This window comes from Paenibacillus polymyxa, from assembly GCF_018614975.1.
GTDB classification, from domain to species: Bacteria; Bacillota; Bacilli; order Paenibacillales; family Paenibacillaceae; genus Paenibacillus; species Paenibacillus polymyxa_E.
Map to the genome: position 1 here is coordinate 57,672 of NZ_JAGGNR010000019.1, position 54,538 is coordinate 112,209.

A 54,538-nucleotide genomic window follows, 5' to 3' on the forward strand; every position below is an offset into this window, starting at 1 on the left:
CTTCACTCTCTGCGAGCTCAACCACTTTACCCATGTACATTACAGCGACACGGTCACTGATATGTTTAACCATTGACAAATCATGCGCGATAAACAGGTATGTCAAGCCGAGACGTTGCTGAAGTTCTTCAAGCAATTTAACGACCTGCGCCTGAATGGATACATCCAGTGCAGACAATGGCTCATCACAGATGATGAATTTAGGGTCTACAGCAAGTGCACGCGCAATCCCGATCCGTTGTCTTTGACCACCAGAGAATTCATGTGGATAACGGAGTGCATGACTTGGGTTCAAACCTACCAGATCAAGCAGCTCTTCCACTCGTCTCTTGCGCTCTTTAGAGCTGGAAGCCAGGCCATGGATATCCAGGGATTCCCCGATAATATCCATAACATTGAAACGCGGGTTAAGAGATGCATATGGATCTTGGAAAATCATCTGCATATCTTTACGTATTTCTTTCATTTTGCGCGGGGACAACTTGTAGATATCCGTTCCGTTGAAGTTAACATTTCCGCCAGTTGGCTCATAAAGACGCAGAATGGTACGACCTGTTGTGGATTTACCACAGCCAGACTCGCCTACAACGCCAAGTGTTTCACCTTCAAAGATATCAAAGCTTACGTCATTGACCGCTTTGAGAATGTTACCTTTACCCAAATTAAAGTACTGTTTCAAGTTTTTCACTTGTACCAGAGGCTTATTGCTGCCTTTGATAATACCAGCCGGAGTTGGTTTCTCTTTTTTGGGCTCGTCCAGGCGAGGCAATGCATTCAGCAATTTAATCGTATATGGATGTTGAGGGTTACTAAAGATTTCAGCAGTTGTTCCTGTTTCTACAACTTCGCCTTCTTTCATAACAACAACACGGTCACACATACCTGCTACAACACCAAGATCATGCGTAATGAGCATGATTGACGTTCCAAGCTTTTGCTGCATATCTTTCATGACATCCAGAATTTGAGCCTGAATGGTAACGTCAAGTGCAGTTGTCGGCTCATCCGCAATCAGAAGGGATGGACGACATGCAAGCGCGATCGCAATCATGGCACGCTGACGCATACCACCAGAGAATTGGTGAGGATAATGATTCATGCGAATAGCCGCATTTTTAATACCTACAAGTTCCAGCATCTCCAAAGCCGCTTTATTCGCCGCTTGTTTGGACATGTTCTGATGCTTGCGCAATACTTCCGTAATTTGTTTACCAACTTTGATGGTAGGATTCAATGATGTCATTGGATCTTGGAAGATCATACCGATATCTTTACCACGAATCGATTCCATTTGTTTGTCTGTCTTATTCAGCAGGTCTTGCCCGTGAAAAGTAATTTCTCCGCTTTTGACCTTCGAAGGCGGGGAGGGAATCAATTTCATGATGGTTTGGGCGGTAACACTCTTACCACTACCCGATTCACCTACGATCCCCAGCGTCTCTCCTTTGCCAATTTCAAAACTTACATTTTTAACGGCATCAAATTCACCAGAACGTGTTGAGAACGACACACTCAGGTCTTTGACTGTTAAAATCGGCTCCATAATCCCACCTCCTATTTCTATTTACGTAATTTCGGATCGAGTGCGTCACGCAGACCGTCTCCGAGCAAGTTAAATGCAAGCATTGTAAGAACCATCAGACCTGCTGGGAACCACATCCGCCACGGGAATAGCGTCCAGCCTGTAAGTGCATCATTGATCATAGAACCAAGTGAAGATCTTGGTGCAGATACACCTAATCCAAGGAAGCTCAGGAACGCTTCGGCAAAGATGGCATTTGGAATAGACAACGTCAATGTTACAAGAATCGGTCCTATTGCATTGGGCAGCAAATGACGGAACAATTGACGCCCTGTGCTTGCTCCCATGGACCTTGCAGCAAGAATAAAGTCTCTGTTTTTGAGTTGCATAATTTCACCACGCACAATCCATGACATACTGATCCAGCCTGTGATGGTAAGGGCAATGATAATCGTTGTCAGACTTGGTTCCAGTACAACCAGCAACAAAATTACAACAAGCATGTACGGCAAGGAGTAGAGGATTTCGGAAAACTTGTTCATAATTCCATCTACACGTCCACCGTAGAAACCCATGATCGCTCCATAAATAACCCCGATAACAAGGTCAATCAAGGCTGCGGCCAAACCTACAGTAAGGGATACACGTGCTCCTACCCAAGTTCTTACCCACACGTCACGACCAAGCTCGTCCGTACCGAACCAGTGCTCCGCACTCGGCGCTGCATTGGCATTCAACAAATCATTGGAATAATAATTATAACTAGTAAACAAAGAAGTTGGACCAATCAAAGAGAAAATCACGACAAGAAACAATACACCTAGACTAATCATTGCAGCCTTATTGGTTGCAAGTCTGTACATGGCATCTTTAAAAAGGGATACACTTTCTTGCGGTTTAACCGCTGCCTGACTAGTCAGGTCAGTGTTCGCCGTTTCATTGTTTTTATTATTCGTGCCAGACAACGTTATGCCCCCTTCCGGCTTTCCAGCTTAATTCTAGGATCAATCAGCACGTAAGCGATATCCGTAAAGAAACGAGCCAACATCAGGAGGATACCATAGAAAATCGTAATCCCCATGATCATAGTGTAATCACGGTTTGTGATACTCTCTACGAATACTTTACCAATTCCCCCGATGTTAAAGATCTGTTCAATTACAACGGAACCTGTGATGATATTCGCTGTCATTGGACCAACATAAGTTACTACTGGTAGAATACCGTTTCTTACAACGTGTTTAAACATAATTGCAGGCCATTTCAGACCTTTGGCTTTAGCTGTTTTGATATAATCTGCATGTAAGACTTCAAGCATGCTCGAACGCGTCAAACGAGCGATAAAAGCAATTGGAGATGCAGATAACGCTGCAACCGGAAGAACGTAATCAAGTGGTCCGTCAAAGCCCATAACGTTAAACCAGCCCAGTTTGAAAGCAAAGACATATTGAAGTAACGACGCAAGCAAGAAGCTCGGAACAGCAATACCTATGACAGCGACGACCATGGTGACATCATCAATCAATTTGCGGTGATGCACTGCTGCGAGAAGACCCAGCAACACACCAACAACAATGGAGATAATGATTGCAAATATACCCAATTTTAAGGATGCTGTAAATGTCTGAACAATCATGTCAGAGACACTTTGGTTGAGATAGTTCATTGAAACCCCAAAGTCCCCTTTTACAATACCACCCATATACTTGAGATATTGCACATACATCGGTTTATCCAGTCCGTACTTTTGTTCAAGTAATAGCCGAATTTCAGGCGATACTTTTTTCTCCGATGTAAAAGGGTCACCAGGAATCGCCTTCATCAGGAAGAAAGTCAGCGATGCGAGTATAAAAAGCGATAGCAGCATAAATAGTAGTTTCTTCAACACGTACTTAACCAACCCTTGCACACCTCCACAAACAATATTTTGTATACAAATCGATTGTAGAATTAGACAGAAATAAAGTCCAATCCATATATCGGAAATTTCAAGAATTATAAGGAAATTCGGTGCACATACAAAAAATCGGGATATATATGGAATTCCACATATATATCCCGAAGTATTCATATTAGACTTCAGAACAACTTATTTCTCTTCCAGATATGCACGCGTGAAGTCAATTGCTCCACTGAAATCAAGTTGTACGCCTTTCAGGTAAGGCTTGGTCAAAGATACGTTAGTGTAATAATAGATTGGCATTACGCCCATTTCATCTTGAATCAGGATTTTCTCAGCATCAGCAAAAGCAGCCATACGTGTAGCTGGATCAGCAGATTTCACAGTGTCTTTAACATCTTTGTCATACTGTTCGTTGCTGAATTTGGCATCATTGTTTGTGTTTCCAGTAGTCCACATTTCCAAGAAGTTGTACGGATCGCTATAGTCAGCAGACCAGCCCGAACGAGCGATTTGGAAGTTTTGTTTTTGACGGTTATCTAAAAATACTTTCCATTCTTGGTTTTCTGTTTTCACGTCAACCCCAAGGTTTTTCTTCCACATATCAGCAACAGCAAGCGCGATTTTCGCATGACCATCACTTGTATTGTAGATCAAAGTAACAGCAGGTAACGTCGTGTAGCCTTCTTCTTTCATACCTTCAGCAAGCAATTTTTTCGCTTCATCCACATTTTCAGTGAAGTAATCGTCTTTGTGCTCATCACGGAATTCACCGTTTTCACCACGGATACCTGGAGGTACAAAGCCGAATGCTGGAATTTGTCCACCTTGTGTTACTTTATCAACAATGAGTTGACGTTCAATGGACATCGCAAATGCTTTACGAATTTTAGCGTTGTTGAATGGAGCTTCATTTACATTGAACTGGTAGTAATACGTGCTTGCGATACCCGTTGCTTTGAACTCATTCGGCAATTCAGCTTTAAGGGAAGGAATTTGGTCTGTTGGGATCTCACCATTCGGATGACCAGTGTAGTCCAATTGTCCTGATTTGTAAGCTTGCAGTTCGGAAGCACTACTGCTTGTCAGAGACATATTGATTTCAGTCAATTTAATATCAGAAGCTGCGTGATAAGCATCATTTTTCTTCACAACGATTTTCTGACCTTTAGCGAACTGGTCCATTACAAATGGTCCGTTAACGATCATGTTTTTGTAGTCTGTGAAGAATTTGTCATTTGTGTCAGCAGATGCATGTACTGGGTAGTACGTATAGAATGCTGTCAGACCCAAGAAGTAAGGTGTTGGATTTTCCAACGTCACTTCAAGTGTGTGCTCATCCGTAGCTTTAACGCCTACTTGTGAGAAATCTGTGACTTTAGTACCTTTGTATGTTTCATCTTTGCTGAGGTTGTAACCTTCAGCGCCTTTAATATAGTACAATTGGTATGCATATGGAGAAGCTGTTTCCGGTTTCAAAGCACGTTCCCAAGAACGAACAAAGTCTTCGGCAGTGATTGCATCACCGTTGCTCCATTTAGCATCCGGGTTCAGGTTGAAAACATATTTCAAACCATCTTCGGAGATCGTCCAGTCTTTAGCTACGCCAGCGGCTTCTTTACCGTTTTCATCGATGCGTACAAGACCTTCATACAAAAATTTCAGAACTGTGTTGGTTTGGCTGTCTTTTGCTTGAGCCGGGTCCAACGTAGGAGGTTCAGCAGTCAGGTTGATTTTCAGGATTTGATCTTTAGCGAGACCATTTCCTTCGCTTGCAGAACCAGTATCGGTGTTACCTGTGCCTTCGTTTTTCGATCCGCACGCTGCAAGTACGGTACCGAACGCCAAAATCAGCGTCAAAAGGACTAATAGACTTTTCCTTTTCATCTAACACGTTCCCCCTAAATGGATATGGTTTATATGTTTATAGATTATACAACCACCGGTCAAAAAAATCTACATTACTTTTTCAGAAAGTAATGTTTTTTTCAGTTTTCGACAAAATCGACACATTTTTTGCCTCTTTTGCGTTATGTATCCTCACATCTGTTGCATGAAGTATCTAAATAATCCAAATAAAGTAAACAAAATATACCCGAAACTCATGATGACAAAGGCCATGCGCCATACGGCCCGGAACATTCTCCCCCCATCGACCTTTCCCTTTAGTCGATTTTGCGCACCTCCGATAAATCCAAGTGCTAGTAGTATGAGTAATAATGTCAGATAAAAACCAAAATTCGAATCAAATGTTAAGTTGAATAACGCCGATACTGAAAAAACAAGAAAAAAAGTGGTTACATCCATTGCCATCCGCATGGCGTTCCGTTTGTCTTTTTTCCATACGTACATGCCCCAATAGACAAGAAAGAACGGAAAAAAGGGCAATATGCTCAACACAATAAAAAGTCCCATTAACTCACTCCTTCCGGTTGCATTCCTTCAATCAGATGAAGCAGTATTTCATGTGTAGGTGCAACAAGGTCCAACTTCTGTGCCATCTTTACAATATGACCGTTAATTGACCTCACTTCTGTACCACGTCCAGCGAGAACATCTGCGAGCATGGAGGAAGTATTCGTGGCAGTAGAACGACAGACCGATATCAGTTGATCCCACATATCCTGATCCAAACATATTCCACTTGCAGAGTAGATTAACAATACTTCATCATATAACTGGCGCATTAGCCTCTTTCGTTCTTCCTTAACGATCAATTCTCCATTAGGGATTCTCCATACTGCCGTGAGCGGGTTAATGACTGAATTAATCAATAGTTTCCTGTATATCAGCTTATCGATTTCATTCGACACTGTACAGTCAAATCCTGCCTGCTGCAATAATCCCGCTAGAGTAAATGTTTCCCTCTCTTCTATAGAGGTAGAAGCTACTATATGTATGTTGTACCTCCCCAGCCTGGTTTCACCTGTACCTGCACGAGTCACCTGACTTTGTGTACGCTTCGCACCTTCTGTTGTAACCGCACTACACAGAAGCGACTTCGGCAAAGCTGCTTGAAGTTTCGCCAGATGGCCCATCCCATTCTGAAAACAAGCGACATTCAGCACATAATCTTGTAATGGATTGATCTCATGAATGAAATCATCAATGCTTGTCTGCTTAATCATGAGCAGCAACCATTCTCCTGGTGTGTTCTTCCATGTGTCAGTCAGCTCACTTATTGGTTTCGCCTGTATTTGCTCCGGTAGAATATGTATCTCCTCGTCTTGTTCCACAATGGTTACTCCATCATGACTGAGGAGGTCTGCCTGAGCAGTTGTTCTGGTCCAAAATCTGACCTGGTTACCTGACGCCAGCAGTTTCCCGCCATACAAAAGACCAAGTGCCCCCGCTCCTACGATGTCAATGATCATATGATGCACTCCTCTTCGCTTCAGTAGTTTCTCTTTTATTATCTATAATAGAACAAAAACACCAAACTAAAAACCCGTCATACCTGCCGTTGTGTAACGGAGGTGTGGCGGGCTCATACCTGAATTTCACAAATCAAACGTCTGAACTTGTTATTCAATTCGTTCCAAATTCCCGTTGGCATCCATCTTGAAACGTGTCTTAAGTTCCTCTTCTTCTTCGGACAAAAATGCGAGTCTGCGAGCCCGATCCATAATCTGAATCAAAGCTTTGTAGTCATCATTCACCACACGGTAATCCGTCTGTACTTCATTCACTTCCTTGGAGAGACGGTCATTCTCAAGACGCAGTTCAAGCAATTCATCTTCTTTCTCCCGAAGCTCCTTCTCCAGCATCTTGAGTTGACGATTACTCTCCTGCACTGTTCCCTTCCATTGTCGCAGGAAGCGGATTACTGCATCCATCGATAATGAATCGTCTGAGATCCCATCTGATTTGTACAGATGTTCTTCAGTGTCCAGGGTAGACAATGCAGCAACCTGTGGTCCGAGCATAGCTGGCTGTTTTCTGAGATAACTTCGTTTTTGCCGTTGTGCCTTGGCGTTACTGATCGCAGACTCATACTTTTTACGTACACAACTGTTCCAGCGAAAGCCGCATGCGGCAGACGTTCTGCCTATTTTCTCGCCCACCTCTTCAAAAGCGGCCAATTGTGTACTACCTTCCCGAATATGACGCAAAGTAACCTCTGCCAATATCAAATCATCCTCTGTACTCCAAGCATCCTGTCTCACTGCAGTCATGCTATAATACCCTCCTAACAACATCCTAAAATAACCGTCCGCATTACCGGAAGCCCGGTATGTGAATTAGGTATAAAAGCTGCTTCATTCATTCTTATGCCTCTCATAGAGTTCATAGAATTGATTTCATACTAAAATGTATTTCCACATTCAGGCTTGCTCATACGTGACATACGTAAAACTTATCCCTCTATACTTACTTTGGTGAAAAAAAGAATTCGCTTTCATATCCAAATTTGTTTACACGTTTTTCCTTTCCCGGTATAATGTTGTGTAGACAATCTATGAACGTACTTAGGAGAGGAGGATTTACCGTGGCACGCATGTTTCGGGTACTCGGGTTCTTCACGCTTGCAATTGGCCTGATGGCTTTTGCGGGAGATCTGGTCGAAATGGCTTTGCTTTTTTTCCTGCAGACTGCGTTTTTTGTCATTTTGGGATACTTGAAATTTACCGAGCGAACGTACATATTGCTCTTCTGGGGTTATATGATCGTAACATTCACTGGGTTCAGCTACTGGACCGTATTCGAAATGGGTTTGCCGCTCTAATCCACCTGCAGCATCAAAGTGATCCGATATCTGTCGGGTTGCTTTTTTGTTGTGTTCAGATTAAATGAATGCTCATGGTGTTATGTAACCACTAAGGATATTTCACGTATTTGTTTCATATATTGTCTGGAAGACAACAAGCCTGTACGATTGTCATATAAGAAGTGGAAAGGAGAATGGATCGGTGAAACGTCAATACGGCATTTCCGCCTTTATATTATGCATCATTTTATTCCTCCAGCTACCTTTAGCCCATGCCTATGGAGAGTCTTCACCTGAGGATACACGTGAGATATTGCAAAAAAGTCTATCCATCGTTGAAATCGATCACGAGATCGAACGCATCACCGAAAGGCAGCAGCAGCTGGCTCAACAATACGAGACATTATCCGACCAGCTTCAGGAACAGGAAGAGCAGATACATATTCAGCAAGATCGGGCCGGAGCTGTAGTGAGGTCCTACTACACAGGAGAACGCGACAGTCTCCTCATGACGGTCCTGGGAGCCAGGTCATTCAAAGATCTGTTTGTACTGTATGATTATTACCAGATTATTATCGGACGGGATCAGGCTGTGCTGGACAAGTATCAGGACCGTTATCGCACCCTGCAACAGACCTCTACTCAGATTCGTCAGACTACAACAGAATTAACCGAAATGAAGACTAATCTTCAAAACCAGCGGGAACGTGTAATCACCTTGCAAAAAGAAGTGGATGCCCAGATAGCCACCAGCGGGGATGCGGCAGCGATTCAGAAACTGATGGATGAATTAACCCTTTATTGGGAGAATATCGGCATCTACGAGGTGAAACGATATTTCAAAGCATTGGCATCTGCCATGCAGAACCTGCCTGATTTTATTCAAAAACAAAACGGAGGTATATCCACGACTGGAACAACGTATACGATTCGAATTGGGCAGGATGAGCTTAATGCATTTCTGCGTTCCCAAAATCCAATCTTTGAAGACTTTGCCTTTCAGTTTAACCAGGATAAGATTATAGCTTCCGGTCAGCGGGATGAGTTGCAATTAAGCATCGAAGGACATTATACGGTAGAAAATGAACCTCAAAACTCCATTCGTTTTCATGTGGACAAACTTGTATTCAACCAGCTTGAATTACCAGACACCACTCGCCGAATGCTGGAAAGAGAATTCGACCTTGGATTCTATCCACAGAAGATCCTTTCGTTTGTCAAAGCAACCGATGTTTCAACAAGTGAAGGCATACTGGAAGTAAAACTAGCTATATCCTTTTAAAGTTAATTCGTCGTTCTAATACTGTCTACGTATTGATTCGCTGTAATTTGTCCCTTTAAGAATTGTTGTACTTTTTGATGAATACGAGTTATTAGAGGATGACTTTCGGTCGTTGCAGCGGGGACATCTTGGGTTGTTGAGAACCAGGGTTGTCCCTTTGTCATGTCATAACGTCCAAAGAGTTTCTCAGTCTCCATATCCAGTTCCTGTTGCTTTGCGGGCAACCGGTTAACCTGTTGGTACCATTTCAACTGTATCGTAGCGGACGTCATTCCTTCAATCCATCTACTGGCCTCCTCTGCCTCAACCGAATCCGCAGTAATGACAAGGCTTCTGGAATTTACAGTTTCCAAGTTTTCGAAAGAAATCCGTTCCAAGGAATCTTCATCAACTGTACTCGCTTGATTGGCACTTAATAATTGAGATAACAATGATACAACCATCGGTGTGTCGTTCTGGTCAGCAGTTGGAGGATTGGTGGACTCGAGCCTAATAAGGGGCTGAATCTGATTCATCAACTGAATCCCCTGCTGAAGATCCCCCGTTTGCGAATCTATTTGTGTTCGTTTAACTTGATCTGGTGCCATCCTCGGTTCCAAATGATTCAGCCACGCATTTATCCCGTACATATCATTTATTTTCATTGTAATTAAAGGGATGCCTTCCGCAATGGCTTGTTGTGTAAGTTTGACCCACTGATCTTTATTGTGAGGTAACGACTCTAGACCAGCTCTCTTCAGAAATGAAGATTGTGCAGCCAGAATGTACGGATCAAAATCAAAAGGCATTCCCCACTGATAACCATTCCACTCTGTCATTCCTCGTAACTCAACTACCGTATCTCCTAGCGACTTCGATAGTGTTGTTCCGTTTAACGGATACAGGTACCCTTTTTGGGCATAATATTGCACTTCCTCACTATCAAGCAGAACAACATCACCGTTCTCTCCTAGTGAAAATTCAAGATCCAAAACATGCTTATATGTATCCTGCTTCACATTCCGAAGATTAATCTCCACCAGCTGGGAAGCAGCAACTTCTTTGGCTATTTTTTGAAAGGCTTGAAACTCTTCATCCGACATGGCCACTACAATCTCTAGCGGAGCTTGAGCATCTTCATTACGGGACAAAGAACCTGGAAAGGTATCCTTCTCCTGATCGCGTTCCTGATTGAGCTGCGAACCTCTAAAGTCAAAACTCGGTGACAAGATCGTTAACGAAAGCAGCAATACCGCGAACAAAACAACCTGATGTCTACGCTTCATTAACTTCCCTCCCTGTGCACCTAGTTTTTTCCTGCAGCAATTATTGTAACAAATAAGTAGTACTCTTGTCCTACCCTGCTGAAAAACACTTTTTCGGATTTTTGCATAATACGAGCATATCGAGTTCTGTGTAATAACGCTTACTTATTTTTTCAGCAAAAAGCCGGCTCCAGAAGCCGGCTTCAATAGCAACAACATTTTCCGGGAAATAAATCCCCTAAATTTTACAATAAATCAGCTGCAAGCTGTGCCAGCTTGGACCGTTCTCCTTTTTCGAGCATGATGTGTCCGCTGATGCCCTCTTGCTTGAACCGTTCCACAATATACGTCAGACCGTTACTGGCAGAATCAAGATACGGATGGTCTATCTGTTCGGGGTCTCCCATCAAAATAATTTTACTGCCTTCACCGACCCTTGATACAATGGTCTTCACTTCATGGCGGGACAGATTCTGGGCTTCATCAATAATGATAAACTGTCCAGGTATCGATCTTCCACGAATATACGTTAAGGCCTCCACCTGAATACTGCCAAGCCCCATTAATATTTTATCGATATCTCCGGCTTTTTTGGTGTCAAACAAAAACTCCAGATTATCATAAATCGGCTGCATCCATGGACGTAGTTTTTCTTCCTTCTCACCAGGCAAGTAACCGATATCTTTCCCCATCGGAACGACAGGGCGAGCGATCAACAGTTTTTTGTACTTATGATCATCCTCTACCTTAAGCAGACCTGCTGCCAGTGCCAGCAAGGTTTTCCCTGTTCCAGCCTTACCGGTGATGGTAACAAGCGGGATGTCGTCATTCAAAAGCAGTTCCAGTGCCATGCGTTGTTGTGCGTTACGTGCGCTAATACCCCAGACATTATCATTACTGAGGAAAAGCGGCTCCAGCTTTGTTCCCTCTGTATTCACTTTAAGCAAAGCCGATTTATTGGTACCCATCTCATCCTTGAGAATGACAAATTCATTCGGATACAACGAATAAGACAACTGTAACGGTTTGATTGGTAAAAAACGATATGTGTAAAACTCATCAATCACTGACGGATGAACTTTTAGGGCCGTATAACCTGGATATAACTCACTGAGTCCTGCCGTCCGATCTGATAAGTAATCCTGTGTGAACAGACCAAGTACATCCGCTTTGATACGCACAAGTACATCTTTACTGACAAGCACGACCTGACGCTCGACTACTTCCTTTTCATTCTCCTCGATCTGATAATTCAGCGCGACAGCCAAAATCCGATTATCATTGGACACTTCTCCAAACATTTCCTGAACTTTCACGAAACTCCGATGATTCAGCTCTACTTTCAGATTACCTCCATTAGCCAAAGGTACTCCACTGTGCAGGTGACCCATCTCACGTAATCCATCCAACAGTCTGGATACATTGCGGGCGTTACGCCCAATTTCATCGGCATTTCTTTTTTTGGAGTCGATTTCCTCCAGTACAACCGCGGGAATGATTACCTCATGTTCCTCAAAGGCAAATATAGCATTGGGGTCATGCAGAAGCACGTTGGTATCCAATACAAAAATCTTTTTCATTCAATCCCCTCCAAAGCGGCGTCGTTAAAGGCATGGATAGTGTGATCTTTCAGCAGCGGCATGGACAATCATGATCCCATACATAAATGTATTCGACTAGGGCAAAATAATTGTCAACCATTCTGAAAAACTCCAAGAAAGGATGAACATTTATGAAAATATGGGTTTGCACGCTGCTTCTGATCTGTATACTTACAGGTTGCAACAGTACCACACGTAACGCTTCTCAGGAACCGCATACGTCACATCCAAGAAGTTACGGAGGAAATATTACAACTCAGCAAGATCAAAGGAAAGGATCTCACATGCTTGATGCACAGGAAGATCGGATGAATCCTTCACGTTTGAACCGTCTTAATGAAAATACAGGTGAAGTCCACGATACCAACATTGCGGATGATGCAAAGAGTGGCCGGATGCCAAATGAAAAACGAATTAGTCACCTTAAAGCCCTTGCCAAGCAAGTGGAAGGTGTTGAAGATGCGAACTGCGTCATACTTGGTAATACTGCTGTCGTTGGTATTGATGTTGATGGTGAACTGGAACGTGCTCGGGTAGGTACCATCAAATACGCTGTTGCCGAAGCGCTTCGTAAAGACCCCGAAGGTGTAGATTCCATTGTTACTGCAGATGCGGATGTCACTGAACGAATTAAAGAAATTGGTGAACATATTCGACAAGGGCACCCGATCTCAGGCTTTGCTTCAGAACTCGCAGACATGGTGGGACGAATTATTCCACAACTCCCAAAAGACGTCAAAGTCCGTCAAAATCCGGATGAACACCAGAATCAGGAGCAACAAATGCAGCAGCATTCATCGGACAAAAGACAACAAAAAGCCCAGTGATCTCTCACTAGGCTTTTTTCATGGCAGCAAAAACCTGCTCATCTAATTTCTCAGCAGCACGCTGATCATATATTTTGACATATTGAGGCACAGAAGACAGTTGAGCGCCGTAGAACAGAGCATTCCGCACCGCTTCAATCGTAATGTCGAAACAGCACATATTAAATGGAACATCCTGCAGTGGATTTTGTCGTACCACAGCACGTCCATTCACGGCATACACCGTCTCTTCTCCAAAGACAGTAACCGTAATGAGCGGATTAGTCATCATGTTGTTCACCAGACGGGAACGATGATCGATTGCTACACGAAAAGTAGAAGCATTCTCCGCATAAATCCAGGAGATGGCTGTTGAAGTCGGACCTCCGGATTCTACATCCACTGTGCTCAGAAGCACAAAGGTCTCATTCTTGAATTGCTGTAAAAGAGATTCAGTTAATTGTGTGACGGCTTCGGACATTCAACCAGCCCCCTAACCTTCTTTATGCAATTCTTGTACTTGGTTTATGTTATTATAGCATATCGATTAACGTGCTTCCAATCCCAAAAGAATGAAGGTTATTCGCCTGATGGTGAAGCCGTTACTTTACCTGAAAGTGTATCTTGCAAAGCCTGCTTTGCATTGGCAAGTTCCGTCTCATTAATATAAACATATGGACTTCTCCACTCTCCGGTAACCGGAGTATAATGCACATCCGAGGTGGAAATGTTCCAATACGTCGAGATAAAGTTTTTCATTTGTTCCGATTCCACATCTGTCGTCATATTCTTGTCAACTGCACCAATCACTTTGCTGATCTTTGTAATGCCTCCAAGAGATTTCATCTGATCCAGCATGGAGTTCAGCACTTGGTTTTGACGTTTGTTACGATCAAAGTCATTAGATTCATCAGTCTTTGGATTACAATTGGATTTGCGGTAACGAACAAAATCCAGTGCCGCTTTACCATCGAGATGTTGTGCACCAGCGACCAGATTGATATCTGTACCATCGGCTGTATCTCTATAACACATATTTTTATCCACAGTCACATCCACGCCACCCACGGCATTGACAGCATCACGGAATGCCTGGAAATTCAGGACGGTTGTATAATTAATATCTACATCCAAATACTTGCCCATCATTTCTTTCATCTGATCCTCTGCATTTTTGCCAGTGGTTTTTTCCTGTGCTTTGAATCTTGGATAATAGGAATTCAGCTTGCTCGCTTTGTACCCATCCAATTGAATACGCGTGTCTCGAGGCAAAGATACAATGGTTGCCGTCTTGGTCTCCGGATTCAACGAAGCCACCATAACAACATCCGAGAGATATGTGCCCGTTTCAGGACGGTTATCTGTGCCTAATAACAGCATCGTGATCGGTTTGGTTGTGGCTGACATCCCGGGAGGTACCGGTTTATCGATGCCTGTATCCACGACTTGATTGTATACCCAGTACGCATATCCACCGCCTACCACAATGGCAATAACCAATAGACTTAAAAGGATTCTGACAAAAGCATTCATTCTCTTTTTCTTCTTAGGCTGCTTGCCCTTGCCATTCTTTGATCCAGAAGCACCGGATTGCGTCGGTGCCTGTCTACGTGGAGGCAGTCCGTTCGAATTTGAGTTCATATCTTCAACACCTTTATCACATCTGTTTTTGTCTAAATAAAAGACAACCGCTTTCCCTAAGGAAAACGGATGGTCTGTACAAGACAGGATTTATGGATTTCGAGCGGCAGCTTCCGCTTTTTTCTTTTGACGTCCTTCAATGAAATAACGCACTCTCACTAACAACATCAAACCGACCGCCACCAACAAACATTGAATGATGGGAAGCTTGTCGATCTGAAAAATAAGAAGCATGAATGTGCCCATCGCCATCAATATATAGAGAACGATTTCCTTACCAAGTGGTAATTTCTGACGTACCCGAAACACCTTATTATATACGTAAGTGATCAATACAAAGATGACGATGTAGGCTACGATCGGGTGTGATGCGAACCATGCTTGCATGCACAGCCAGCTCCTTTCGTGTTCATGCTAGGATAAGTTAACTGGTTGATGGAATTCCCTTTAGCAACTTAGAGAGCCAGTACGTGCATCGTGACCGTTTCGGTCTCAGCTCGTTCTTCTGATCGCTGTTATCCCCAGATTTTTTTGATCCATTTTTCAATGGTAAAATCCGGGGATAAAGGCGAGCGCTTCGCTTCTTCAGAATCGATTCTGATCCCTACACTACTTTAGCTTTACAACCCTCTCGTTACTTGCTGGGCCCATCAAATGCTAACTTATATATACTATTTTGTTGTTATTAGGCTTTAGAAGCCATTTTGCGTTGTTTTTCTGCACGCTCACGCTCGGATTTGTTTAGGATCTTCTTACGAAGACGAATAGATTTTGGTGTAATTTCACAGTATTCATCTTCATTCAGATATTCAAGCGCCTGTTCCAACGAGAAGATAATCGGAGTTTTAATTTTAACCGTATCATCTTTACCTGAAGAACGAACGTTAGTCAGTTGTTTTTCTTTGCAGATGTTAACTACGATATCATTGTCACGTGTATGTTCACCAACAATCATACCTTCGTAGATTTCAGTTCCCGGCTCCAGGAAGAGCGTACCGCGATCCTCTACGCCCATCATGCCATAGAACGTAGATGTACCCGTTTCAGTTGAGATCAGTACACCTTGGTGACGTCCACCCACTTGACCGGATACTACTGGAGCGTAGTTGTCAAATGCATGGTTCATTACACCGTAACCACGAGTCAATGTCAGGAAGTTTGTGCTATATCCGATCAAACCACGTGCTGGAATCAGGAACTCCAGACGAACTTGACCACTACCTGTGTTAACCATGTTAACCATCTCTGCTTTACGTGCGCCCAGGCTCTCCATTACGGAACCCATGCTCTCTTCAGGGATATCAATCAACAAGCGCTCAACAGGTTCCATTTTCTTACCGTCAACTTCTCTTACGATAACTTCTGGTTTGGATACTTGAAGCTCATATCCTTCACGACGCATATTTTCAATCAGGATACCCAAGTGAAGCTCACCACGTCCGGAAACGACAAATGCATCTGGGCTTTCCGTTTCGTCAACACGAAGAGAAACGTCTGTTTCCAATTCTTTCAACAAACGCTCACGAAGTTTACGGGAAGTTACCCATTTACCTTCACGACCCGCAAACGGACTATTGTTCACGAGGAACGTCATTTGGAGTGTTGGCTCATCAATTTTCAGAACTGGCAAAGCTTCCGGGTTGTTAGGGTCGGCAATGGTTTCACCAATGTTGATGTCCTTGATCCCTGCAATTGCAACGATGTCGCCTGCTCCTGCTTCTTCCGTCTCAATACGTTTGAGACCCTGGAAACCGAACAGTTTCTCGATACGTGCAGTTTTGCTCTTACCATCACGCATAATAACCGTTACCGATTGTCCTTGACGGATCACACCGCGGTTAACACGACCAATGGCAATACGGCCAAGGTATTCATTGTAGTCCATCAAAGTAACGAGGAATTGAAGCGGCTCTTCCACTTTTTCGGTAGGGTGTGGGATATGACTAACGATGGTATTGTAGATCGCCATCATGTTGTCATCTTGTTTGGCAGGGTCATCTTCCATACTGGATGTTCCGTTTAGTGCGGAAGCATATACAACAGGGAATTCGAGTTGTTGATCGTTGGCACCCAGTTCAATGAACAGGTCCAATACTTCATCAATGACTTCAGACGGACGAGCCGCTGGACGGTCAATTTTGTTTACAACTACGATAGGTGTCAGGTTGTGCTCCAGTGCTTTACGAAGTACAAACTTCGTTTGCGGCATACAGCCTTCATATGCATCAACAACGAGCAATACACCGTCAACCATTTTCATGATACGTTCCACTTCGCCACCGAAGTCGGCGTGTCCTGGTGTATCCACAATATTAATCAGGTAATCTTTATAAGTTATAGCCGTGTTTTTGGCCAAAATCGTAATACCGCGTTCACGCTCCAAATCGTTGGAGTCCATTGCGCGCTCCTGTACCGTTTCGTGATCTCGGTAAGTACCGGATTGCTGGAGCAACTTGTCAACGAGTGTTGTTTTTCCGTGGTCGACGTGGGCAATAATCGCAATATTGCGAATGTGTTCTCTTGAATGCATGTTTTGTATCCATATCCTTTCCAATTTCAAATCATATCTACTTAAACTTCCCGCAATTTCGCAGGTTACTCACAAAATAAGCGTCGGTGATATCCCGACGCATGTCTATATCCCTTATATTATAGTTTATTATAGGTAAAAATCAAGATATTTCGCACGAAAAGACCACTGGGAATGTTACCAGCCTCTCCCTTGACGTCTTCGTCCAAGCAATAACCAGGCTCCGCCCAAGATCAAAAGGACAGCAATTACATAGATTATTCCCGTTTGCAGCAAGGTAAATCCAAATAATATGATGGACACCGCACCAAGGATCAAAGCTGCAGGTAACACATACTCAGGTCTTCGCCGCTCAGCCATTCCATACTCGAGTAACCCTATGGCGATCCCAAGCAAGAATGCTGGCCACAGCCTGCTCATAAGTCCAACGCCCCATGTATTCGTTATACTGAATAAAACACCATACACCGTTAGTATGCCGGCAGGAACAAGTGACCACGATGGTGAAATACGCGCATAATAAAACGCATGAAGGGCGATGCCTGGCAGCAGGATCAGCAAAGGCCAGAAATTACGACCAATAAATCCAAACACACCAAACTTGCCAAGCAGAATAATAATTCCCGCAGCTACAATAAATAGTCCAATCGCTTTTTCATTTCTCATTCTCATCTGCAATCACCTCTTATTCCAGAGCTATGTACTTTATTTTTTAATAAACGATACGCATTCCACGCTGACTGTTGGTTTCCTAACCTGTAACCCTGCTTCTAGTGTATCCGATGTGTCGGCAAAAAACTATACTTTATGTCGCACTTTGCGTGCGCTCTTTACCTGTATTACCCTAAAATCTGCAACTTATGACTAGCCCAATGAGAACTGCATGGACAAGAGTATCTCTCTCAACACAAAACCGCCTAAACCGGATGGTTCAGACGGCCTTTTGTCCAAGCAATTTCCCGAAATCAAACTATGCGTTCTTCCGCACAAATTTATGTGCGCCTCCAATCGCAACTACAAGACCAGCCATTGCTCCAGGTAATAACGTATGCACCTCTGATGCCATACCTCCCAGCCATTCTCCTAACTTGGGGTCTTTCATCACCATCTCACCTGCTGTGAAGGCTAGGATGCCTGATCCGGCGAATACAAGAATCGGAAATCGCTTCAACAAACCAACAATTAACCCGCTCCCCCATACGACGATGGGGATACTGATTGCAATACCAATGACGATCAGAGCCAAATCTCCATCTGCCAAAGCTGCTATGGCCAAAACATTATCCAAGCTCATTACAAAATCGGCAATCAGAATGGTTTGAATGGCTTTCCAGGTCGTAGAAGCTTCTCGAATATGTACTTCATCCTCATTTTGAAGCAGCAGCTTTACTGCAATCCAGAGTAGCAGCAGCCCACCTGCCGCTTGGATAAAGGGAATTCCCAGCAATAATACCGCTACAAAGGTTAACACACAACGCAGCAGCACCGCACCAAAAGCTCCCCACCATACCGCTTTTTTGCGTTGTATTGGTGGCAGATCCTTGCTGGCAAGCGCAATCACAACCGCATTATCTCCACTTAATACCAGATTGATCATTAAAATTTCAGTTAACAGCCATAGTGTATCCATGTCCTCATCCCCCCACATTAACTTGTATGTCGGAGTTGTCCATGCTATTCTTAATGATTGAACCGTATATAAGGAGTGACATATATCATGGAGCTATTTAGTCCCACATTCTGGCTGGCTTTGCTGAACGTTGTCTTTATTGATCTCATTCTGGCTGGGGATAATGCCATCGTCATTGGTCTCGCAGCTCGAAATTTGCACCCTTCTGTGCAGAAAAAGGCGATTCTATATGGAACTGGCGGCGCACTTTTGATTCGAATTTTAGCAACAGTTGTTGTTTTATGGTTGCTTAAAGTTCCGTGGCTCTTGCTTGTGGGAGGCATACTTCTGATCTGGATTGCCTATAAATTATTGGCGGATCAGGGGGATGAACACAATGATATCCAGGCGGGAACTTCCTTGTGGACCGCTATTCGTACCATCGTGATCGCGGATGCAGCCATGGGACTCGATAACGTGATTGCAGTAGCTGGAGCAGCGCAGCAGCATCTCGTGCTTGTCATTCTTGGACTCCTGATTAGTGTACCTATTATCGTCTGGGGCAGTACCCTGTTTATCAAGCTAATTAATCACTTTCCTTGGATCATCTATATCGGAGCCATTGTTCTTGGGTATACGGCTTCCAACATGATCACTGAGGAACAGCGACTCTTGCCTTACTTTACTGAACATCCGGCATTGCGCATTCTCTTCATCGTTGTGGTTATTGCAGGTGTAGTCTTTGCAGGTTATCGCAAACGCTCAGTTAGCGACAAGGCTGGCCCTCAAGAGCAACAAGGTTCCTATTCCTAGACTTAAAACTAAAATTATCCATGCTTTTAACTAGCTTTAGTTTGTTTACACCTAATAACCAAAAAAAAACCTAAAAAAAGATAGCAACTGTAAAAACAGTTGCTATCTTTTTTTAGATAAACAGTCTCAACTTATAAATAGATCGAATATTTCATCTGGGTTAGTAGTATCAAAACTCGAAATATACTGAGTGTAGTCACCCTGAAATAAAATTTCACCTTTGTGTAAAAATATAATTTTACATTTAATATCCTTGAGTTCATGCAAGTGATGTGTAGAGAAAATAATCGTGGAGTTTTCATGTTCTGTCAATTTTTCTATTCTTTTGTAAATTTTAACCCTTGATGACGGATCTACTCCAGCCGTTGGTTCGTCAAAAATATATAGTTTTTTCTTAATTTGCGTTAAAGTTACAATATAGAGCCATTTTCGTTCGCCCACAGACATCTGACCTATTCGTTTACTCCAGAGCTGACTAAATAAGGTAAGTTCTCTTTCATTTTTCAAGTCTATTTTACTCATTATTGCCTCTTTATCATCAATGAATGTTTTTCCGGATATTGAGAATATTAAGCGTACATAATCTTTACCTGTTACTAAATACGAAATAAAAGCTCCTTGAAGATGATACAGAATATCTTCGTATTTGGGGAGGTTTACGATCTGACCTTCAGAAGGCTTGTACTGTCCAATTAACAAATCAAAAAGTGTCGTTTTACCGGCACCATTTAATCCTATAAGTACATTAACAAGGTTCTTTTCAAATGTTATATCCACTCCATTAATGACATTAAATTTAGTTTTAGGATAATTGAAAGATATGTTATTCAAACTGATCATGATTATCTCCAATCTAAGTTCTAACAATTTTAGAGTTAATTTTAAGAAATTTTAATGAGAATATACCTATAATTAAATAAACAAAAGTAATAACTAACAAAAGAGAGAAGTTCTCTTTTGTTTGTCCATAAAAAAAGAAATCTGATATCATACGACAGATTCGTGATACATATTCAACTGGACTGAGTAAGAATAAGTCGTTCATTTGAGTATAATTATAGTTTCTGAACATAGTCATGAATAGAGCAGGTAACATAACCAAGCTTGCAACAGAGTTAAGTGTAGCTGTAGTTACTGGTAGAGCAGCTAACAGCAACATTAGCATTGCTAAAGGAAGACTAACGATTAAGAACGATACAATTGAAATTTCAACCAGTTCAATCACAGGTAATCTGAATATAAGAGCCGAGATTATGGTAAATGCTAAGACAATGATCGAGCCATGAATAATTTGAATCCAGTACAAACTAAAAATAATAGGCTTTTTGTCCCCTGCAACATAAGTAAAAGATCTCAGAAAGCCATTTTCTCGGAAAATTGAGATTCTACTTGCAATGCCATAAAGGAAAATACCTACAAAATTATAAGACCAAATTGCACTGAAAGAAGAAATGATTTCATGTATTGGGGGTGTTTTATAAAACCAATTAATATTAATAGATACAAAAATTAGAATAGGCATCAACAACGACCATAAGTAGTTCCCTATTCCTTCTCTTAATATAATTTTATTGAAAAAAATATAAAACTCAAACGTTTTTCTTATCATTTATAGGAACCTCAATTCTTTTAAGCGAATGGTATCATTTTGAATTTATTTGGATAAATATTCGTTGTTAATTTTTCAGATATTTTAAAGTCATTAGGATTGTAGAGCAATGTATTAATATGTGGAAAAGCATCCGGAGAAAATACTTTTGCTATTTTGATCTTATTCTCAGGATAAGGGGATATCATTTGAGAAACGTAAACATCTATGTCAAACCTTTGTTTAAACTTTCTAATCGAATTAAATAACTGATTATCTGATATTAAATCCTCATAAGGATAATATTTCAATAATTTTCTATTATTTAGCAAGTAACTAATCTCGTCTAAGAAATCACTGATATGCATAGAATAAAACATTTCAATATACATGTTTTTGTAATTATGATCTGTACCCTCCCGATACACTTTGTGACAAACTACGCTCTCAAATATCATTACAAATTCATCCAAACTTGATTCCAATGCTGTTTCTAGATTCCATGAGGTTCCTAAACCAACTGAAAATGCTTTATCTCCATAACCTACACACATTATCACGTATATGCCCTCTAATATAGAAATGCTATAAAAAGATAAGTTTTTCAATGCTGAGTTAATATGCACTATTTTCGTTCTTAGTTTTTCATTTTGTATATGCTCAAGTTCTACCACTTCACCAGGACTTTTACTGAGCCAAGAAAAAATTAAAGACTGTCGCTCTATAAATTCCATATACCCTTTTTCAATAACCAAATCACTTCTGACATGTGCTGCATTTCCCGTACTATCTGTAAAATCACAATGTTCCATAGAATCAAAAATTGGCAAATTATGATTTAACAATATTGATTCTGCATTTACATTAATTGTTTCTCCTGATATAAGATTAAACGCTTGAAAGATAGGCTTATTATTATTAGAATTTTTTTTTAGATATTTTATACCTGCTAATCGTTCTTCGAATTCACCAATAGATGACTTCATTAACTGTCTAACGTTATTTTTTTTTGAAAAGCCCACTATCTCAGAATGTAAATATGAATTTATAGTACATCCTTTCGGTCTATGAACAAAAGTAGACTGACAAATATTTATTGATTTCTTAATGAACGGTGCAGCGTTATTCATGACTAACCTCCATTAAATTATCGGACAGTCGGGTAAGGAGTCTAAACTTTTAAACGAAAGCCCTAATGTCTTTTGATTGATCATTACTTTCTCATCTATAAATTTTTTAAAGGGTACATGCGTCAATAATTCGTTTGAAGACACTTTGACAGAAATAGAGGGAACATGAATTTTCTGAAGCAGTACCAAAACATACACACCTGTGATCCATGCAGGGAAATTATTAATTATATTCAAAATTTTTGATTTAACATTCAGTTCATTATAATCCCCAGTAGAAAAATCGTTAAAGTATTCTATATCAAGTAAATCATTAATATGATTTACTGTTTTTGGAGAATTTACTAATTGATAATAATCGCTAAGAGTTTGGTTCTCAAAATAATTTTTTAAATCATGGTATCTTCCCAAGAAGTAAGCTTCCGATACCGCTTTACTCACAGCAGAATTCATATCAAATCCTGAGCCGGTACCAAATTTGTACGTAATCTTTCCCATTTTATCTTCAACCATACATAAAACTACCAATAATGGAGAAAAGAAATCTTGAACAAATAAATGAATTCGTAGTCCCTCTTCCTCCATTTTATTTGTATATATTGATTTATATTTCTCAACTTTTAATTTTCTTCCCCATTTTCCATACCAGAATAAAAAAACACAATTTTTCTCCAACAATTCAACCAAGGCATTATATACCGCATAATCTGGATTGTTGTGAACAGCTGTCCCCGTAGTATCTACAACAGGATTATATTCATTATATTTTGTTAACTTTGTAGGAATTTCAAATGTTCTCTCATTTAATAAATCATAAGCAAGGCTCATTTCATCAATTGATTTTGAACCAAATAACAGCGATCTACGTTCAACTGACTCAGAGAACGCCTTAATTACTGCACTTCGTTTATCTAAAGATATAGCACCACTTCCAATTGGTCCCATATACCCATCTTCATCAAGATAATTCCCGATAACGGAGTTTGATATATAAGCAGGGAAATTAGTAAACGTCTTATTTTTTAGACTAAAATGAATACCTCTACTTCGATTAAAAATCATATATATTTACCAAACCATTGAATTGACACAACTGGCGATATTCGAGGGTTCATTCCTAGAATACTAGTCAAAGCATTATCGTTATAGCCTGAAATTAAGCAGTCTCCGAAATGATTATGTTTTTTTATGGCCTCTCGGAAGCTTTGAGCCATAAGGCCAACTTCAATTAACGCATGTCTGTAGCCCCTTGTGCGATATTTTGTAATTGCTCTTCTTACATCTAAAGAATAACCAATAAATACATTAGAGAGATTTCCGCCATAGATATTTTTACTTATATTCAATATGTCTTCATCTGTAAAACTTTTAATTAAAAGAAGCTCTGTTTTTCGGGAGTCAAATACATATACTCCTGGGAATAACTTATTAATCGCATCTTCACTAATTATCACCAAAAGAGGTATTATAGGATATAAGGCCCCTGCAGAAGGATAAGGCTTGGTGCGATATCCTTCTGCTAGTCCAAATGCAGAATGTAGTATCTCACCTAAAGTATCATATGCTATCGGAAGCGTTAGATCGAAAACACGCTTAGAGTTCCCTTCAGATTTCTCCTCTTTTTTTACACCAAATTTAAATTTTTCTTGAAAATACTCTGGTAAAATATCGTTGTATTGAACTAAATTCAACCAATCGGTTAGACGCGTTTCTATCTCATAGTCGCCTATTTCCTGCCAAGTAGTACGTTGATGAAATTTCAAGACAGTAGACATCACTGTTTTGTCTTGTAAATTCTCTTGCAAATATTCTGCTGTAAATGACCGAGCAAGTTCATCAAGTCGGCTTTGTGATTGTTTCTCATTCATAGCAATTACACAACTCCCAATGTAGTGAAGTATCCCGAATTTTTTTAAAATTTTGGAGGTCTACAAGCGTACAGGTTGTTATATCCTCCCTGTGTGCCTTAGTTACACTAAAGTCACCAATATATTCTCTTATCTTATTTACTAAGTTGCTTGTGATATTCAATTTCTGAACTCCACTTAAAGGCATTTGGATTTCAAAAGCTTCGTTTTCTTTATAAATTAGATCAATCATATTTTGATATGTCATGTCCTGATCCGTGTCCTCTACCAGACCACTAGACTCAATATGACCAATATGGCACAAGTGACAAGGAACCTTCCATTGAGGTGAATACAAGCAATCCATATAAAAGTTACCGTGATAAACATAACTAAAAAGTAATTTGGAATTAGTTTGTTTATCTTGCCTTAAGACAATTTCCTTTCCTTTCTTTTTACTATAGGGACTCATAAAAACTACAGTAAGCTCATTTTGATCACTTAAAGGCAGGGAATCTAAATCATAAACCTCAACAGGGATTTGTGAATGATACTCTTCACTTAGATATCGATGAATTGCTTTTCCGGTTTCAATGTCGTTACTTGCGATTACAATTTTTTCAACTGTAACCGTCTTAATCTTCATCGGAGTCAAGATGTAATATTGCATTAAGAACTCAATTGCTTCCTCTGCCAAATCACCAAACAGCTCTTCAAGTTCTTCATTACTAACGTTTTCCTTTTGTTCAAGATCCCACTTAGATATTACTTGCTTCATTAAATTATCGCTTACTTTGAGAATACTTTCTTGATTTTGGATTACAATGTCACCATTTTCAACTTGGAACATGATATATTTTGAGATTCGATAACTCATTTTAACCCTCAATTCTCATAAAATTTTGACCCTACTAGCACCATGCTATTAGGGTCACTTTGTTTACTTCTAAAGTTTTATTTTTGCTTTACTTTGTTAGCTGACCCACAGCCACATGTGCCTGAAGTTGGGCTACACGAACTGCATGCTATCGTATCCCATCCCACACAGGAACCACAACCTCCACAACCGCCACCTGTTCCTGTTTCATTCTTAAACTTAACATTATTCATCTTTGCACCTTGTCCAAAACGACTTACGCCTCTGTCATTGTTAATAATAGTTCTACCTTTGGCTTGATTTCCCATCTGATTACCTTCTTTCTCTAAAATGATTTAAAACCTACACAACTATATCTCCTAAATTTACCCTTGTCAATAATTAACTTTAATATAATATTAAAAGTAGATATCACCTATTTATCCTACACTTTTTTTCATAATAGTATTCGGATATGTTGTATAATAATCCTCAGAACCATTCATCCTTCATGCCATTGTCTCCTGTCTGATTTGTAACCACAGAAGTTTCACCGGCGTGCAATGTTATCGTTTCAGTTTGTTCCACCGCTTGATCCACCCATTCTGCCAGATGGCTCATCGTTGATTCTATTTTATCCACAATTCGAAGATTTGGATTGGTTGAAGGTGACTTTGGCACAAAGAGAGTACAGCAATCCTCATATGGCAAAATAGATATGTCATACGTTCCGATCTGTTTGGACAGGGTAATGATCTCCTGTTTATCCATCATAACCAGTGGTCTCAACAGCGGCATATCCGTCGCACGACCAATGACATTCATACTCGGAAGAGTCTGACTCGCTACTTGGCCCAGGCTATCCCCGGTGATCAGTGCGAGTGCCCGCTCACGCTCGGCAAGTTTGGAGGCAATTCGCAGCATTGAACGTCGCATCAGCGTAATAATCAGATTATCCTGACCCAGTTGGGTAAATGCTGTTTGGATCTCCGTAAATGGAACCAGATGCAGCTTGATTGTTCCTGCATGATCAGCAAGGGCACGCGCCAAATCAATGACTTTCTCTTTGGCACGCTGGCTTGTGAACGGGTAACTGTAAAAATGTACACATTCCACTTCAAGACCACGACGCATGGAAGACCAGGCTGCAACCGGGCTGTCTATTCCACCTGATAGCAGTACCATCGCTTTTCCATTCGTGCCCAGCGGAAACCCGCCTACTGCCGGGATGGTTTCATTGAAAATATAGGTGCCCTGATCCCGAATTTCCACTCGCAGTTCAATATCAGGCTCGCGAACATCAACACTTAATTGCTGGAACTTTCGAAGGATCGGGGAACCAACCAGATGATTCATTTCATGTGAAGAGTTCGGGAACGCCTTCCATACCCGCCTTACATTGACCTTAAATGTGGTACCTTCCTTGAATTCGTCTTCCCTTTCGTCCATAAACGCGACTGCTGTTTTCACAATCTCATCAAGCTCGGATGGAGTAACTTTAACCGGACTAATCGACATCACGCCGAATACCCGTTTCAGCACCTTAATTAGTTCAGTATGTGATTCACCGCCCAGATCCACATAGACACGGCCATATTCTTTGCGAAGGCTCGCTCCTGGATAAGGTTTAAGCAAAGCTTTCACCTGTGTAATGATCGTTTTTTCAAATCGGGCACGATTTTTCCCTTTTAACATAAACTCTCCGAAACGGAGAAGCAGCATATCATATTTCATATCCATTACATCCGCCTTTCGAGGGGGCGCAACTGCGCCACCATCTGATGTAAAGCCCGTTCAAGCAAGGCTACATCTTCTTCTGTATGTTCATCTCCAAGACTAATACGCAATCCGCCACCAGCACAAGCTGCATCTCTGCCCATCGCAAGTAGAGCCCGACTCGGTTCAGCCGAACGCGAAGAACAGGCAGATTGGGTCGATATGGTTACGCCAAGTTGCTCCAAGGTGTGCAGCGCCACTTCTGCCTTCATCCCGGGATAGGAGAAATGTACAATATGAGGTGCACCCTCTGTGCGACTGTTCAATTCAAATTCAGGAACAGCACGTATCGTTTCCATCAATCGATCACGGAGCACCGTTGTATGCCGGGCAAAATCAACCTGCCCTTCTGCTGCCATCCGCATGGCCTTTGCCATGCCTACCAGCAAAGCCACGTTTTCTGTGCCTGCTCTTAGGCCCTGCTCCTGTGATCCTCCTGACAATAGTGGCGTAAGTTCCACTCCACTTCGCACATACAAGAGACCTGCTCCCTTCGGTCCACGGATCTTGTGAGCAGACAGACTGTACAGATCCGCACCCCAATCAGCAGGTGTAGCCTTCATTTTTCCAAAGCCTTGAACACCATCCACATGGAAAAGCACCCGTGGTGCTTTCTTTTTGAGCTGTTTGCCGATTTCTGCAATCGGATGGATGGCTCCTGTTTCATTATTTACATGCATCAGACTCACAAGCACCGTGCCCGGCCTGGTCGCGTCTACAACCTGCTGAGCGTTGACCACTCCATCGGAATTCACGGGAACTAATGTCACTTCCCATCCCCACTGCTGCAATTGCATAAAACTTTCGTACACCGAGGCATGCTCGGTAGCCGTAGTGATGATGTGTCTGCCTCGTGACTGATAACGTAATGCCGCACCTTTTATCGCGAGATTATTACTCTCGGTGGCACCGGAAGTAAATACAATCTCTTCAGGTTTAACGCCGATTGCCGCAGCACATCCGGATCGAGCACGACGCAGCAACTGATCGGCACGCTCTCCATATCCATGAATAGAGGACGGATTACCGAATTGTGTCTCCATAATTTCGGCCATCGTACGAACTACATCGGGATGGGGAGGTGTGGTTGCAGCATAATCAAAATATTTCAAATGAGGTTAGACCTCCCTTTATCTCTTCGTTCATGAACCTACAGTGAGCATTGTAACACGATACCCATACAACACAAAAAGACCAACCGGGAACAGGCGTTACAAGCGCTACTGCTCCCACATTTGATCTCATCCTGCCTATGATGGTTATCGCAAATGTCTATCTGTGAGTTTAGATCACATATTTCGACCGTGCATTCTCCACCTTGGAGATATAATTCTGTGTTTCTGAAGGCAGACGGTTAAGTACACTCATCAGTTCGCTATCACTCGACACGCCCAGACGTGAAACACGTCCTGGTCCTGCATTATATGCAGCAAGTGCCATCTTCACTTCTCCACCGAAACGCTGGAGCTGAAGAGAAAGATATTTAGTCCCGGCATCAATGTTCTGGGCGGGATCAAATGAATTACTCACGCCCAGCCCTGCAGCCGTCCCATCCATTAATTGCATGAGCCCTTTGGCACCAGCGGAGGACACGACATTTGGGTTGAAATTGGACTCTGTGTCAATGACGGCCTTGATCAATGATTCTGGAACACCGTACTTGGCACTTGCCTCGGCAATCAAAGATTCATAATCCGTAGGTACAGATGCACCGGAATCCACAATTCCTGTATTGGATGAAGATAATAAAGACTCAACGATGTTATTGGATACAGAGGACGATACTGCCGTATTTATATCCGGATTGTACGTGCTTCCGAGTTGCAGCCACAACAAACCATCACTGGATCTTTTGGAGACCGTAGCGGTGGAATCCGTATTGCTCGTCGAATTGGCACCCGTACCTAACAGCCCGTCCATCACATTGGCGAAATTCACAGTTGAACCAGCATCCGATTGTGATCCACTGGTTTGATTATTTAAATTGGACAATTGCAGTTCCAACAACTGCCGCGATCCGCTTGGATCAATCTGCATGAGTTATACCCACTCCCGTATAATTAAGCGTATTATGACCTTATTCTACATCGTTTTACAGTAAGGTTCCATTGTTTTCATAAAAATAAATGAATCTCCTCATATAACCTGCGCATATACGAAAAAAACCTTCTGTAGTTCACCACATTTGGGTGAGAACAGAAGGCTTTTGAATGAACATTTTACACTTTAACGAGCAAATGGAATCATGAAAAAATAACTCAGCGTGGCTACAATACCCAGTCCAATGGACCAAGCTCCCGCTGTTTTCCGACCATTGACATACGCATAATAACCCAGTACGGCTGCGGCCGGTCCAAGTACGATTGACCACATGAACAAGGACGCGATGCCAAAGGCAAGCCCCATATAACCTGCGACCTTGCCTGTTGACTCCATGACACGGTCTGCCTCATGCTTCTCAGCTACAGGTTCCGAGCGTTCGGTACCTCCAGTTCTTACAACAGTAGGAGGAGCGACCTCTGCCCCATACTCTTCGCGATGTACTTTTCTTGGATAATCGACACGCATACGCTGCTTTTCACCTTCCCCCTTGGTTTCAGGACGATCAGTGGAATGAATGTTATTATCGTCATTTTTCATTTGGAAGCACCTCCGTTATGAATAGGGATGACTGCTCACTTGGGTTTGAACGTGTGACAGCAAGTTGCAGAGGATGTACGTGCATAATCATGGTGGTCCGAGTCAAATGTCTCACCGGCAAATTCCTCATGCAGACGACGGGTGGCATGTTGGTCAATGTCAATCATGATGGCATCAGCTTGGCAGAAGTTGTTTTCTCCCCAAAAATTGCAGTTGGAGACGCTGCATTTGACAATTGGTTTGTCTTGGCTCATTTTTTATCACCTCGACTACTATTGTCTCCCCGCCACAAACCCGATATTCTTCGCCAAAATGCCAGATGATGACATGATCACATTCATCTTGCTTCTCACTAATAACACAAAAAAACCGCCACAAGGGCGGTTTCGTCCAATTTCATATTCAGGTTTAAACGTTGATTAGGCGTGATTCCGTTGATTTTGCATACGGCGCTGAGTCAGGTAATCACTTTCATAATATGCCAGATCATCGCGCAATTCTTCGTACGTTTTGGAAACCTCAAGAATGACATCCCGTACTGCACGGATTGGCTTGTCACGGAAACGAATGGCATCTTGTCCTGTGTAAGCGTATCTTCCGTCTTCGGAATAACATTCATTTTTGGGATAGAAAAAGCTGTTTACGCATTGGTGATACGTATTATAAAGAGCCTTTTCGGCAAAATCGACATCAAAGTTGGCACGACGCAGCACAACGCCAAGTTTTTCGTAAGAAACTTCAGAAAAAACGAGCAAATGACGGAGATCTGAAAGAAATCCTTTGTAGAAGGCTGTTGATTCTTCCGTCTGATTCTGATCCAGTTCAGGCAAAGCATTCTCATTCAAAAATTTTTCAATCCGATCGATAGCCGGTTTTAACTTTTCCCTAGTTGACTCACATGTTTTCTGTACATTGGCTGCTGACATAAAGGTAGCTCCCCCTTAAATAAGTCCTTACATATAGGTCGGCCAACGGTGGTTTTCCCCTGACCTTTGAATTCTCAGCTATAATCCTACCATAAAAAGATGACGAGCGGTATCCCTTAATCATGCTTTCCGCTTCTGCCGTTAAACTTGCCTATTATACGCAGTCAGACTCTAACCCGCCTGCATAAAAATATCCGCTTTTTCTAACGATAGATATAACCAGTGACAACGATGAAGCACTGTTAATGATTGTCCAAATGAACGAAGGAGGTTCCATCCACCATGTCCAGACCGAAATGGATTAACTGGGCCCTTGCAGCTGGTGCGGGAGCACTCGCCCTGACGCTTCTGCTTCCAACATCCAATCGTCAAGAACCCAAGCCAAGTGCCCTGTCAGATTCTGCTCATGAAGAGCACACGAGTAAGCAGCGTCTGAAAGTGCAGGATGTCAAAGCAACCGATCTTCTGACCCGCATGGATGCCAAGCAACATCTCAGTATCATGCTGGAGAAAACTGCCACAATGAATGCTGCGCAGGTTAGACGATATGTCAATGATCTCCAAAGTTCACATGAACATATCAGATCCATTCATCTCATGAATACCAATGGCTCTCTTAACAAGGCCTTTGATCAGGTCTCCACACAAGGAAGCAAGTTGGAACAACAGAAGCTTCAACATTCGCTCAACCTTGCCAAAAAAGCGGTAAACAAACGTCAAAGTTTTGAATCCTCTTCTTTTCCTTTGGGAAAGGAAAAATATTTTGTTATAGGGCAACCCTCCAAAGATGGCAAAAGAGCTGTAATTGCCTTGTTCAGCCAGAACGTATTAAATGCTGTTGAACAACATCAGCGCAAAAATCTGCGCATGATCCCTTATCCGCGTGAGGGTAAATTCAAAATTGAGTCTGTTCACCCGGATACGCTTAACGAGATCACAGTGAAGACCGGACATGATAATGCAAATGCCAGTCATTTTTACGAAAATGAAATCGTCATCCGTTTTCGCCAGGAGCCCGGTGAACGGGATATGCGTATCATTAAATCTGATCTGAGAGCGCAATCTGCGCGCAAGCTGGGATACACGTATGTTTTTCGGTCAGAACACATGAGTTACAAACAATTGCATAGTTATTTCGAAAGCAAATGGAATCCACTTTACATGGAACCCCACTATATGTATTTAACCAATGATACTGTAACTGAACAAACAGATGTAACGATACCCAATGATATTTTGTTCTCCGATTATCAGTGGAACCTACCTGCGATTGAGACAAACAGAGGTTGGAATATTACCAAGGGAAACAAAGATGTCATTGTTGCAGTGGTTGACACGGGGGTTGATATGAATCACCCTGACCTGAAGGGCAAGCTCCTTGAGGGTTATAATGTGGTCGAGCCGGGAAGCCAACCGATGGATGATGTGGGACATGGGACACACGTCGCAGGCATTATCGGCGCTATTGTCAACAATAACGAGGGCGTGGCAGGCATGAGCTGGTATAACAAGGTACTACCGGTTAAAGTACTCGACAACTCAGGTTCTGGTACCACGTATGCCGTTGCCGAAGGCATCATCTGGGCAGCCGACCATGGAGCCAAAGTGATCAACATGAGTCTGGGCAATTATGCTGATGCGCAATTTCTTCATGATGCCATTAAATACGCTTTTGACCGGGATATCGTCCTGATTGCAGCCACGGGGAACGATAATACAGAGCGTCCAGGATACCCTGCTGCCTATCCGGAAGTATTTGCCGTATCTGCTACGGACCCGGATATGAGCAAAGCTTCTTATTCCAATTACGGGGACTATGTGGATGTGATGGCTCCGGGGTCCAGTATCGCCAGTACCTATCCGGACAATCAGTATGCAGCTTTGTCTGGTACATCCATGGCTAGCCCGCATGTAGCCGCACTTGCAGGATTGATTCGTTCGTTGAACCCGGACTTGACCAACACGGAAGTGATGGATTTGATGCGCCAAAGTGTTATTGACCTCGGTGATCCGGGGCACGACAAGTATTTCGGCTATGGCCAAATTGATGTCTATAAGGCACTGCAAGCCGCATCAGGCAACAGCGCTCCTTTGCAGTTCTGGCCGCAACATGTCAGACAACAAATGGATAATACAATGAAAAAGTATACTCATTAATCGTAATAACTCTACTCAGTAAAAATACAAAAGCAGCTGCGCCCCGGGGCGTACGCTGCTCTTTTGGTATATATTCAATTCCCCGGGGCACCCGCTGCGCTTAGCGCTTGCGAGAAGATGTGCGGGCTTTACTTGATTTTTTCACGGATTTTTTCTTCGGATTATAACTGGATACATAGCAAGGGTCTTCTTCTTTGACAACAACAGGATACATGTGGTGATGAATCGGAACACAGTGATGTTTTTTGATCACTTCAATCGGGTGGATTACAGGCACGATCTGTGGGATGTAATAATCCTCAACAACCTGGATCGGGTCACAGACAATCGGGCAAAGCGGTGGACAGTAATGGTTCATTTCAAAACCAACTCCCTTTCTGGTGATACTATAACCTATTGCAACAGATCAAAAGTGGATTGGATGTATGTCCATAGTTTGAAAAATTATATGAGCGGTAGCCTGTCCGCCACTGTCCCACCCTGCCCAGGTGTTACTCTGTCAATGACTCCGCACAGTACACGAAGACCTTCACACAAAAGCTCAACGTTTGTTACCGTGAAGCAGATACGCAGACTTGGTGTATCCATCTCCCCTACATAACAGGCGGAACCCGGCAGGAAAGAGACCCCTGCAGCAAGTGACTGATGATGCAACTCACGCATATCCAGGTTACTCGGAAGTTGAAGCCACAGATTGAGTCCTCCCTCCGGCAAGCGCCATTGCATACCCTTAGTAGCATGCTGTTCCAGCACTTCGGATGCTGCGCACAAGCGAGAATACAACTCATCTCTCAATCGGGATACATAGGCACCGTACTGATTCTGAATAAAAGATTGCAATGCCTTTTGTGTAAGCAGCGGACTGCCCAAATCTGCAGTAGATTTCGCAGCCACAAGCCGGGTCAATACACTTCCATCTGCGATGGCACAGGCTATACGGCAACCTGGAGAGAGCACCTTGCTGAAGCTTTTGATATATACGACATGACCTGTCCCATCCATCGATTTAATGGAAGCCGGGGGAGGGTCCCGAAAATAAAGATCTGCAAACGGATCATCCTCCAGAATGAGGCAGTGGTAGCTCTGCGCGAGATTAAGAAGCTGTGCTCTTCTTCTTGCACTCATCGTGATACCTGTTGGATTGTGATAGGTCGGGATCGTATAGATCAGCTTGGGTGGATAGGTATCACATAATCGGGTCAATAGATCAATACGCATGCCTTCGTCATCCATCGGAACCGTAATGATCTTCGCACCTCTACTCGTAAATACATCAATGGCTCCGGTATAGCTTGGTGCCTCCATGTATACAACATCCCCAGGTCCGACAAAAGTTCGTGCCACAAGATCGATCCCCTGCTGAGCACCACTTGTAATTAACATGCGTTCAGGTGCAGCCTGTAGTCCACGCTCGGCAAAATGTTCGGCAAAGATCTGTCTAAGCTCCCGATCTCCCTGAAAAGATCCGTAAGCTGCCATACGCTCGGTATGATCAGAGGAGAGTCGGTAGGCGCTGTCGATAATCTCCCGTGTAGGCAACAGTTCAGGCTGGATGGCTGACATATGAAGTTCATACCGCACTTGAGGTGACGTATCAAAATGTCTCCAGAGCTGGGCTCGCGGTAAATAATCCACCAGTGCCATCTGCCAATTCCATGACGTACTGGATTCATTGTTGGCATTGTTTCGCTGCGTTCGGTCCATATCCTCCATCTGATCCATGTTCAATGTACCTCTCACATAACAACCTTTCCCCTGGGAGCAGGTGATCAATTGAATCGCTTCAAGTTCAGCATACGCTTTGGATACAGTGACCAGGCTGACACCCAAATCCACGGTCATTTTACGAACAGAAGGAAGTCGGGTACCGGGTTCAATGAGTCCTGATCTGATGCGATCGGCAATCGTTAGCGCTATCTGCACGTACAATTTGGTACTGCTTCCCCGCTTTAATTCAATATGCATATGTGCTCCCCCAACTGTTATGATCTTCATTTTACTGTTATAGTGTAGTCCGTCTATTATAGTTTATAATATCAGTATAACAGTGAATAACAGGAGATGAGAATAACATGAGTATCCCTTGGTCCAAAATGGCACAAAACACCCCGTCCTCTGTCGTTCGCGACATGCTCCAGGCCGCTCAGGCACCTGGAATGATCTCACTAGCCGGTGGATTACCAGCCCAGACTTCATTCCCGCTGGAAGCCATCCGCGTTGCATATGAGAAAGTATTTATGAGCGGAGCAGCCGCTCTTCAATATGCGGAGACTGAGGGTTACCGTCCTCTTCGCGCCAAAATCGCCGAACGCCTTGAGTCCAAGGGGATTCCCGCTTCACCCGATCACATGATTCTCACTACGGGTTCACAGCAATCCATTGACTTGGTTTGCCGCATCCTTCTTGACCCGGGTGACCGCGTATTGGTTGAATCACCAACCTACCTCGCTGCTCTGCAAGTCATTCATTCCTATCAGGCTGAATCTCACGGCGTAGCCTGTGATGATCACGGTATGTTGCCTGAATCTCTGGAGGAACAGCTCCAGTTGCATCGTCCAAAACTTGTCTACATTAATCCCACGTTCTCCAATCCTACGGGAAAAGTGTGGTCGCGAGAAAGAAGACAGCAGGCTGTGGATCTGTGCCGCAAGTATGGTGTACTCATTCTGGAAGATGATCCCTATGGTGAAATTCGATTCAATCCGGAGCAATTGGATGTCCCTGCTCTCGCAGAACTGGATGCAGTATCCTATGACGGCCCTTCCAACGTTATCTACACCAGTACATTCTCCAAAACGGTAGCACCTGGACTTCGTACTGGCTGGATACTGGCTGCTCCCGATATTGTAAAAATGGCAGCACGAGCCAAACAAGGTGCCGACTTGCACTCCAGCAGCATTGACCAAAGAGCGCTTCATGCACTGCTTGAATCTTTCGATCTGGATGCGCATATCCGCCATATTTCAGAGGATTACGAAAAACGCATGAAAACACTGACTACTCTCATGGCAGCCAAAGCTTGGGAAGGCATCTCGTGGAATTCACCACAAGGTGGCATGTTCTTGTGGCTGCAATTGCCTGAAGGCATGCTGGCAAGCAATCTGTTCACTTACGGTATCCAGGAGAAAGTGTGCATTGTGCCAGGTGATTCCTTCTATGCAGGTACACCAGAGTTAAACCGCATGCGAATCAACTTTACTCATACGGACCCTGAGCTTCTTCCGGAAGCCGTGGAAAGAATGGATCGCGCCATCCAACGCTGGCATGCTTCCTTAACATCGGACAGTGTTGTTACACTGTAATGAACTGTCATAAACGTTTCGCGATTCTATAGCGTATGAAGGTTGAATAACTTGATATGAGAAACAAAATAAAAATAAGGCGGCAGGCCCGAGAATCTCGGAACTGCCGCCTTATTTTATAGAACCTGTTATCAACAGGAGTTAAGTTTTTTCAGACAGATGTTCATGTGTTCATGGGTCCTTCTGATCAGTCAGGCCATCGGATGAATCATACGAGTTGTCCTCGACTGATAGGTGGACTACATTGTGTTGCTATGGTGTTGCTATGGTGTTGTTGTTGCAGTTAGGAAAGCTTACCGTAAGCCGGGTTCTGTGCTCTTCGTGGTTCATACGGGAACTACCCTCCCACCAGAAGCGACAATCATCTATCTAGGCCATACATTGCTGCACAGCTCAAGCGACCAACCTAGACACACCTCGGGCTAAGGTTGCCTCCTCCGAAGAGGCGGCTGTGTCCCATTAGGTCTTGCTCCAGATGGGGTTTACCAGGAACGAAGTCACCAGCGTTCCTCGGGGTCTCTTACACCTCGGTTCCATCCTTGCCTGTGCCGGATAATCCGGCCATCGGCGGTCCATTTCTGTGGCACTATCCTTCAACTCGCGCTGACTGGACGTTATCCAGCATCCTGCCCTGTGGAGCCCGGACTTTCCTCTCGTGGCAACAAAGGCCACCAGCGATTGTCTGTCAAGCTTTCCGAACAACATTACATAGTATACAGGCATTTAGGTTCCCAGACAAGCTTAATATTACTGGGAACTGCACATCAACGGTCTTTTTAGATAAATTGGAATACTTCCGTATTTACCTCTGAAGCTGTAACTTGTGTATCATATCGTTTCTCTTCCAAACGGGAACGAAGCCAATCCGCTGTTTTTGGTTTCATAATCTTCTCGGAATTATGTCCTGGGTCGATGATACACATACCTGCCATTAACGCATCATGAGCCGTGTGATAATCAATATCTCCGGTCACAATAACATCCGCACCTTTGAAGCGGGCAGTGAGCGCGTAACGGCTGCCAGAGCCGCCAAGAACCGCTGCTTTTTTGATCTGTTTGTTCAGATCTCCTACTACCCGCACATGAGGCACATTGAATTGGGTCTTCACGACCTCCACCAGCTCACCTAATGTCTTAGGCTCCCTAAGGGGTCCCAAGCGCCCCAGGCCGAGCGTACGGCCCTTTAAATCCATTGCATAGAGGTCGTAGGCGACTTCCTCATACGGATGAGCCTTAAGCATCGCCTGAACGACCTTACTTCTCAGACTTTGGGGTACGATGGTCTCAATCCGCATTTCTTCCACACGTTCCATCTGCCCTTGGGTACCGATAAACGGTTGAGTCCCTTCACCAGGTACAAACGTTCCTGTACCTTCCGTGTTAAAGCTGCACTTGTTGTATTGACCGATACTCCCCGCTCCGGCTTCCAGAATGGCCTGAAGAACCTGTTCATGATGGGTACGAGGCACAAACACAGCCAGCTTGTACAGATGATCTGTGTGTACATCTTCCAGCGATTCTTTACTCTCGATGCCAAGTGCCTCGGCCATCCAGTCATTCATACCACCCTCGGTCACGTCCAGGTTTGTATGACTGATATAGACAGCAATATCATGTTTAATCAGCTTTTCATACAATTTACCCACAGGTGTATCTGTACTCAGTGACTTAACCGGACGGAAAATGATGGCGTGATGAGCGATAATCAGGTTGGCACCGATACGAATCGCTTCGTCCACCACTTCATCCGTCACATCCAAAGCAACTAACACGTGACTGATTTCTTTTTGCAAACTGCCGAGCTGGAGACCAATGCGGTCATCCGGTACAGCCAGATGTTTGGGAGCGAGCTGCTCCATCAGTTGAATTACAGTTTGACCTTTGGCAAACATGCCAAAACCTCCTTCAAGTTTGCGATAAGTCGTTCTACCTCAGCCGCCTTGTCCCGGGAAGAATCTTGATCGGATTTGGAGATCGAGTTTACAACCCCTTGCAGTTTGACGATCTCACTTTCCCATTTGGCAAAGAATACATCCGATGGACGATCCACCAAATATGGTCCCATCCGCAGCAGCAAATCTTCCGTTAATTCTGCCCCGCCTTGAAGCGGACGTGCACGATACACCTCAACATTGGCAATCGGACTTACGGATTGTGGCATCGCCGTTATAATCTCATAAATCTTGCCATCTTCTTCGAGCAACTGTTCTGCTACAACCACCCAGTGATGCTCCAGCAACCAGCGTCTGAGGATATCCTCACCCACATTTGGCTGCAAAATAAGTAACTGGACGCCTTCCAGTTTGGATAAACCTCGGTCCAAAATAGAGGCAATCAAGGCACCACCCATGCCCGCAATGGTGATGACATCCACTTCTCCTGCAGAGATTACATCCAATCCGTCTCCACGGCGTACCGTTATTTTTTCTTTCAGGCCAGCATCGCTGACTTGTTTGCATGCAGCATCATAAGGGCCAGGATTGACTTCCCCAGCTACTGCACTTGCAGCTTTCCCACTGCGGATTGCGGCTACTGGCAGCAACGCGTGGTCTGAACCGATATCAGCCATGCGGCTGCCATCGGGAATTTGATCATGTATTCGCTGTAATCGATTCGAAAGTTTCATGAAGCACCTACACCATTCATTTAATTTATTGATTTGCATTGAACAAGGAAAAGCGATAAAATAAAATCCAATAAAACATTTCAAGGATGAATTTCCAAAACCAAGAAATCAAGACGTTTAAATTAAAAATAAAGGAGACCCCGCCGCCGCTAAAGCGTCTTGCGGAAAGTCTCCCATAGTTCGATTATTCGAGGAAATCCTTGAGTCGTTTGCTACGACTCGGGTGACGCAATTTACGAAGAGCTTTGGCTTCGATCTGACGAATACGCTCACGCGTAACACCGAATACCTTGCCAACTTCCTCCAGCGTTCTTGTCCGTCCATCGTCCAGACCAAAACGTAGACGAAGCACGTTCTCTTCACGTTCAGTCAGTGTATCCAATACATCTTCGAGCTGTTCTTTCAGCAACTCATACGCAGCAGCATCCGCCGGAGCAAGTGCTTCCTGATCCTCAATGAAGTCACCCAGATGGGAATCATCTTCCTCACCAATTGGTGTTTCCAGAGAAACCGGTTCCTGTGCAATCTTCGTAATTTCACGAACTTTCTCTACACTCAGATCCATCTCAGCAGCGATTTCTTCTGGTGTAGGTTCACGCCCAAGCTCCTGCAACAGCTGACGGGATACCCGGATCAGCTTATTAATCGTCTCCACCATGTGCACGGGGATACGAATTGTACGAGCCTGGTCAGCAATAGCACGAGTGATCGCTTGGCGAATCCACCATGTAGCATACGTACTGAACTTGTATCCTTTTTTGTGGTCGAACTTCTCAACCGCTTTGATCAGACCCATATTACCTTCCTGAATCAAATCAAGGAACAACATTCCACGTCCAACGTAACGCTTGGCGATACTGACTACGAGTCGAAGGTTCGCTTCAGCCAGACGACGCTTGGCTTCTTCATCCCCGTTCTCGATCCGTTTAGCCAGTTGTACTTCATCATCTGCGGACAACAGTGGCACACGACCAATTTCCTTGAGATACATACGGACAGGGTCATTGATTTTGATACCTGGCGGCAAGCTCAGATCATCATCAAAGTGGAATTCGTCCTCTCCCTCTCTGGTGTTGTTCTCGGAATCTTCACTAGGACGAAGTGTAACCTCTTCATCATTTTCATTCACTACATCGATACCCAGATCGCTCAGTTGCTCATAGAACTCATCCATTTGCTCTGCATCCTGCTCAAAAGGAGAGAGTTTCTCTATAATTTCCTTGTAATTCAGCGAAGCTCTTTTCTTACCTGATTCAATCAATTGATCTTTAACCTGATCCAGTGTCAATTCTGTTTCTAGTTCAGTATGCTGATCATTCGCCATAACTCGACTCCCTCCTCCCTAGAAACATCTAAAAATCAGACGTTCACTGTCTCTCTAGGGCAATCATTTCAGTTGCAATCTGTGCCGCGAGTACAGAATCACCTGCCCGCTCTGCAGCAATCATTTGTTCTTTTTTCAAATCGTACTCTTTCTTACGCGGATACTTGAGCACTTCCCTGATGCAATCATCGAGCATTTGAATACTCCATTCACCTGGACCATCCATCATCGAGATTGAACTGACCGTTTTTTCCAGGCGATCGTCATGCAGTGAAGACATAAAACGGCTTGTATCCGACGGTTTGCCTTGCGCATAGTAGGCATATAGATAAGCAGCAATAGCTGCATGATCATCCAAGTTAAAAGCTTCACCAAGATGCTCATTCACGTACTGGGCAGCCTCATCATCCTGCAACATCCAGGCAATCAGTTTGCGTTCGGCAGCGTGATAAGCCGGCAACAGATTAGGTGTAGGCACCTGCCTATTTTGTTGCCTACCATTATTCCACCTTTTCGGGTTATTATCCCCATACTGGAGGTTATTTTTCATTGCCTCCCGTTCTTCATTACACTCCTGCTTCAATGTTTCGAAGGATACGTCCACTTCTGCAGCCAGTTCACGAAGATACACTTCCCTTTCTGTTGGAGAAGGTAAGGGGGCAATCAATTTTACTGCTTCTTTCGAATAGGCGATTTGTCCGCCACCCTCTAGCAGTATATGGCTTTTTTTTAAGTTTATAAGTTTAAATTTTGTAGTTGTCACGGCACCATCCACAATCTGGTTTCGAAACCGTTCACCACCATGCTTCCGGATAAAATCATCCGGGTCAAGTCCCTCGGGAATGAGAGCCACTTTGACCTGCAATCCGGCTTCCTCAAGAATGGGGAAGTTTTTGAGTGCAGCAGCCTGTCCTGCTCTGTCGCCGTCGTAACATATGATGACTTCGTCACACATCCCTTTGAGCATCAGTGCCTGATTCTCGGTTAGCGCAGTACCCATTGCCGCTACACCATTCTGGATGTCCTGATCCCATGCGGAGATGACATCACCATATCCCTCGAACAAAATGGCTTGTCTTTGTTTGCGAATTGCATTTTTGGCCTGATGCAGATTATAGAGAACACGGCTTTTGTTAAATAACCGGGTTTCCGGTGAATTTAGATACTTCGGTTGCCCATCTCCCAGTATGCGTCCTGCAAATGCAATTGGCTTACCGCTCCTGCCATTAATCGGGAACATAATCCGGTCTCGGAATCGATCCACATATCCCTGACCTTCATTTCGCGGTGATAGAAGTCCACCCTTTTCCATCTCTTCGAGCGGATAGTTACGTTTCTCGAGAAATTGCACCAGTGTGTCCCAACGATTTGGTGCAAAACCAATCTGGAACTGGTCGATCAACTTGTCGCCAAAACCTCGTGAGCGTAAATACTCCATGGCTGACTTGCCGTGCTCTGTATTTTTCAACAAAAAATGATACAGCTTCGCGGTAAGCTCATAAGCCTCCAATAGACGTTCAGTCTCCGGATTCACATGAGCAGATTCACGCCCTTGCCAGTCCCCCATAGAGATGTGACTTTCTTCCGCCATCGTTTTGACAGCCTCGGGAAAGGATAACCCTTCGATTTCCATCCTGAATTTGATGGCATTTCCACCCGTGCCGCAACCGTAGCAGTAGAAAATTTGTTTCTCAGGTGTAACGGTGAACGAAGGCGTCTTCTCGGAATGAAAAGGACAGAGGCCTTTCATATACTTCCCCTGCTTGGTCAGATGCACAAATCGGCTCACCGTATCGACAATATCATTCTGCTGTAACACCGATTCAATAATACTTTCGGGTATACCGCCTTGTCCGGTACTCATCTCTGGCCACCTTCATCTCTTCAACACGTAAATATAATTCGATAAACTTACACATTCTCCTGCAAATCTTTTAAAAGTTTTGTCAGTTTATGTTGAAACATTTCTCGATCCTGCTCTGTGAAAGGCTTTGGGCCTTTTCCGTAATGGCCTCTTTTTCGTGCTTTAGCCGCAGTATGACGAGAATCCAACATGAAATCAATGTCACGATCGTTGAACTCACGACCACGAAAGGATAAAACATAACAACGTTTGCCGAGCGCAAGTGCCGCAAGTCCATAGTCCTGAGTGATAACCACATCGTATGGCTTAATATGATTAGCAATATAGAGGTCTGCGCTCTGATCACTGCGATCCACTTGCACGGTACGCACCCCTTCTCCTCCTTGAAGCAAATGATCAAATGAAGAGACTAACAGTACAGGGATGTTGAAAAGGCGAGCGGTTTGCGCAATCTCGGTTTTAACCGGGCAAGCATCACCATCCACAACAATATGACGTATATTTAACTCACTCAAACCCAGACCACCCGGTTTCATAAAATAGCTGCATATTGTAATATACGACCCCGCCAGGCAAAATCCTTCTGGCACAACAAGGGAAATCAAAGGCTAAAATACGGAGCGGTTGTCAAAAATACATTTCACAACCCGTTCCGTATATTTATACCCTCATATATCCTTCTTTAATACTGAATTTTAGCTTTGCGCAAAGTCTGTGGAAAAGGACTCATGAAATACGCCCAATTACCAAACCAACTTGGAAAAATCAGCAAATCCTTTCAAGTCACGATCAATAGCCGCAAGCAAGGCAAGTCGATTTGCTCGAACAGCTTCATCTTCAGCCATAACCATGACCGAATCGAAGAATGAGGTAATACCATCCTTCCAGGCAGATGCAATAGCCAGTGCTTCAGCAGCATGATGCTGAGTCAACGCCTGACGATATTCTGCATTCGTTCTGCTCCACGCCTCATGTAGCTGACGTTCTCCATCTTCTGTGAACAGTTCTGGATGTACGGAAGCATTGGATGCTTTGGCAGCCAGATTACCCACACGGTTGAACGATTCCACCGTTGTTTTGAATGCGTCTCCTGTCAGAACAGCCGCCATCAATGCTTCACCTTTTGGAACCACAGCGCTGATATCATCGAATCCGGAAGAAATTACGGCATCCACTACGTCGTAGCGAACTGTTTCGGACAACAATTTTTTCACACGAAGACCAAAGAAGTCTTGCAGATCTTTACGAACCTCTTCATCCGCACGTTTCAACAGGTTCATCTGGGCATGAACTTGAAGTGCTACTCCGAACACGTCTGACAATGTCAGCGGAAGCTTGTGATCCAGCAAAATCTGTACAATACCTGCAGCCTGACGACGCAGTGCGTATGGATCCTGAGAACCCGTTGGAATGATGTTAATGGAGAAGCAACCCACGATTGTATCCATTTTGTCCGCAGCACTCACAATGGCACCGACAAGAGAAGCAGGGGATTGATCTCCAGCGAAACGTGGCTGATAGTGTTCAAATACCGCTTTGGCCACTTCTTCTTTTTCGCCAGCTTTACGAGCGTAATCCTCACCCATCACACCTTGCAGTTCCGGGAATTCGCCCACCATCTGTGTCACCAGATCGAATTTGCAGATATCTGCTGAGCGGCTCACGGATTCGGCAACATCACCGGATACTTGCAGTTTGGCAGCAAGTCCATCAGCAATTTTGCGAATACGGCGTACTTTATCTCCAACCGTTCCCAGCTCTTCCTGGAAGACGATACTTTCCAGCTTCGACAATGCATCCTTAATCTGTAACTTCTGGTCTTCTTGATAGAAGAACTTGGCATCAGACAGACGTGCACGCAGTACTTTTTCATTTCCTTTGGCAATAACGTCCAGTGAATCACTTCCACCGTTACGTACGGTTACGAAGAATGGCAACAATTGTCCTTCATTGTCCAGTACAGGGAAATAACGCTGATGCTCACGCATGGAAGTAATCAAAACTTCTTGTGGAATATTCAAAAATGAAGAGTCGAATGTACCGAACAATACGGTAGGTGTTTCCACCAGGAACAGAACTTCCTCCAGCAAGTCTTCCTTAATCGCAATATCCCATTTTTTCTCAGCAGCCAGTGCCTGAATCTGGGATACAATCATCTGTTCACGTTCCTGGATATCTGCAATGACATGTTCGGAACGCAGCACTTCCACGTATGATGACGGAGTGGAGATCACGGCCTCCTTACCAAGGAAACGATGTCCGCGAGTTACATTACCCGACTTGACACCTGTCACTTCCAGATCGATAACATCACTGCCGAGCATAGCCACAATCCAGCGGATTGGACGAACAAATTTGAAATCATAGGAAGCCCAACGCATGAATTTCGGGAACGTCATGGCATGTAATACAGAAAGTAATCCTTCGCCAATCACAGAAGCCGTCTCTACACCTTTGCTGCTCTTCATTGCATAGATATATTCAACGCCGTTCAGTTCCTTAAACGTGAACTGGTCCGGTTCAACACCTTGACTGCGGGCGAATCCAAGTGCAGCCTTGCTCCAATTGCCACTGTCGTCCAGGGCAATTTTGCGTGAAGGACCTTTCACTTCTTCCTCAATATCTTCCTGCTTTTCAGCCACATTCTGAATCAAAACAGCCAGTCGGCGCGGTGTGGCATACGCATTCACTTCACCATAAGCAATGCGGGATGCGTCAAGCCATTTCACGACACGCTCTTGCAGCTGTGCGATCGCTGCGCGCATGAAACGTGCAGGTACTTCTTCCAGTCCGATTTCAAACAACAGATCCTTAGACATTCTCGGCTCCCCCTTTCTTGATCAGCGGGAAGCCTAGCTTCTCACGCTCTTCCATATATGTTGCAGCGACTTGGCGAGCCAGATTACGGACACGTGTGATGTAACCCGTACGTTCCGTTACACTGATGGCTCCACGTGCATCCAACAGGTTGAACGTGTGGGAACATTTCAGCACATAGTCATATGCCGGGAATACCAGATGCTGCGCCATAGCCTTGTTTGCTTCTTCTTCATGCATGTTGAAGAGTGTAAACAACATTTTGACATCAGATACTTCAAACGTATATTTAGAGTGTTCGAATTCTGGCTGACGGAATACATCACCATAAGTGATACCTTCCACCCATTCCAGATCAAACACATTCTCTTTTTCCTGAATGTAAGAAGCCAAACGCTCCATACCATACGTAATTTCAACAGCTACCGGATTTGTCTCGATTCCACCAACCTGTTGGAAATACGTAAATTGCGTAATTTCCATGCCGTCCAACCATACTTCCCAACCAAGACCTGCACAACCAAGGGAAGGATTCTCCCAGTTATCTTCAACAAACCGAATATCATGTTTGAGCGGATCAATGCCCAGACGCTTCAGACTTTCCAGGTAAATTTCCTGGATATTGTCCGGAGAAGGCTTGATGATTACCTGGAACTGATGATGCTGGTACAGCCGGTTAGGGTTCTCACCATACCGTCCGTCCGAAGGACGACGGGAAGGCTCCACATAGGCCACTTTCCAAGGTTCGGGTCCAAGCGAGCGCAAAAAGGTCATCGGGTTCATCGTACCTGCCCCTTTTTCCGTATCGTATGGCTGGACAATAATACAGTTATGCTCGGCCCAGAATTGTTGCAGCGTTAGAATCATCTGCTGAAAATTCATAATCATGCTCCTTTTCAATGGTTTGTTAGCAAGCGTAAGACGGTGCAGACAACAATAAATAGCCCCCGTCCTACGCCTGTTGTACAGACGTAGGGACGAGAGCTATTCCCGCGGTTCCACCCTACTTGGCTTAGATTAAACAGAATGATCCTGTTCGTTCCAGCCCACTTTTCCGTGTCCATTCATGCTCCCGAGTGCCGTTTCAAAGACCGATTCAACCAGGCTTCCACCATCCCCGGCTCGCTCATTCATGATTCCCAAGTGTTGTACAATAACTTGTCTCCATAAATGCAATAAATCCAGTCTTTTACTTTCTCGTTCAATGCATGTCTCATAAAGAGAAATTATATTTCATAATATATAAAATCTAGTATGAAGTCAAGATATAGTTTCACTTCCACCAAAACGCCTCAAATCCCGTACTTCTCCATCTGATCGAGGAAAGAACGGGATTTAAGATTCAGACCAAGCTGATGATCCATAAAGGCACGCATCAACTTTTTGATCTCATCACGGGTAGATTCACTCACTGATATATTCCCCAAGCGCTGCAGATCCAACTGCGCGAACAAACGCAACAACTTCAGAGCCTTTGGACTAACTGACATCGCTGGAGGATCAAAATGTTTGCATGCTCGACACAAGACGCCACCAAGTCTGGGACTTATAAACAACTGCTCATCTGGTCGCTCCTGGTTGCAGGAGATGCACTCATCGAACTGTGGACCATATCCGGATGCCTGTAATATTTTCATTTCGTACAGACTTGTAATAACAAGCGGATCTTTCTCTTCCTTCAACGCCTGCAAACACGCCTTTAACTGTTTGAACCAAAATGTACCTGTCTCTTCATCCTGAAGCACCCGATCCAATAGTTCACACGCATAAGAGGCATAAGAGGCCTTGACCAGATCTTCACGCAACTCATGATAGGATTCAACAATTTCTCCAGCGTTCAGTGTGCCTAGACCTGTATTGCGAAAATATACATATTGACCATACGTAAATGGCTGCACCAGTGCAGCATGTCGGCTCTTGGGCTTTTTGGCACCGCGGACGAGTACCCCTACTTTCCCGCCGCTTTCGGTGCAAAGTGTAATGATTTTGTTCCCTTCGCCGTAGTCCATGCTGCGGATGACAATCCCTTCCACCCTGTATAACATGCCTCGTCACCTAACCATTCCCGAATCAGCCAGTTATTCCTCGGCTTCTTCATCTTCAATCACTTCCCTTGCATTATCCAATTCCTGTCCTAACGAGTTACACGCCTCGGTATATAACAAATAGGACTCCACATCCCCCGTCATCGCAAAAACCTTCCACGAAAAATCTCGCATCGGAATTTCATCCTCTCTTCGGAAATGACGTCTGCATCTACCAAATAGGATGGAGTCTTGCAAGGTAAACTATGTGTTGCAATTACTGGATACCATTCCGACGATCAATCGCGGCCAAAGCCAAGGTCACGCAGAACTCGATCCTGATTTCTCCAGTCTTTTTTCACTTTAACCCACAAATCCATGAAAATTTTGGAGCCAAGCAGGTTCTGAATGTCATGTCGAGCTCGTTTACCCACTTCTTTCAGAAGGGCACCTTGCTTCCCAATAATGATCCCTTTTTGCGAATCCCGTTCCACAAAAATGACAGCTGAGATATAAACTACACCGTTATCCTGTACTTTCATATCTTCAATCGTTACAGCAATGGAGTGCGGAACTTCTTCACGAGTCATTTGCAGAATTTTCTCACGAATCAACTCGGCACATACAAACTGCTCCGGATGGTCAGTAACCTGGTCATCAGGATAGTACTGTGGACCTTCAGGCAAATACTTGCCGAGCTGTTCCAGTAATGTGCTGACATTATTGCCATGCTTGGCAGAGACAGGCACAATTTCAGCGAAATCGTGTAATTTGCGATACTCTTCAATAAGTGGTAACAGCGCTTCCGGCTCAATTTTGTCAATTTTGTTCATGACAAGAATGACAGGCGTACGGATATTTTTCAGCTGTTCCGCAATATAGCGGTCACCACCGCCCATACCTTCGGAAGCATCAATCAAGAATAAGGCTGCTTCTACTTCACTCAGTGTGTTCAAAGCGGTCTGGTTCATATAATCGCCTAATTTGGACTGACGTTTATGAATCCCTGGTGTATCCAGAAAAACGATCTGTTGATTGTCCGATGTATATACACCGTGAATTTTATTACGTGTGGTTTGCGGCTTGTCCGACATAATTGCAATTTTCTGTCCGATGACTTGGTTCATCAAAGTGGATTTACCAACGTTAGGACGTCCGATAATGGCTACAAAACCGGATTTGAATTTTTGTTTTTTCATATGTTCCTCCTCAGGCGCCTAGGCCTGGAATATTGGTTTATTTTTTGGCAGAATTCAAATCAGAAGGCCCAAAAGCCCAAGGTAACAGTTCAGCAACGGTGGTCTCTTGCAGATCACCTTGCAGGTTCCCCAAGATGACTTTCATATCGGGTTCACACAGTTCGTACATGACCTGACGACATACGCCACATGGAGCAATCGGACCATCCGTGTCTCCCACAATGGCAATCGCTTTGAAGCTGCGAGGCTTCTGCCCACCCGCAATGGCACTGAACATCGCTGTACGCTCAGCACAGTTACCTGGAGTATACGCAGCATTCTCAATGTTACAACCATGATGCACATGACCTTCACTGTCAAGCAAAGCCGCACCTACACCAAAATGGGAGTAAGGCGTATACGCCTTTGTACGTGCCTTAATTGCTTCTTGCATTAATAAAACGTTATCCATCATTATTCTCTCCCTTAGGGTGCAATATAAAGTTAGTACCTACGAATCAAGTTCAACCAAAGCCAAATTTACACCAGCCACTCCGAGTCCAGATTAACCCTTCGATCGCTGTTACCCCCAGATTTTTTGATTCACTTTTTCAATGTGAAAATCCGGGGATAAAGGCGAACGCTTCGCTTCTACAGGTTTATTTCTGTCCTCTTCGTTATCGTGTAACGTCTACAAGTTCAACTTAAAAAAGGTCTAACTTCACAAATTTGTGTAGTAATAAAATCACAAAACGAATCAAAATCAAAACAAAATCAGTACAAACCTAGCCAATTCATCACGGGCTTAATGAAAACGATACAACCGATGATGACGGCGAATACCGCAGCCAGCAGAACTGCCCCGGCCGCGGTATCCTTCGCCGCTTTTGCCAGCGGATGGATATGGGGGTGTGCCAAGTCAACCGCTGCTTCTACAGCCGTGTTCATCAATTCAGTCACCAGGACCAAAAAGACAGCGGTCAGCACAAACATCCAATCCGTTCTTGAGATTCTGAAAAAAAAGCCGGCTACACACATCAAAATAGCCACTCCCGTGTGAACTCTCACATTACGCTGAGTCCGCAACCCATATGCGATTCCTTCCGCAGCATTGCGGAATACCAGACCCCAGGAGCGCCTTTTCATTATCGTGTCAACCCGGCCTGGGCCAATACCGCTTCTTGTTTACCCATCATTTCAGCCTCACTCGCTTCATCCTGATGGTCGTATCCGAGCAGATGCAAGAAACCATGGACAAACAGAAAACCAAGTTCACGTTCAAATGAGTGTCCATACTCTTCACTTTGCAGGATGGTCCGTGGTACGGAAATAATGATGTCTCCAAGAACATCCGGCATTTCTTCCATTTCTTCATCTTCGTCAAGCTCATAGATAATATCGAGCTCTTCATCTACCGTTTCGTTCATCGCAAAAGACAATACATCCGTGGGACGGTCAATGCCACGATAATCACGGTTCAACTCATGGATCTGCTCATCGTTCACAAAAGTCAGAGCCACTTCCCCGTCTGCAACATCTTCCGCTTCGCCGGCGATTTTCAGCAGCTGTTCCAGCATTGTAATCATCGGTTCTGTAATTTCTTTATCCTGTTGTTCATTATTCCATGCCAGATTAAGACTCATTCTTTCATAACTCCTGTCTGCTCATATTAGAGGTTGTTCAAAAAGCCCGCTTTTGATTACGAAGGATGCCTAGCGGCATCATCAGCATCGAATATGGAATTCAGCCGAAATGTCCGTTGCTCACGTAGTTTTCCCTATGCTCCGCTACTCCATTTCTAGCTTCATCCCATCTTCTCGGTACTGAAAACCGACCTTTTGAACACGAACTATTATTAAATTAGCCTGCTTCGGGTGAAGTCGGCTTTGGTTTCTTAATCTCCTCCGGATATTCTATCCTGGAGTGGAAGATCCCCATCACCGTTTCCTTTAATGTTCTGGCGACGATATCCAGTTCACGCATCGTAAGGTCACAATCATTGAATTGATGATCGTCCAATCGTCCTTTAATAATCTTCTCAATCATGGACTCTACTTGCTCCACTGTCGGTTTGCGCAAAGATCTCACAGCAGCCTCCACACTATCAGCAATGCCAACAATAGCCGATTCCTTGGACTGAGCCTTCGGCCCAGGATAACGGAAATCTTCTTCCGTGAAATCAGGCTCAACGCCTGCTTCTTCAGCCTGGCGCAGTGCTTTGTGATAGAAATAGTGGAGAAATGTCGTGCCGTGATGCTGTTCCGCTATATCCCGAATAGGTCTGGGCAGCTTATAATCCTTCTGCATTTCCACCCCATCGCGCGCATGGGCAACGATAATGGATTTGCTCAGTTTCGGATCAATTGAATCATGCGGATTCTCCATATTGTTCTGATTTTCAATAAAATAGATGGGGCGCTTCGTCTTGCCGATATCATGATAATACGAACCCACTCGGCAGAGCAATCCGTTAGCTCCTATCGCTTCTGCTGCTGCTTCCGACAGATTCCCTACCATAACGCTGTGATGATAGGTACCCGGGGTCTCCGTCAGCAACTTGCGCAGAAGCGGATGGTTCGGATTAGACAGTTCCACCAGTTTGAGCGCGGACAAGATGCCAAATGAAGTTTCGAAAAATGGCATTAGCCCGATGACCAGTATAGCCGTCAAAATACCACCGGCAAATGCAAATCCAACGCCGTACAGTGTCGTGGTTCGGTTCCAATCTCCCGAGTCAATCAAAGCCAGGGTGAAGACGGCTATGGACCCGAACAGACAGACCATAATGGCCCCTTTCAAGATCGTTGATCGCTGGCTAGCCCGATGAGTTGCAAAGATCGCAACAAACGAAACTACTACGGCGAAGAACCCTAATTCGAAGTCAAAAAGCTGACCCTGATGGGTATTCAAAATGATGCTTGATAACATACCAATCAATATTGAACATACAAAGGCAAGCGACGTATCCAGCAACAGCGCAATTAACATCGCCCCTACCGCAACAGGTGCAAGGAAGCCCACATAAGACCTCTCATTGGTTTGGATAATCGCCGTCACATGCATAACCACAATCGTAATCATAAAAATGAGAACAAGCATCAACAGCTGCGCATTATTATATTTGAAATGCGTTCCGCTGCATTGCTGAATATACATCAGAATTGCTGCCGACAACAGGCAGGAAAACATAAGAAGACCAAGCTGTGGCCAGTAGTTCACTTCATTTTTCAGCAAATCATTCTCATCCAGCAAAGTATACATCTCCGGGGTGATCATCTCACCCTTGGCAACTAATGTGTCCCCTTGCTTGATAAAGACGGTTTGCGTGTTCTCACGCGCCTGAACTTTCGCTTCCTTGGTTCCCTCTTCATCGTAGAAGCGGTTAGCGGTCACCACGAGGCGAGCAAGCTCTTGCACGACCTCACGTTGCGTACGCTTACCAAGAGAGCTGACACTCACCATCTCGGCTACTTTGGCACGGGCAGTGGTTGCATCGCTGATCTGATCCGTCATTAACCGGGCAACAATATCCCTCGCAACGGGTTTCATCTCTTGAATATCATCCGATGTCAGACGTGAGATTTTGATATAGGTTTCTTCGGGAATACGGTAGCTTTGCTCCTGTACCACATTTCTGATCTCTTCCAGCAGAGTCTCGGAGTATGTACCGGCTTTCCGATTATTATTGATATAGTTGGTTACAAAGTCCTTCTGGCGCTGCGGAATTTCATCCCGATAAATATCAATCTTGTCCTGACTTGAAATCTGATCATCCTGATTTAATCGATCTACACGATCAAGCAGGGTAGTCATCAAATTTTCGTTTCGCAACTGGACAATCTGAAATATCGGCTGTACCCGTTCAGCAGCTTCTTCCTGTGCTTTGAGTGTGGCCTTGTTATTCGGAATCTGCATGGGCGCAGCAATGTCCACTTCACTCCGTGTCCCTTCCTGAATATCATAGCGCTCAGGGAGCAGCTTGGAAGCCAGACTCACGTAGAAAAGAATCACCAGAAACAAAAACAGAAGATAGCGTGCCCACACGCTATACTTCCATCCTGTAGCCTTATTCTGAAAAGATTTGCCTTTTGACGGTTCCTTCGAGGTCACTTTAGACAATCCCTTTCTATGCTTGATTTTCTGCGGCGTGGTTGTAAGCCACGATAATTTTCTGGACGAGAGAATGCCGCACAACATCTTGCTCGGCAAAATGCACAAATCCGATCTCTTCAACTTCGTTCAAGATCGTATTCGCTTCCACAAGCCCGGATTTCTTACCACGCGGTAAATCAATCTGTGTCACGTCTCCGGTAATAACCATTTTGGAGCCAAAACCAAGACGGGTCAGAAACATCTTCATCTGTTCCGGCGTTGTGTTCTGTGCTTCATCGAGAATGATAAACGAGTCGTCCAAGGTACGCCCCCGCATGTAGGCGAGTGGTGCAATTTCGATTAACCCACGCTCCAGTGCCTTCGCGGTCTGTTCTTGTCCCATAACGTCATACAGGGCATCATACAGCGGTCTCAGATACGGGTCTACCTTTTCCTGAAGGTCACCTGGCAAAAACCCAAGACTCTCTCCTGCTTCAACAGCAGGCCGTGTGAGTACAATACGTTTGACGCTGCCTTCTTTAATTGCAGCAACAGCCAGTACAACAGCAAGGTAGGTTTTACCCGTACCGGCAGGACCAATGCCAAATACAATATCACGTTTTTTAATTGTAGTTACATAGTGCTTCTGTCCAATGGTTTTAACACGGATTGGTTTACCTCGGTATGTCGTTGTAATCTCGCCCTTGAACAGATCCAATAGCTGGTCTGCCCGCATATCCTTGGCAAGTTCAATCGCATACTTCACGTCTCTTTCGGTTAACACATATCCATTACGTATCAATTGCAGTAACACATCAAATAATTGTTCAAGCGATTCCACCTGCTGTGCGTTGCCAAAAATCACAATCTCCGCTTCACGGGATGCAATCTGGGCGGGAATCTCGGATTCAATCAGTTTAAGAAAAGTATCTTGGGGTCCAAAAAGAGATTGGCCCTCTCCCGCACTCTGGAGGGAGATTTGTATGCTGCGTGTTTGCTCTGACAAATATCCTCATTCTCCTTGACTATGGACTAGCGGAAGTTCTTCCGCAATGCTTTCTTCTACTTCAAATAATACTTTCATATAAACTTTACCATTCTCTTTCTTCTCATGCAAAATTTTTTCACTTATAATTTTTGTTCCTTTGCCATTTTTAGCGATAATATCGTTCCTTGCCCCTTCCAATCCTTTCGTTCTGGCCCATTCTATCGTCTGTTGTTGCTCATGCTCTCGGGTCTCCAGATCTTTCTCTGTCAACCAACCCATAGGAAGTGTAAAGGATCGCCAAGTCAATGGTTTATGATCACTCTCGGTATCAAATGAACTGAACGGTGTACTTCCGTATCCCCACAGTTGGATCGCCCAATTCCCCAGCACCATGTAAAAACGTTCTTTGCTCTCACCTGTCATTGTATTATGTTTTTGCACCAGCGGAACCTCTACCTGATACTCACGCCATACCAGACCACGAACTTCGCCTTTGGCAACGATGGTTTTGGTGTTCTCCTCATCGCCGAGAATCCCCGAGATCAATACTTGACCCTTTTTGACACGCATGTCCTTCTGAACAACAGGGCGTCCCTGCTCCGCATAGATTTGAGTGACAACAGCATCTGATTTGCTAATCAGATGCCTCGGGTTCAGTAACGGTTCGCGCTTCGGTTGTGCAGACTCCACAACTTGAATGGTAATGGTTGTCCCTTCTTTGCTTACTCCAATCCAGGTTACATCCGGCAGAGCGAGTGCAAGCTGCCTGGAGAGCTTGTCTTGGCTTTGCAAGCGGAAGCCCCATTGGAAAGGATATATGCCCTCTTTCTTCGCTGCTGCAAGCACCTCGTCGGTGGGAATGGTGACGTTACCCTTAACCTCCACACTCCATACCATGGACGACAACGCAAACAAAGCTGCCACAAAAAACAGCATCCCCCCAAGAAAGAACTTCCTCCGCAATAATCGGGCCGCAAAAAAAGGGAAACCGCTGCGATGGGTTACTTTCACCCTGCAGCCTGTCCGTTTCAACACAGGACGCAACCTGAAAAAATGCGGCAGCAGAATGTTCATCTCTGCCACGCGTCCATCGTGAGCACGCAGGTTCCACACTTCCAGTCCCTGCTCTGCCACCGTGTTGATCAGTGTTTCAATGTCTCCCCCAGTGACCGTGATTCGGACTGCTCCCCGCAGTTTGTACAGACTGGGCTGCTTCATCCGTTCCCCTCCACTCCATTCATATGAATATCCAGAATCGTTCCTTCAACAGCTACTTCATCCGGCAAAATGTTACGTATCACCAAGGCATTTCCTCTGATCTCCAATTGGCCTTGGGAAAGAGCCAACACGATGCGATCCGGGGTGAAATGGATGACACCGCGATGATTCTCTATATACAGTTGCTTACTGCCGATCAGGGTTAACCGTGGCATATCATAAAGCACATCCTGCGGCAGATCCAACACTTCACTGGTCCATCTGCGCAGCTTGCGGCTGATCCGGGTCATTCGAAGGTCTTCCCCCTTCCTCTACAGTTCAACTTATGCGCAGATTCATGAATTTATGAAAATTCCGGGGCGTGTTAGGGACGAATGTTGAGAAAAAAGGATAGAGTAGAGTAAGAGGCTGGGTATTTCCAGCCCCTCCTCATCAAACCGTACGTGAGGTTTTCCCTCATACGGCTTTCCGATGTTCTTCTTCCTGCGGCATTACGGATTTTTTTTTCTTCATCACTCATGTATTGTGA

Annotated in this window: 53 protein-coding genes and 1 other RNA gene (1 of these 54 running past the window's edge); 6 read left to right on the plus strand and 48 right to left on the minus strand. The window is 44.0% G+C overall.

Annotated features, from left to right (window positions below; all coding sequences use genetic code 11):
* The 7 genes from J7E78_RS17695 to J7E78_RS17725 all read right to left on the minus strand — a co-directional run.
* A protein-coding gene (locus J7E78_RS17695) for an ABC transporter ATP-binding protein (RefSeq protein WP_215077521.1) crosses the window boundary here: on the minus strand, positions 1–1,543 show its 5' portion. 227 nt of this gene lie to the left of the window's left edge; only the first 1,543 of its 1,770 coding nucleotides appear in the window; it begins with the start codon at positions 1,541–1,543; the stop codon falls past the left edge of the window.
* 17 nt (positions 1,544–1,560) lie between these two features.
* Positions 1,561–2,442, minus strand: coding sequence for an ABC transporter permease (locus tag J7E78_RS17700; protein ID WP_397330592.1), 882 nt, complete (start codon positions 2,440–2,442; stop codon positions 1,561–1,563).
* 47 nt (positions 2,443–2,489) lie between these two features.
* Positions 2,490–3,422 (minus strand): ABC transporter permease, encoded by a 933-nt coding sequence (locus J7E78_RS17705; protein WP_215077523.1) that lies wholly within the window; start codon positions 3,420–3,422, stop codon positions 2,490–2,492.
* A 189-nt stretch (positions 3,423–3,611) separates the two neighbouring features.
* Positions 3,612–5,309: a peptide ABC transporter substrate-binding protein gene (locus J7E78_RS17710; protein WP_215077524.1), complete on the minus strand. Its 1,698-nt coding sequence runs from the start codon at positions 5,307–5,309 to the stop codon at positions 3,612–3,614.
* A 153-nt stretch (positions 5,310–5,462) separates the two neighbouring features.
* Entirely contained in the window at positions 5,463–5,837 is a 375-nt protein-coding gene (locus tag J7E78_RS17715) for a DUF3397 domain-containing protein (RefSeq protein ID WP_215077525.1), read from the minus strand.
* Complete coding sequence (locus tag J7E78_RS17720; RefSeq protein ID WP_215077526.1) at positions 5,837–6,796, minus strand: ketopantoate reductase family protein; 960 nt, start codon at positions 6,794–6,796, stop codon at positions 5,837–5,839. Before J7E78_RS17720 ends, J7E78_RS17715 begins: the two co-directional genes overlap by 1 nt.
* A 150-nt stretch (positions 6,797–6,946) precedes the next feature.
* Positions 6,947–7,597 (minus strand): RsfA family transcriptional regulator, encoded by a 651-nt coding sequence (locus J7E78_RS17725; RefSeq protein ID WP_215077527.1) that lies wholly within the window; start codon positions 7,595–7,597, stop codon positions 6,947–6,949.
* Between the two features lie 314 nt (positions 7,598–7,911).
* On the opposite strand from J7E78_RS17725, the gene J7E78_RS17730 reads away from it, so the two are divergent.
* Both J7E78_RS17730 and J7E78_RS17735 read left to right on the plus strand, forming a co-directional pair.
* Positions 7,912–8,148, plus strand: a complete 237-nt coding sequence (locus J7E78_RS17730; protein ID WP_017687281.1) for a DUF2626 domain-containing protein — start codon at positions 7,912–7,914, stop codon at positions 8,146–8,148.
* A 184-nt stretch (positions 8,149–8,332) separates the two neighbouring features.
* Entirely contained in the window at positions 8,333–9,412 is a 1,080-nt protein-coding gene (locus tag J7E78_RS17735; RefSeq protein WP_215077528.1) for a coiled-coil domain-containing protein, read from the plus strand.
* Between the two features lie 2 nt (positions 9,413–9,414).
* Here the strand turns inward: J7E78_RS17735 and J7E78_RS17740 are convergent, their stop codons facing one another.
* Positions 9,415–10,677: an ABC transporter substrate-binding protein gene (locus J7E78_RS17740; protein ID WP_215077529.1), complete on the minus strand. Its 1,263-nt coding sequence runs from the start codon at positions 10,675–10,677 to the stop codon at positions 9,415–9,417.
* Between the two features lie 224 nt (positions 10,678–10,901).
* Positions 10,902–12,236, minus strand: a complete 1,335-nt coding sequence (locus J7E78_RS17745; RefSeq protein WP_215077530.1) for a PhoH family protein — start codon at positions 12,234–12,236, stop codon at positions 10,902–10,904.
* Between the two features lie 152 nt (positions 12,237–12,388).
* Here J7E78_RS17745 and J7E78_RS17750 point away from each other — a divergent pair, with 152 nt between their 5' ends.
* Positions 12,389–13,084 carry a YhcN/YlaJ family sporulation lipoprotein gene (locus J7E78_RS17750; RefSeq protein ID WP_215077531.1) on the plus strand — a complete coding sequence of 232 codons (696 nt, stop codon included), beginning with the start codon at positions 12,389–12,391 and terminating at the stop codon, positions 13,082–13,084.
* A gap of 7 nt (positions 13,085–13,091) precedes the next feature.
* On the opposite strand, the gene J7E78_RS17755 is transcribed toward J7E78_RS17750, so the two are convergent.
* The 6 genes from J7E78_RS17755 to J7E78_RS17780 form a co-directional block, all read right to left on the minus strand.
* Positions 13,092–13,544, minus strand: a complete 453-nt coding sequence (locus J7E78_RS17755; RefSeq protein WP_215077532.1) for a pyridoxamine 5'-phosphate oxidase family protein — start codon at positions 13,542–13,544, stop codon at positions 13,092–13,094.
* Positions 13,545–13,642: 98 nt separating this feature from the next.
* Positions 13,643–14,704: an LCP family protein gene (locus J7E78_RS17760; RefSeq protein WP_215077533.1), complete on the minus strand. Its 1,062-nt coding sequence runs from the start codon at positions 14,702–14,704 to the stop codon at positions 13,643–13,645.
* 90 nt (positions 14,705–14,794) lie between these two features.
* The gene (locus J7E78_RS17765) at positions 14,795–15,091 is read right to left on the minus strand and encodes a YlaH-like family protein (RefSeq protein WP_215077534.1); all 297 of its coding nucleotides are present in this window, start codon (positions 15,089–15,091) and stop codon (positions 14,795–14,797) included.
* Between the two features lie 298 nt (positions 15,092–15,389).
* Positions 15,390–17,234 carry a translational GTPase TypA gene (typA, locus tag J7E78_RS17770; RefSeq protein ID WP_215077535.1) on the minus strand — a complete coding sequence of 615 codons (1,845 nt, stop codon included), beginning with the start codon at positions 17,232–17,234 and terminating at the stop codon, positions 15,390–15,392.
* Between the two features lie 177 nt (positions 17,235–17,411).
* Complete coding sequence (locus J7E78_RS17775) at positions 17,412–17,906, minus strand: hypothetical protein (RefSeq protein ID WP_215077536.1); 495 nt, start codon at positions 17,904–17,906, stop codon at positions 17,412–17,414.
* A 298-nt stretch (positions 17,907–18,204) separates the two neighbouring features.
* The gene (locus J7E78_RS17780; protein ID WP_215077537.1) at positions 18,205–18,864 is read right to left on the minus strand and encodes a TerC family protein; all 660 of its coding nucleotides are present in this window, start codon (positions 18,862–18,864) and stop codon (positions 18,205–18,207) included.
* A gap of 87 nt (positions 18,865–18,951) precedes the next feature.
* Here J7E78_RS17780 and J7E78_RS17785 point away from each other — a divergent pair, with 87 nt between their 5' ends.
* Positions 18,952–19,656, plus strand: a complete 705-nt coding sequence (locus tag J7E78_RS17785; RefSeq protein ID WP_215077538.1) for a TerC family protein — start codon at positions 18,952–18,954, stop codon at positions 19,654–19,656.
* A 126-nt stretch (positions 19,657–19,782) separates the two neighbouring features.
* Here the strand turns inward: J7E78_RS17785 and J7E78_RS17790 are convergent, their stop codons facing one another.
* The 12 genes from J7E78_RS17790 to J7E78_RS17845 all read right to left on the minus strand — a co-directional run bounded on the left by J7E78_RS17790 (position 19,783) and on the right by J7E78_RS17845 (position 30,419).
* Positions 19,783–20,496 (minus strand): ATP-binding cassette domain-containing protein, encoded by a 714-nt coding sequence (locus J7E78_RS17790; protein ID WP_215077539.1) that lies wholly within the window; start codon positions 20,494–20,496, stop codon positions 19,783–19,785.
* A gap of 13 nt (positions 20,497–20,509) precedes the next feature.
* Positions 20,510–21,265, minus strand: coding sequence for a hypothetical protein (locus J7E78_RS17795; protein WP_215077540.1), 756 nt, complete (start codon positions 21,263–21,265; stop codon positions 20,510–20,512).
* Between the two features lie 20 nt (positions 21,266–21,285).
* The gene (locus J7E78_RS17800) at positions 21,286–22,374 is read right to left on the minus strand and encodes a YcaO-like family protein (RefSeq protein WP_215077541.1); all 1,089 of its coding nucleotides are present in this window, start codon (positions 22,372–22,374) and stop codon (positions 21,286–21,288) included.
* Between the two features lie 12 nt (positions 22,375–22,386).
* Positions 22,387–23,319: a YcaO-like family protein gene (locus J7E78_RS17805; RefSeq protein WP_215077542.1), complete on the minus strand. Its 933-nt coding sequence runs from the start codon at positions 23,317–23,319 to the stop codon at positions 22,387–22,389.
* Between the two features lie 113 nt (positions 23,320–23,432).
* Entirely contained in the window at positions 23,433–24,242 is an 810-nt protein-coding gene (locus tag J7E78_RS17810; protein WP_215077543.1) for a nitroreductase family protein, read from the minus strand.
* Positions 24,235–25,098: an McbB family protein gene (locus J7E78_RS17815; protein WP_215077544.1), complete on the minus strand. Its 864-nt coding sequence runs from the start codon at positions 25,096–25,098 to the stop codon at positions 24,235–24,237. The genes J7E78_RS17810 and J7E78_RS17815 overlap by 8 nt, the downstream gene beginning before the upstream one ends.
* 471 nt (positions 25,099–25,569) lie before the next feature.
* Positions 25,570–26,811 (minus strand): tRNA uracil 4-sulfurtransferase ThiI, encoded by a 1,242-nt coding sequence (gene thiI / locus J7E78_RS17820; protein ID WP_215077567.1) that lies wholly within the window; start codon positions 26,809–26,811, stop codon positions 25,570–25,572.
* 5 nt (positions 26,812–26,816) lie between these two features.
* The gene (locus J7E78_RS17825; protein ID WP_215077545.1) at positions 26,817–27,965 is read right to left on the minus strand and encodes a cysteine desulfurase family protein; all 1,149 of its coding nucleotides are present in this window, start codon (positions 27,963–27,965) and stop codon (positions 26,817–26,819) included.
* 172 nt (positions 27,966–28,137) lie between these two features.
* Positions 28,138–28,890: a lytic transglycosylase domain-containing protein gene (locus J7E78_RS17830; RefSeq protein ID WP_215077546.1), complete on the minus strand. Its 753-nt coding sequence runs from the start codon at positions 28,888–28,890 to the stop codon at positions 28,138–28,140.
* A 189-nt stretch (positions 28,891–29,079) separates the two neighbouring features.
* Complete coding sequence (locus tag J7E78_RS17835) at positions 29,080–29,493, minus strand: hypothetical protein (protein ID WP_215077547.1); 414 nt, start codon at positions 29,491–29,493, stop codon at positions 29,080–29,082.
* Positions 29,494–29,528: 35 nt separating this feature from the next.
* Positions 29,529–29,747 carry a DUF1540 domain-containing protein gene (locus J7E78_RS17840; RefSeq protein WP_215077548.1) on the minus strand — a complete coding sequence of 73 codons (219 nt, stop codon included), beginning with the start codon at positions 29,745–29,747 and terminating at the stop codon, positions 29,529–29,531.
* 165 nt (positions 29,748–29,912) lie between these two features.
* Positions 29,913–30,419: a YpuI family protein gene (locus tag J7E78_RS17845; protein WP_062835484.1), complete on the minus strand. Its 507-nt coding sequence runs from the start codon at positions 30,417–30,419 to the stop codon at positions 29,913–29,915.
* A gap of 282 nt (positions 30,420–30,701) precedes the next feature.
* Between J7E78_RS17845 and J7E78_RS17850 the strand changes: the two genes are divergently transcribed.
* The gene (locus J7E78_RS17850; protein WP_215077549.1) at positions 30,702–32,576 is read left to right on the plus strand and encodes a S8 family peptidase; all 1,875 of its coding nucleotides are present in this window, start codon (positions 30,702–30,704) and stop codon (positions 32,574–32,576) included.
* 100 nt (positions 32,577–32,676) lie between these two features.
* Here J7E78_RS17850 and J7E78_RS17855 read toward each other — a convergent pair whose 3' ends face one another.
* Both J7E78_RS17855 and pdxR read right to left on the minus strand, forming a co-directional pair.
* A complete protein-coding gene (locus tag J7E78_RS17855) occupies positions 32,677–32,934 on the minus strand; it encodes a hypothetical protein (RefSeq protein ID WP_215077550.1) in 258 nt (85 codons plus the stop codon).
* A gap of 86 nt (positions 32,935–33,020) precedes the next feature.
* Positions 33,021–34,541, minus strand: coding sequence for a MocR-like pyridoxine biosynthesis transcription factor PdxR (gene pdxR / locus J7E78_RS17860; protein WP_215077551.1), 1,521 nt, complete (start codon positions 34,539–34,541; stop codon positions 33,021–33,023).
* A 107-nt stretch (positions 34,542–34,648) separates the two neighbouring features.
* Here pdxR and J7E78_RS17865 point away from each other — a divergent pair, with 107 nt between their 5' ends.
* Positions 34,649–35,878 (plus strand): aminotransferase-like domain-containing protein, encoded by a 1,230-nt coding sequence (locus J7E78_RS17865; RefSeq protein ID WP_215077552.1) that lies wholly within the window; start codon positions 34,649–34,651, stop codon positions 35,876–35,878.
* A gap of 284 nt (positions 35,879–36,162) precedes the next feature.
* Here J7E78_RS17865 and rnpB read toward each other — a convergent pair.
* From rnpB to yqfC, 19 genes are all read right to left on the minus strand, one after another.
* Positions 36,163–36,572: RNase P RNA component class A (gene rnpB, locus J7E78_RS17870), an RNA gene on the minus strand.
* Positions 36,573–36,654: 82 nt separating this feature from the next.
* Positions 36,655–37,770 (minus strand): Nif3-like dinuclear metal center hexameric protein, encoded by a 1,116-nt coding sequence (locus J7E78_RS17875; protein ID WP_215077553.1) that lies wholly within the window; start codon positions 37,768–37,770, stop codon positions 36,655–36,657.
* On the minus strand, positions 37,746–38,504 hold the full coding sequence (locus J7E78_RS17880; protein ID WP_215077554.1) for a tRNA (adenine(22)-N(1))-methyltransferase: 759 nt from the start codon (positions 38,502–38,504) through the stop codon (positions 37,746–37,748). Before J7E78_RS17880 ends, J7E78_RS17875 begins: the two co-directional genes overlap by 25 nt.
* A 184-nt stretch (positions 38,505–38,688) precedes the next feature.
* Positions 38,689–39,828 carry an RNA polymerase sigma factor RpoD gene (gene rpoD, locus J7E78_RS17885; protein ID WP_062835490.1) on the minus strand — a complete coding sequence of 380 codons (1,140 nt, stop codon included), beginning with the start codon at positions 39,826–39,828 and terminating at the stop codon, positions 38,689–38,691.
* Positions 39,829–39,871: 43 nt separating this feature from the next.
* Entirely contained in the window at positions 39,872–41,692 is a 1,821-nt protein-coding gene (dnaG, locus tag J7E78_RS17890) for a DNA primase (protein ID WP_215077555.1), read from the minus strand.
* 47 nt (positions 41,693–41,739) lie between these two features.
* Positions 41,740–42,207: a YaiI/YqxD family protein gene (locus tag J7E78_RS17895; protein ID WP_017687254.1), complete on the minus strand. Its 468-nt coding sequence runs from the start codon at positions 42,205–42,207 to the stop codon at positions 41,740–41,742.
* Between the two features lie 228 nt (positions 42,208–42,435).
* Positions 42,436–44,511 (minus strand): glycine--tRNA ligase subunit beta, encoded by a 2,076-nt coding sequence (gene glyS, locus J7E78_RS17900; RefSeq protein ID WP_215077556.1) that lies wholly within the window; start codon positions 44,509–44,511, stop codon positions 42,436–42,438.
* A complete protein-coding gene (gene glyQ, locus J7E78_RS17905; RefSeq protein ID WP_215077557.1) occupies positions 44,504–45,391 on the minus strand; it encodes a glycine--tRNA ligase subunit alpha in 888 nt (295 codons plus the stop codon). The genes glyS and glyQ overlap by 8 nt, the downstream gene beginning before the upstream one ends.
* Positions 45,392–45,526: 135 nt before the next feature.
* On the minus strand, positions 45,527–45,685 hold the full coding sequence (locus J7E78_RS17910) for a hypothetical protein (protein WP_215077558.1): 159 nt from the start codon (positions 45,683–45,685) through the stop codon (positions 45,527–45,529).
* A gap of 116 nt (positions 45,686–45,801) precedes the next feature.
* Positions 45,802–46,554 carry a DNA repair protein RecO gene (recO, locus tag J7E78_RS17915; RefSeq protein ID WP_215077559.1) on the minus strand — a complete coding sequence of 251 codons (753 nt, stop codon included), beginning with the start codon at positions 46,552–46,554 and terminating at the stop codon, positions 45,802–45,804.
* Positions 46,555–46,587: 33 nt separating this feature from the next.
* Positions 46,588–46,728 carry a YqzL family protein gene (locus tag J7E78_RS17920; RefSeq protein WP_215077560.1) on the minus strand — a complete coding sequence of 47 codons (141 nt, stop codon included), beginning with the start codon at positions 46,726–46,728 and terminating at the stop codon, positions 46,588–46,590.
* A 104-nt stretch (positions 46,729–46,832) separates the two neighbouring features.
* Positions 46,833–47,732: a GTPase Era gene (gene era / locus J7E78_RS17925; protein ID WP_017687248.1), complete on the minus strand. Its 900-nt coding sequence runs from the start codon at positions 47,730–47,732 to the stop codon at positions 46,833–46,835.
* Between the two features lie 37 nt (positions 47,733–47,769).
* A complete protein-coding gene (locus J7E78_RS17930) occupies positions 47,770–48,183 on the minus strand; it encodes a cytidine deaminase (protein WP_215077568.1) in 414 nt (137 codons plus the stop codon).
* 302 nt (positions 48,184–48,485) lie between these two features.
* On the minus strand, positions 48,486–48,857 hold the full coding sequence (locus J7E78_RS17935) for a diacylglycerol kinase family protein (RefSeq protein ID WP_076211618.1): 372 nt from the start codon (positions 48,855–48,857) through the stop codon (positions 48,486–48,488).
* Positions 48,857–49,354: an rRNA maturation RNase YbeY gene (gene ybeY / locus J7E78_RS17940; RefSeq protein WP_215077561.1), complete on the minus strand. Its 498-nt coding sequence runs from the start codon at positions 49,352–49,354 to the stop codon at positions 48,857–48,859. Before ybeY ends, J7E78_RS17935 begins: the two co-directional genes overlap by 1 nt.
* Before the next feature lie 217 nt (positions 49,355–49,571).
* Positions 49,572–51,821, minus strand: coding sequence for an HD family phosphohydrolase (locus tag J7E78_RS17945; protein WP_215077562.1), 2,250 nt, complete (start codon positions 51,819–51,821; stop codon positions 49,572–49,574).
* Between the two features lie 16 nt (positions 51,822–51,837).
* Complete coding sequence (locus J7E78_RS17950) at positions 51,838–52,809, minus strand: PhoH family protein (protein WP_215077563.1); 972 nt, start codon at positions 52,807–52,809, stop codon at positions 51,838–51,840.
* Between the two features lie 6 nt (positions 52,810–52,815).
* Positions 52,816–54,009 (minus strand): sporulation protein YqfD, encoded by a 1,194-nt coding sequence (yqfD, locus tag J7E78_RS17955; RefSeq protein WP_215077564.1) that lies wholly within the window; start codon positions 54,007–54,009, stop codon positions 52,816–52,818.
* Positions 54,006–54,299 carry a sporulation protein YqfC gene (gene yqfC, locus J7E78_RS17960; RefSeq protein ID WP_211080810.1) on the minus strand — a complete coding sequence of 98 codons (294 nt, stop codon included), beginning with the start codon at positions 54,297–54,299 and terminating at the stop codon, positions 54,006–54,008. Before yqfC ends, yqfD begins: the two co-directional genes overlap by 4 nt.
* Between the last annotated feature and the right edge of the window lie 239 nt (positions 54,300–54,538).

Excerpts from the sequence above, each read along its gene's own strand:
- J7E78_RS17710 (WP_215077524.1), bottom strand. The coding sequence starts at position 5,309 with ATGAAAAGGAAAAGTCTATTAGTCCTTTTGACGCTGATTTTGGCGTTC.
- J7E78_RS17715 (WP_215077525.1), bottom strand. The coding sequence starts at position 5,837 with ATGGGACTTTTTATTGTGTTGAGCATATTGCCCTTTTTTCCGTTCTTT.
- J7E78_RS17720 (WP_215077526.1), bottom strand. The coding sequence starts at position 6,796 with ATGATCATTGACATCGTAGGAGCGGGGGCACTTGGTCTTTTGTATGGC.
- J7E78_RS17725 (WP_215077527.1), bottom strand. The coding sequence starts at position 7,597 with ATGACTGCAGTGAGACAGGATGCTTGGAGTACAGAGGATGATTTGATA.
- J7E78_RS17740 (WP_215077529.1), bottom strand. The coding sequence starts at position 10,677 with ATGAAGCGTAGACATCAGGTTGTTTTGTTCGCGGTATTGCTGCTTTCG.
- J7E78_RS17745 (WP_215077530.1), bottom strand. The coding sequence starts at position 12,236 with ATGAAAAAGATTTTTGTATTGGATACCAACGTGCTTCTGCATGACCCC.
- J7E78_RS17750 (WP_215077531.1), top strand. The coding sequence starts at position 12,389 with ATGAAAATATGGGTTTGCACGCTGCTTCTGATCTGTATACTTACAGGT.
- J7E78_RS17755 (WP_215077532.1), bottom strand. The coding sequence starts at position 13,544 with ATGTCCGAAGCCGTCACACAATTAACTGAATCTCTTTTACAGCAATTC.
- J7E78_RS17760 (WP_215077533.1), bottom strand. The coding sequence starts at position 14,704 with ATGAACTCAAATTCGAACGGACTGCCTCCACGTAGACAGGCACCGACG.
- J7E78_RS17765 (WP_215077534.1), bottom strand. The coding sequence starts at position 15,091 with ATGCAAGCATGGTTCGCATCACACCCGATCGTAGCCTACATCGTCATC.
- typA (WP_215077535.1), bottom strand. The coding sequence starts at position 17,234 with ATGCATTCAAGAGAACACATTCGCAATATTGCGATTATTGCCCACGTC.
- J7E78_RS17775 (WP_215077536.1), bottom strand. The coding sequence starts at position 17,906 with ATGAGAATGAGAAATGAAAAAGCGATTGGACTATTTATTGTAGCTGCG.
- J7E78_RS17780 (WP_215077537.1), bottom strand. The coding sequence starts at position 18,864 with ATGGATACACTATGGCTGTTAACTGAAATTTTAATGATCAATCTGGTA.
- J7E78_RS17785 (WP_215077538.1), top strand. The coding sequence starts at position 18,952 with ATGGAGCTATTTAGTCCCACATTCTGGCTGGCTTTGCTGAACGTTGTC.
- J7E78_RS17790 (WP_215077539.1), bottom strand. The coding sequence starts at position 20,496 with ATGATCAGTTTGAATAACATATCTTTCAATTATCCTAAAACTAAATTT.
- J7E78_RS17795 (WP_215077540.1), bottom strand. The coding sequence starts at position 21,265 with ATGATAAGAAAAACGTTTGAGTTTTATATTTTTTTCAATAAAATTATA.
- J7E78_RS17800 (WP_215077541.1), bottom strand. The coding sequence starts at position 22,374 with ATGAATAACGCTGCACCGTTCATTAAGAAATCAATAAATATTTGTCAG.
- J7E78_RS17805 (WP_215077542.1), bottom strand. The coding sequence starts at position 23,319 with ATGGGACCAATTGGAAGTGGTGCTATATCTTTAGATAAACGAAGTGCA.
- J7E78_RS17810 (WP_215077543.1), bottom strand. The coding sequence starts at position 24,242 with ATGAATGAGAAACAATCACAAAGCCGACTTGATGAACTTGCTCGGTCA.
- J7E78_RS17815 (WP_215077544.1), bottom strand. The coding sequence starts at position 25,098 with ATGAGTTATCGAATCTCAAAATATATCATGTTCCAAGTTGAAAATGGT.
- thiI (WP_215077567.1), bottom strand. The coding sequence starts at position 26,811 with ATGAAATATGATATGCTGCTTCTCCGTTTCGGAGAGTTTATGTTAAAA.
- J7E78_RS17830 (WP_215077546.1), bottom strand. The coding sequence starts at position 28,890 with ATGCAGATTGATCCAAGCGGATCGCGGCAGTTGTTGGAACTGCAATTG.
- J7E78_RS17835 (WP_215077547.1), bottom strand. The coding sequence starts at position 29,493 with ATGAAAAATGACGATAATAACATTCATTCCACTGATCGTCCTGAAACC.
- J7E78_RS17840 (WP_215077548.1), bottom strand. The coding sequence starts at position 29,747 with ATGAGCCAAGACAAACCAATTGTCAAATGCAGCGTCTCCAACTGCAAT.
- J7E78_RS17845 (WP_062835484.1), bottom strand. The coding sequence starts at position 30,419 with ATGTCAGCAGCCAATGTACAGAAAACATGTGAGTCAACTAGGGAAAAG.
- J7E78_RS17850 (WP_215077549.1), top strand. The coding sequence starts at position 30,702 with ATGTCCAGACCGAAATGGATTAACTGGGCCCTTGCAGCTGGTGCGGGA.
- J7E78_RS17855 (WP_215077550.1), bottom strand. The coding sequence starts at position 32,934 with ATGAACCATTACTGTCCACCGCTTTGCCCGATTGTCTGTGACCCGATC.
- pdxR (WP_215077551.1), bottom strand. The coding sequence starts at position 34,541 with ATGCATATTGAATTAAAGCGGGGAAGCAGTACCAAATTGTACGTGCAG.
- J7E78_RS17865 (WP_215077552.1), top strand. The coding sequence starts at position 34,649 with ATGAGTATCCCTTGGTCCAAAATGGCACAAAACACCCCGTCCTCTGTC.
- J7E78_RS17875 (WP_215077553.1), bottom strand. The coding sequence starts at position 37,770 with ATGTTTGCCAAAGGTCAAACTGTAATTCAACTGATGGAGCAGCTCGCT.
- J7E78_RS17880 (WP_215077554.1), bottom strand. The coding sequence starts at position 38,504 with ATGAAACTTTCGAATCGATTACAGCGAATACATGATCAAATTCCCGAT.
- rpoD (WP_062835490.1), bottom strand. The coding sequence starts at position 39,828 with ATGGCGAATGATCAGCATACTGAACTAGAAACAGAATTGACACTGGAT.
- dnaG (WP_215077555.1), bottom strand. The coding sequence starts at position 41,692 with ATGAGTACCGGACAAGGCGGTATACCCGAAAGTATTATTGAATCGGTG.
- glyS (WP_215077556.1), bottom strand. The coding sequence starts at position 44,511 with ATGTCTAAGGATCTGTTGTTTGAAATCGGACTGGAAGAAGTACCTGCA.
- glyQ (WP_215077557.1), bottom strand. The coding sequence starts at position 45,391 with ATGAATTTTCAGCAGATGATTCTAACGCTGCAACAATTCTGGGCCGAG.
- recO (WP_215077559.1), bottom strand. The coding sequence starts at position 46,554 with ATGTTATACAGGGTGGAAGGGATTGTCATCCGCAGCATGGACTACGGC.
- J7E78_RS17920 (WP_215077560.1), bottom strand. The coding sequence starts at position 46,728 with ATGCGAGATTTTTCGTGGAAGGTTTTTGCGATGACGGGGGATGTGGAG.
- era (WP_017687248.1), bottom strand. The coding sequence starts at position 47,732 with ATGAAAAAACAAAAATTCAAATCCGGTTTTGTAGCCATTATCGGACGT.
- J7E78_RS17930 (WP_215077568.1), bottom strand. The coding sequence starts at position 48,183 with ATGGATAACGTTTTATTAATGCAAGAAGCAATTAAGGCACGTACAAAG.
- J7E78_RS17935 (WP_076211618.1), bottom strand. The coding sequence starts at position 48,857 with ATGAAAAGGCGCTCCTGGGGTCTGGTATTCCGCAATGCTGCGGAAGGA.
- ybeY (WP_215077561.1), bottom strand. The coding sequence starts at position 49,354 with ATGAGTCTTAATCTGGCATGGAATAATGAACAACAGGATAAAGAAATT.
- yqfD (WP_215077564.1), bottom strand. The coding sequence starts at position 54,009 with ATGAAGCAGCCCAGTCTGTACAAACTGCGGGGAGCAGTCCGAATCACG.
- yqfC (WP_211080810.1), bottom strand. The coding sequence starts at position 54,299 with ATGACCCGGATCAGCCGCAAGCTGCGCAGATGGACCAGTGAAGTGTTG.